The following is a 57,671-nucleotide window of genomic DNA, read 5'->3' as shown; positions in this document are numbered from 1 at the left end:
TCGTCGGGTCCGGTGCGGGCGGTGGCACCGCGGCGGCGGTGCTCGCGGCGGCCGGACTGGACGTCGTGGTCGTCGAACGCGGCGGATACTACGATGACGCTGATTTCGGGACCGGCGAGCTCACCGGACTGCTGAATCTGTACTCCCCGGGCCCGGCGACCACTCAGGAGGGACAGCTCGGCCTCGTCGCGGGATCGTGTCTCGGCGGCGGCACGGTGGTCAACTGGACCACCTCCTTCCGTACGCCCGACGATGTGCGCGAGGAATGGGCGAGCCTGGGCGCCAAGCAATTCGCGGCCGATGAATTCACCGAGGCACTGGATGCGGTCCAGGCGCGAGTCGGGGTCAACGGCGAGCACTCCATAGCCTCCGGCCGCGATACCGTCCTGGAACGCGGTTTGCGCGAACTGGATTGGCATGTCGATGCGATGCCGCGCAATGTGCGCGGCTGTGATGCCGGAATCGAATGCGGTCGCTGTGGTTTCGGCTGCCGGATCGGCGCGAAGCAGTCGGTGACCAAGACCTGGCTAGCCGATGCCGTCGAGCACGGCGCGCGGCTGCTGATCAATACCGAGGTCCGCACCATCACGCTGCGCGATGGCAGGGCCAGCGGCGTCGCGGCCGTGACGCCGGAAGGCGATTCGGTCACCATCCGGGCCCGCGCGGTGGTCGTCGCGGCGGGCGCGATCCACACCCCGGCGCTACTGCGCCGCTCCGGGATATCCGGCCAGAATATCGGCCGCTACCTGCGACTGCATCCCGCCACCGCGGTCTTCGGCACCTTCGACGAGGAGATCCGTCCCTGGGAGGGCGGCCTGCAGACGCGCTATTCCACCCAGCACCGGGACCTCGACGGCCACGGTTACGGCGTGATCTATGAGACCGGGCCGCTGACTCCGGGCATGACGGTCGGCTTCCTCAACTGGACCAGTGCGGCCCAGCATCGCGCGATCATGCACAATCTCGCGCATACCGTCGCCGTCGGTGTCATCACCCGAGATCGCGACCACGGCACGGTATCCATCGACCGCGCGGGCGACGCGGTGGTCCGCTATCGCCTGTCCGGATACGACCAGGCCCATACGCACGCCGGAATCGAAGGCGCGGCAACGATCCTCGAGGCAGCAGGGGCGCGCCGGATCTTCTCCGGACATCAGTCCGGCCCGGTTTACGAACCCGGTATCGAGGGCTCCCACGACACCTTCGTCGCTGAATGTCTGCGCGCCGGTTACGGTCCCGGCCGCTGTGCGATGGGTGCGCTGCACATCATGGGCTCGGCCCGCATGGGCGGCTCACGCGCCGATTCGGCCACCGACCCGGACGGCGTGGTCTGGGACATGCCGAACGTCGTTGTCGCCGATGGCTCCTGCTTCCCCACCGCCTCCGGGGTGAACCCCATGCTGACCATCGAGGCCATCGCCCACATGAACGCCGCCAGATTGGCAACCCGCCTGACCTGAGCACGCCTATCCCACCGGATTCCGAGCTGACGCATACCGCGTGAGCGCCTCGCAGAGGCTGCACGTCCTGTGCGAAGACGTCACGCGGTATGCGCCAGCTCCGAGTTAGTCGGCGATGAGGTGATCGAGGGAGCGGCCGGTGGCCGGGGCGGTGCCGCGTTCGCGTTGGCGGCGGATGATGTACCGGCCGGGGGCGATTGCGCTGGCGCCGTGTTCGGGGTGGATGAGGTAGGCCACGACGTGGGTGTCGAGCATGCCGAGGGCCAGGTTGGCGGTGTCGCGGACATCGGAGGTCCAGCGGCAGCTGCCGGGGTCGGCGACCAGGCTGAGCGGATTGCCGCCAGCGCCGCTGCGCAGCAGTTCCAGTCCGGTGGTCGGGATTTCGCGCCAACGCGCGAAAGGCCCTTCGGTGACGGCGTTTCGGACGAGCGCGTACGGAATGACGAGGAGATCGCCTTGGGCCTGGATGCCGTCGGTGATCGGGATGGTCATTTCGAGTTCGAGATGGTCGAGGACCTCGAAACCGGTGCGGGCGGTGAGGTCGGCGAGGGTCGAGTTCATGGGAATCGAGTTCATGGGAATCACCTTGGGGAGAGTTAGGTTCGGCGGACGAGCTGGGCGTAGTGGTCGCCGCTGAGTCCGTAGGTCCATCCGGCGGCGGACAGCGGGTCATCGATCCACTCCGGCACATTGAGTCCGTAGCGGCGGCGATGGCCGTCGCGTTCGAGCGAGCCGTTCACCGCGAGCAGCACCCGCAGTGGCCTGCCCCATTCGGAGGGGGCGTCGTAGAGGCGCAGCGTGGCACCGGGATTGCCCGGATCATCTCGTTCGGCAATGAGTTCCAGCTCGGCACGGTCGACATAGACATCCCAGCCGAGCCGTTCGATCGCGCAGCGGCGCACCTCGATATTGCGTTCGCCGCGAATGCGTTCCGGCGTCGGATCGAGCACCACCCAGTCCGGGACGACCGCGCCGTGCTGGATGTAGACGTGGCTGCCGTCGGCGAAGCCGATCGCGGGCAGGTCCGGGTGGTGCAGCCGGCGCTCATTGTGGCGAGCATTGGGCGTCGGCTCGGTGTGGACAACGGTCGGTCGTTCGGCCATGACGCATACCGGACCCAGTGACCACCACCAGCCGGTGGCACGGGTGAGCGCGACCTGGATGTCGAGCAATCTCAGGTCATCGCCGCGGAATGCGGCCAGCTCGGCCTGCCGGATCGCATCGTAATAGCCGACACGGTAGGCGTCCTGCTGGCCGTACCAGGCGATGCCGAGCACATCGCGCGCAGTGTCCGGCAATAGCGTGCGAATGGCCGCCGCCACACCGTCGGACAATGAGGTGCGCAGCGAATCCTGAACGGCCAGCGCGAGAATCGGCTCGACGGGTACCCCGGCTCGGACCGCTTCCTCCGGCGATAAGGTCCACATCGCTTCCCGCTGTGCCGTATTCATCCATGGTGGTTGACCGCGTCGCAACCGCCGGTCCATGCGATGCCGGGACGCGGATAACAGCGTCGCGATCCGACCCGATGGCGGCAGTTGATCGTTCAGCCGCGGCTGCCATGCTCCGGGATCGAGACCCATGGCCATCGCGACCGCGGGCGCCGCGACCGGCGACCGAACCCATACGAATTCGGGCGGCGACGCGCCGACCAGCCGATACAGCTCGGATACGGCCGCTTCCGCGGTGGGTCGATCGGAAGGTTCGGCGCGCAAACCGTGCTCCAACCACTCGTCGCGCAGCAGACATGCCGACGCAACGCGTTCTGGGGCAAAGATTTTGCGACCGAGCAGGGAAGTGCGGCGACGAGCCGCTCGAGAAGTAGCCACGGCGCTCACCCGATGGTGGCGACGTCGGCCTTTCCGCTAGTCATGGTCACCGATGGTGGCAGGTATGCGGCATTCCCGCAAGGGCCGAGATGATCACCGGTTCCGCGGATATCCGCCGTGAACAGGCGCGCACCTCACGAGACCGGCCGCACCGCGGCGGTCCACGAGGGCAAAAAGCTCAATGTCCCAACACTTCTCGCGATATTCGAGCAGATCATCGCGAACAATCTAGCGGGCGGCTGGCGCAAGCTGAAGCGCGAAAGCTGAAGCCGGGCACCGGCCGCCGTTCGGACGGCCGGTGCGGCGATGTGCGGCTAGTAGCCGATGGTGAAGCGGCGCTGAATGAATCGCGGCAGCTCGACCTCGTCGAGCAGGGCGACGGCGGCGTCCTCGATCGAGATGCGGCTGTGGCCATCGGTATCGCGGACCGGCTGGTCGCCGCCGATCCGGTACCGGCCGGTGCGTTCGCCGGGGCCGATCAGTTCGGCCGGGCTGAGGTAGGTCCAGAGCCGGTTCGAGGTGCGCAGGACATCGAGGGCAGCGCGATGGCCGCGCACCGCCGCGGCATACTCGCGGGGTAGGCCCAGGTCGTCGAGGGTGTCGGTGAGGCGCTGGTCGTCATCGGCGGTCACGCGGCCCGGCTCGTACTCCAGGCTGCCCGCGCCGCCGACCACGATCAGCCGGGTACGCGGATGGGTGTCGAGCGCGCTCAGGAGTGAGCGGGCCGCGCTCGCGTAGACCGTCGGGTCCTCGATCGACCGGGCGACGGTGTCATTGAAATCCGTTGCGGCATTTCCCGGTTGGTAGCAGCTGATGAGGACGTCCATGCCGGGCAGTGCCGCGGCGATGGCCGCGCTGTCGAAGATGTCGAGGCTCTGCCAGGTGACATTCAGCTGTTTGTCTGCGATTCGACTCGCGTCCCTGGTGAACGCGGTGACGTGGTGGCCGCGGGCGACGGCCTCGGTGCGTACCCGCTGGCCGATATTGCCGGTGGCGCCGACGATTCCGATGAACATGGCTCTCCTCGATGTGATTGGTACAGCGTGTAGAAACTATACGGCGTGAAGTATTTGTGCAATGTTAAGTTTTCTCACGCCGTTGTAGAGTTGAGTCCGTGGGCACTGCGACGCCGAGTAGGCGGGAGTTACGACGCTCCGAGACGACTGCGGAGATCAAGCAGGTCGCGCTCCGATTGATGGCCGAGGGCGGGCCGGGCGCTATCACGTTGCGGGCGATCGCCCGCGAAATGGGTATGACCGCCAATGCGGTCTACAGCTACTTCCCGACCCGCGACGACCTGGTCACCGCGCTGATCAACGATGTCTACTCCGACCTCGCCGATGCGGTCGAAGCCGCCCGCGACGCTTGCCCCGCGAGCGACGCCGCCGGCCGAATCCTTGCGTGGGCCTGCGCATTTCGCGATTGGTCCCTGGCGAACTCGCCCGGCTTCCGCCTCATCTACGGCGATCCGGTCCCCAACTACCAGCCCCCGGAAGGCGGCGCGGCCCCCGACGCGGAGCACCGCGTCTGCGCTGGCCTCACCGGTCTGGCCGCCGGCGCCTGGCCCCACGCCGAAAAGCTCTACGCCGACAACGGTTTCGAGTGGTCGGACTTCGACCCAAAACTCGTCAGCGAGGTAAAAACGGAGTTCCCCGGCCTCCCCCCAGCCGCAGTAGCCATCGCCCTACGCATCTGGGGCCACCTCCACGGCCTGGTCTCCCTGGAAATCCTTGGCCACCTGAGCTCCCAAACCACCGCCCCCGCCAAGCTCTACCGCAACGAAATCCGCCACCTGATCCGCTCCCTCGGCCTCACCCCACCCACCCCCTAATCCCCGCCCAACCTCACTTGGACGAGCGATCACCATGCACTCATCCAGGCAAACGTCGAGAGTGCACCTGCATAAGCGCATTCTCGGCGGATGGGCGGACTCTTGACCGGCTGTGCGATCTCCGCGACGAGCGTGCCGAAGTCAGGCCGTGATATCCGGAGGCCCGCAGCCGCATCGGATCCGGTGCGGCTGCGGCCATGGCGGCGGCCACGGCATCGTGGTCGAGCTGGGCTCGGCGGTTTCGTCCCGGCGTCAGAGTCGTGGATCGACCGGCTCGGACTCGAGCGCTAGGACCGCGAACACGGCCTCGTGCACGCGCCAGAGCGGTTCACCCGCGACGAAACGGTCGAGTGCCTCCAGCCCCAATGCATACTCCCGCAGTGCCATCGAGCGCTTGCGGCCCAGGCCGCGGGTGCGTAGTCGGCGCAAGTTGTTGTCGCGCAGGTACTCCGGTCCGTAGATGATCCGAAGATATTCGGGGCCGCGGCATTTCACGCCCGGCTGAATCAGCCGGTCGCCGTCGCCGCGGATCATCGCGTCGTACGGCTTCACCACCATGCCCTCGCCGCCCGCCGTGGTCAGTTCGGTCCACCAAGAAGTGGCGGCGGCCTCGCTGCCCGGATCGGTCAGATCGACGACCATCCGGCCGGTCGGGGTGAACAGCCCGGTGTCGGCAGCGACCAGGCGGTCGATGTGCGACAGGTGCCAATCATGGTCGCGCACTGCGTAATTGATGCCGGAACCGGCCAGAATCTGGAACGGTGCGATCCGGATCCCGGCCAGGCCGTCGACCGGCCAGCAGTAGCGCCCATAGGCGGCGGTGAAGGCCGCCGCATCGGTTTTGCGTGCGCCGGTGCGGTCCGCGAGCTCGGTGACATCCAGGCCGCGTGCCTTGACGGCGGCCAGCAGATCGGTCGCCGTATCGAGTGCGGCGCGCGCCGCCGCGCCGACGGCCGCGTACTGATTGCGCAGCAGGCCAACGGCTTTGGCCGACCACGGCATCAACTCGGTATCCAGCAGCAGCCAATCGGTGTTCAGTTCCGTGAACAGGCCCGCCGATTCGGCTGCGATACGCACCCGCGCGAGCAGTTCCTCGGTCTGCGCCCTGTCATCGAAGAACGGGCGGCCGGTGCGGGTGTAGAGCGCACCGGTACTGCCGTCGTCGACGCCGAACCGGTCGGCCGCGGTCTGTGCCGACCGTGTCACCAGCACGATTGCGCGCGAACCCATGTGCTTCTCCTCGCACACCACGCGCCGCACGCTCTCGGACCGGTAATAGTCGAAGGCCTCGGCGGGATGTTCGAGGTAGCCGTCCAGCTGGGTGGTCGCACACGGTGCCATGGTCGGCGGCAGGTACACCAGCCACCGCGGATCGATCGCGAACCGGCTCATCACCTCCAATGCGGCCCCGGCATTCTCCTCCTGCACGCCCACGCGGCCGTGCTGGCGAGTTTCCACCACCCGGCGGCCCATGACATCGTCCAGGTCGAGCACGCCCGGATCGCGGTGCACGACGCCGCCGGGCGTCGCGATGGTGGTGGCCGCCAGTGGCCGCACCGGCTCGTACCAAACCCGCTCGGCCGGAACCGAAACCGGCACGCGCTCGGGATAGCGCAAGGCCGAGAGCTTGCCGCCGAAGACAACGCCCGTATCCAGGCACAGGGTGTTGTTCACCCAGCGCAGGTCGGTCACCGGCGTGTGCCCGTACAGCACAGTGGCGCGACCGCGATAGTCCTCGGCCCACGGATAGCGCACCGGAAGGCCGTATTCGTCGGTCTCCCCGGTGGATTCGCCGTACATGGCAAAGGCGCGAACCCGCCCGGACGCGCGCCCGTGGTACTCCTCCTTCAGCCCGGCATGCGCGACCACCAACCGGCCGCCGTCGAGTACGTAGTGGCTGATCAGACCGCGGCAGAAGTCCAGCGCCGCCTTGCGGAAGTCCTCGTCCTCGGCCTCCAACTGGCCCAGCGACTCCGCGAGCCCGTGCGCGATGCGCACCTTCTTGCCATCGAGCGCGCGCACCAGCTTGTTCTCATGATTTCCGGTGACGCACAGCGCCGTTCCCGCGCACACCATGCCCATGACGAGTCGCAGCACACCAGGGGTATCCGGCCCACGGTCGACCAGATCGCCGACGAATACCGCGGTGCGCCCCGCTGGGTGACTCGCGCCGACCGCACGGCCCGCATCGTCGCGCGCCAGCTGGTAGCCGAGTTCGCCGAGCAGCGTTTCCAATTCGGCGCGGCAGCCGTGCACATCGCCGATCACATCGAACGGTCCGGTGAGGTCACGCCTGTCGTTCCAACCCTTTTCGTCGACAATGGTCGCGGACTCGATCTCCTCGACGCCGCGCAGTATGTACACCTTCCGGAAGCCCTCGCGTTCCAGCCCGCGCAGCCCTCGGCGCAGTTCGCGCTGTTGCCGGGTGAGCACGTGTCGGGCCAGGTGTGACCGGTCGGGACGTAGCGCATTGCGTTCGAAGCACACGTCATCCGCGACGTCGAGCACGATCGCCACCGGCAGCACATCGTGCGCCCGCGCCACCGCGATCAGTTCCTGACGCGCCTTGGGCTGCACATTGGTGGCATCGATAACGGTGCGCAGTCCGCGCCGCAGCCGGATACCGGCGATGTGGTGCAGCAGTGCGAAGGCATCCGGCGTCGCCGACTGATCGTTCTCGTCATCGCTGACGACGCCGCGACAGGCGTCCGACGACACGATCGCGGTGTGCCGAAAGTGCTTGTGCGCGAAGGTCGATTTCCCGGAACCCGTGCTGCCGATCAGCACGACGAGGGAGAGCTCCGGGACCGCTAGTTCGGTCATCACGCCGCTCCTCTCGTACTGCCGTCGGCTGTTGCGGCCTTGGTGAACACGGCCAGCTGCGTGGGCGGGCCGAATTCGGGATGCTCGACACCGACGGGCACGAAGCGCACCGCGTACCCGTACCGTTCGGCTACGCGGAACGCCCAGTCGGCGAATTCCGCACGGGTCCATTCGAACCGGTGATCGGAGTGCCGGAACTTGCCCGCCGGAAGCGTCTCGTACACCATGTTGTGCTCCACGTTCGGCGTCGTCACGATGACCGAACCCGGTGCGGCCGAGCCGAATACGGCGTATTCGACAGCAGCCAACCGCGGCTCGTCGATATGTTCGACGACCTCCATCAACACCGCCGCGTCATATCCGCGCAGCCGCGCATCGGTATAGGTCAACGCCCCTTGGAGCAATGTCAACCGCCGCGCCACCCGCTCGGGCATCCGATCCAGCCGCAACCGCCGCTTGGTGATATTCAGTGCCCGCATCGATACGTCCACACCGACTATCTCGATAAAAGCCTTGTCCGCCAGCAATTCTCGCAACAGCGCCCCCTCACCGCAGCCGAGATCGAGCACCCGGTGTGCCCCGACCTCGCGGAGCACGTCCACAACCGCGGCCCGTCGCATCACCGCAAGCGACGGCGTACGCTCATCGCCCTCGGTCGCGTCGTCCGCTACCGCCACAGCCTCCGTCGACGCGGGTTGTGCCGTCACATCATTGCCCACCTCGTCGGACAAGATCGTGTCGTCCGCCGCGTCGAATCCCTCCTCGACCGCGTCGAGTTCCTCCGGCTCCGCATCGTCGACCTCGGCGAGCCGCGCCAGCGCGGTGCGCACCAGCGACTGGCGTCGAGCCAGGTAGCGCCGGGTGATCCAGGCGCGTTCCGGATGTTCGGCGAGCCAGCCGGCACCCGCGCGGATGAGCTTGTCGACCTCGTCGGCGGCCAGCCAGTAATGCTTGGCGCCGTCGAGCACCGGCAGTAGGACGTACAGGTGCGCGAGTGCGCCGGCCAGGCGGATGGTGCCGGTGAGTTCCAGTCGCACGTAATGCGAATCGCCCCATTCCGGGAAGGCCGGATCGAGGGGGAGTGGTTCGGCGATCACGGTCCAGCCCAGCGGCGCGAAGACCCGCTCGGCCGCTTCCGGTCCGCCCTTGCACGGCACCGCGGGCAAGGCGATCCGCAGCGGCAGTGCGGTACGCGCCAATTCGGTTCGCTGATCGCAGCGTCCGTGCAGCGCGGTGCGGAATACCGCGCCGAGTGCGACCGATAGCAGTGACGACGCCGCGTACGGCCGGTCGTTGACGTACTGGCCGAGGCTGAAATCCGGTGTGCTGCGGGAACGCCCGCGCACCAACCGAATCGGATCGATCTCCAACAGCAGTGCGGCCGTGCATCGCGCGGCGGTTGCCTCCGGATACACGACATGCGCGGTGCCGTAGGACTGCTCGAACGCCTGCACCCGGTCGGGATTCTTGTGCAGCAAGAAGCCTAGATCGGTCGCGGGCCACGCCGCGTCCTCCGGCGGTGTGCAGGTGATCGTCAACAGCATCTTGCGATCGTCGCCGAGCCGCGCACCGCACGCAAGGAGGTTTCGCGGCGTTGCTCAGAGACTGACGTCCGGCCAGGTCCAGTTGGCGACGGCCGGGATGTCCTCGCCGTGTTCGCGCGTCCACGCGCGGGCGTGCCAGCGGGCATCGACCATTTCCTGCCGCAGCCCGGCCGCCTGCTCCCGCAGTGTCGGCACCCGGTCGATGACGTCCATCACCAAGTGATACCGGTCCAGGTCATTGAGCATCACCATATCGAAAGGCGTCGTAGTGGTGCCCTTTTCGCGGTAGCCGCGCACATGCAGCCCATCGTGGTTGGCTCTGCGGTAGGTCAGGCGGTGGATCAGCCACGGATACCCGTGGAACGCGAAGATCACCGGACGGTCCCGTGTGAACAGCGCGTCGAACTCACTGTCGGACAGTCCATGCGGATGTTCGTCCGCGGGTTGCAACCGCATCAGGTCCACCACATTCACCACTCGGATCCGTAGCTGTGGCAGCCTTGCCCGCAGAATCGCCGCCGCCGCAAGCGTTTCCAGCGTCGGCACATCGCCGGCGCAGGCGAGTACGACATCGGGTGTGCTGCCGGGATCATCGTGCTGCCCGGCCCACTCCCAGATTCCGGCCCCGCGCGCACAGTGCACCTCCGCATCGGAAACCGAAAGCCAGTCCGCCTGCGGCTGTTTGCCCGCGACCACCACATTGACGTAGTGCCGCGAGCGCAGACAGTGGTCGTAGGTCGACAGCAGCGTATTCGCGTCCGGCGGCAGATACACCCGCACGATCGACGGCTTCTTGTTCAGCACCACATCGAGGAATCCGGGGTCCTGATGAGTGAAGCCATTGTGGTCCTGTCGCCAAACATGTGACGACAGTAGGTAATTCAGGCTCGCGATCGGTTGCCGCCACGGCACCGCCGCACTCGCGTCCAGCCATTTGGCGTGCTGGTTGAACATCGCGTCGACAATGTGGATGAATGCCTCGTAGCAGGTGAACACCCCGTGCCTACCGGTCAGCAGATAGCCCTCGAGCAGTCCCTGGCACATATGCTCGGAGAGCACCTCGATGACCCGCCCGCCCCGGTCCAGGCCCACATCGAATTCACCGATTTCGGCCTGCCACGCGCGTCCGGTGACCTGCAGAATGTCCTGCAGCCGATTGCTGGCCAGCTCGTCGGGCGCGAAGGTCAGAAAGTTATCGGGATTGCGAGCGGTGACATCGCGCAGCCATCCGCCGAGCACCCGGGTAGCCTCGTGCTGCGTCGCGCCCGACTCGTGTACCTCGACGCCGTAGGAACGCCAATCCGGCAGCCGTAGGTCTCGAACGAGCCTGCCCCCGTTGGCAATGGGATTCGCGCTCAGTCGCCGGTCGCCGTCGGGAACGAGTTCGAGCAGGGCCGGAACCGGTCTGCCGGACTCATCGAAGAGCTGCTCCGGACGATAGGCCCGCAACCACTGCTCGAGTACCGCGCGATGCCGGTCATCGGTGCGCGCGGCCGCCAATGGCACCTGATGCGCGCGGAATGTGCCCTCGACCTGATCGCCGTCGACCACCGGCGGACAGGTCCACCCCTTCGGCGTGCGCAGCACGATCATCGGCCAAACCGGGCGCACCCCATCGGTTCCCGCGCGGGCGATGCGCTGAATCTCCGCGATGCGATCCAGACAGGCGTCCACGGCGATCGCCATCTCCTGGTGGACCCGTGCCGGGTCGCTGCCCGCGACGACGATCGGCTCGTAGCCGTATCCGCGCAGCAGCGTCAGCAACTCCGACTCCGGAATGCGCGCCAGGATGGTCGGATTGGCGATCTTGTACTGGTTCAACGCGAGAATCGGCAGCACCGCCCCGTCGCGCCCCGGATTGAGGAATTTGTTGGCGTGCCAACTGGTGGCGAGCGGCCCGGTCTCCGCCTCACCGTCACCGATCACGCAGAACACCGTCAGATCCGGATTATCGAGCGCCGCCCCGAACGCGTGCAGCAGCGAATAGCCGAGCTCACCGCCCTCGTGGAAGGAACCCGGCGTCTCCGGCGCACAGTGACTCGGCACGCCACCGGGAAAGGAGAACTGGGCGAACAGCGCGCCCATTCCGGTTTCGTCCTGCGGTACATGGCTGTACAGCTCCGAATACGTGCCCTCCAGCCAGGCACAGGCATTCGGCCCGGGGCCGCCGTGCCCGGGACCGGCCACGAAGACGGCGTTCAGATCGCGCTGCCGGATCGCCCGATTCGCGTGCACCCAGACCAGGTTCAGGCCGGGCACGGTGCCGAAATGGCCGAGCAGCCGCGGCTTGATGTGTTCGGCCCGCAGCGGTTCGCGCAGCAGCGGATTGCGCATCAGATAGATCTGGCCGACCGCGAGATAGTTCGCGGCACGCCACCACGCGTCGATCGATTCCAGTTCCGTGCGTCCAAGGGGGCCGGAGACCTCCCCGAGCTGATACGACCGCGGTGCGATGGTGGCGCCGCTGCTGCTGTCGACATTGTCGGCCGAGGTATCGCCCCCGACACTGGCCATCTGCGTCATTCGCCGACTCTCCTCACATTCGGGCATCGCCAAGCGGCACCTGGACGGACCGCCTGTCACCGGGTCCTGCACGGTTGCCGACGTCGATCGATAACGCCGGATGGAGAATTCACCGCCAGCCTACCCACGCGGGGTCCCGCGCCGATCGGTTCTCACCGTCCCGCGTCGGGGGTCGGCCCGTCTCGTGCCGGAGGTCACCCGATCCGGTGCCATCGGTCCTCGCCCTATCGAAGGGCGGCTCGGTCGAGGCGATTCGCGGTGGATTATGGTCCGCCACATGCAAACACTGCGCAGGATCATCGGTATCGGCACCATCGCCGCGGCGACATTCGCGCTGGCCGCCTGTGGCTCGGACGGTGACAAGGGCTCGTCGACCACCCCGTCGTCGTCGGCAGCCTCGTCGCCCGCCAAGGCGTCGGCGCAGCCCACCTTCGGCCAGCTGCCCGCGCAGCCCACCGGAGCCGAATGCACCGCCGATGACATCGTGGTGGTCGGCGGTTTCGGCGCCGCTCCGAAGATCACCATCCCCGACACCTGCACAGCGCCGACCCAGCTCGTCGTCAAGGATCTGGTCGCGGGCAGCGGTCCGGGTGCGGTCGCCGGTCAGCCCCTCACCATGAACTACACGCTGATCACCTGGTCGGATAAGAAGAAGCTGGACAGCTCGTTCGACCGCGGCAAGCCGTTCCAGCTCACGCTGGGCGCCGGACAGGTCATCCCGGGTTGGGAGCAGGGCCTGGTCGGTGTGCAGGCGGGCGCGCGGCGGCTGCTGATCATCCCGCCGAACCTCGGCTACGGCGCAGGTGGCAATGGCATCAAGCCCAACGAGACGCTGGTCTTCGTCACCGACGCCGTCACCGTCGGCAAGTGACGACGGCGCGCGGTCCTCGGCGGCGGTGCTGCCTGCAGCCCGCCACGACCGGTCAACTAACCTGGTCGAGATGCGCACGTTAACTCGTGCGGCGATTTCGCTCGTGAGTACCCCTAGCAAGTCGGCCACAAGCAAGTCGACCGGAACCAACGAACAAGGAGCATGTCCGTGAAGAGCACCGTCGAGCAGCTGAGCCCGACCCGGGTCCGGATCAACGTCGAGGTGCCTTTCGAGGAGCTGAAGCCGGACTTCGACAAGGCCTACAAGGCGCTGGCCAACCAGGTTCGCATCCCCGGCTTCCGTCCGGGCAAGGCCCCGGCCAAGCTCATCGAGGCCCGCCTGGGCCGCGGCGCGATCCTGGAGCAGGTCGTCAACGACGTACTGCCCGGCCGCTACAGCGAGGCCGTCACCACCTCCGAGGTCAAGGTCATCGGCCAGCCCGAGATCGAGATCACCAAGATCGAGGACGGCCAGGAGCTGGCGTTCACGGCCGAGGTCGACGTGCGCCCCGAGATCACCCTGCCCGCCTACGACGACATCGAGGTGTCCGTCGATTCGTTCACCATCGGTGACGAGGACATCGAGGAGCAGCTGCAGTCGCTGCGCCAGCGCTTCGGCACCCTGACCGGTGTCGAGCGTCCGGTCCAGGACGGCGACTTCGTCTCCATCGATCTCTCGGCCACCGTCGACGGCGAGGACGTGCCCGAGGCGGCCACCACCGGCCTGTCCCACGAGGTCGGCTCCGGCCAGCTGATCGAGGGCCTGGACGAGGCGCTGGTCGGCCTTTCGGTCGACGAGTCCAAGGAATTCACCTCGACTCTGGTCGCCGGTGAGCACGCGGGCAAGGAGGCGGTCATCACCGTCACCGTGCGCTCGGTCAAGGAGCGCGAGCTGCCCGAGGCCGACGACGACTTCGCCCAGCTGGCCAGCGAATTCGACACCCTCGACGAGCTGAAGGAAGACCTGCGCAACCGGGTCGAGCGGGTCAAGAAGGTCGAGCAGGCCGGTCAGATCCGCGACAAGGTGCTCGAGACCCTGCTCGAGCAGGTCGAGGTGCCGCTGCCCGAGGCGGTCGTGCAGGCCGAGATCGACGCCGTGCTGCACGATGCGGTGCACGGCTTCGACCACGACGAGGCCAAGCTCGCCGAGGCGCTCGAGGCCCAGGGCTCCAGCCGCGAGGAGTTCGACAAGGACACCAAGGAGTCCGCCGAGAAGTCGGTGAAGACCCAGCTGCTGCTGGACGCCATCGCCGAGGCGGACAACACTCAGGTCGGCCAGGAGGAGCTCACCGAGCGGATCCTGTTCCAGGCGCAGCGCTACGGTCTGTCGCCCGAGCAGTTCATCCAGCAGGTGCAGCAGGCGGGCCAGCTCGGCGCGGTCTTCGCCGACGTCCGCCGCGGCAAGGCGCTGGCCGGTGTGGTCGGCAAGGTGAAGGTCACCGACACCGACGGCAACACCGTGGACACCGCCGAAATGTTCGGCGCCCCTGAGGGTTCCGCCGACGCGGCGGAGTCCGACGAGTCCACCGGGACCGCCGCGGCGAGCGCCGAATAACTTCATGAAATGCCAGCGTGGTCGCCTCCCGGATGGGTGCGAGATTGCGCTGTGAGCGAAGATGGGCGGTACCGGGAGTTCGGTGCCGCCCTGCTTCGTTAATGTTTGTGACAAGCGAACCAGAGATGGCTGTTCGGCATCAGCAACGAGCCGGTGAGAGAAGGCAGGTATCCGTGACAATGAACAAGGCAGGGGTCGTCATGACATCCGCGACTGCTGGTCTGAACCTCAGTGATTCGGTGTACGAGCGCCTGCTGCGTGAGCGCATCATCTTCCTCGGCACTCAGGTCGACGACGACATCGCCAACAAGCTGTGCGCGCAGATGCTGCTGCTCGAGGCGGAGGACCCCACTCGCGACATCTTGCTCTACATCAACTCGCCCGGCGGCTCGGTGACCGCGGGCATGGCCATCTACGACACCATGCAGTTCGTCGAATGCGATATCGCCACCTTCGGCATGGGGCTGGCCGCGTCGATGGGGCAGTTCCTGCTCACCGCCGGCACCAAGGGCAAGCGCAGCGCGCTGCCGCACGCGCGGATCATGATGCACCAGCCCTCGGCGGGCATCGGCGGTTCCGCGGCCGATATCGCGATCATGGCCGAGCAGTTCGCGCACACCAAGCGCGAGCTCAACGAGCTGCAGGCGCTGCACACCGGCAAGCCGATCGAGCAGGTCACCGCCGATGCCGACCGCGACCGCTGGTTCACCGCGGCGCAGGCGCTGGAATACGGCTTCATCGACCGCGTGATCGCCCACGGGGCGCAGGCGAACGGCGCGGGTAGCTAACTGAACACGCAGATCCGTTCCCCCTCAACGACTTTGGAGACGAAGATGGTCAATCAGTTCGACCCGCGCGCCGGTCTCGGCGGCACCGCTCCGGCGAGCCCGCAGTCGCGCTACATCCTGCCCTCGTTCATCGAGCACTCCAGCTTCGGTGTCAAGGAGTCCAACCCGTACAACAAGCTGTTCGAGGAGCGCATCATCTTCCTCGGCGTGCAGGTCGACGATGCCTCGGCCAACGACATCATGGCGCAGCTGCTGGTGCTGGAGTCGCTGGATCCCGATCGCGACATCACCATGTACATCAACTCGCCCGGCGGCTCGTTCACCTCGCTGATGGCGATCTACGACACCATGCAGTACGTGCGTGCCGATGTCGCCACCGTCTGCCTCGGTCAGGCCGCATCGGCCGCCGCCGTGCTGCTCGCCGCCGGTACCCCCGGCAAGCGCGCATGCCTTCCCAACGCCCGGGTCCTCATCCACCAGCCATCGCTGGAGGGCGGTATTCAGGGGCAGGTTTCGGACCTGGAGATCCAGGCCGCCGAGATCGAGCGCATGCGCCGCCTGATGGAGACCACGCTGGCGCGCCACACCGGCAAGGATGCGGACACCATCCGCAAGGACACCGACCGCGACAAGATCCTGACGGCCGAGGAGGCCAAGGAGTACGGGATCATCGATACGGTGTTCGACTACCGCAAGCTCAGCGCCCAGAAGTAAGAAGCCGCGCCGACTGGCGCGGTGCGCTGATCGCTCGTAAGTTGCTCTATGTCAGGATATTCCGGCCGGGACAGGTGCCACTCGGCATGTGGCCCGGCCGGACTGCTTCAGGAAAGTCGATCGGCCGGAACGGTGTCCGGCAGAAGGCATTCCGGGGCGGGCGGCCAGGCGTGTCGAATGGCCGTCGATCGGGGTGAACGTGTTCCATAGTGGTAAGAACTCGTAGAACCCCGGCGAGAAACATGCTCGAGTTGTCGACCTCCGTCGCGCACACCGGGTACGGTCGACCTAGGGACCTTTGCTCCCGGTTGACGGCAGTGCTCGAACGTCGGATTCGCTCGAGGTGTTCGTGATTACACCCGAGGGTGGCGGATTGCTGGCAACCTGGATAGACGGTTGCAGGCGGACAAGGAAGTAGGGACCCACGAGATGGCGCGCATCGGAGATGGCGGCGATCTGCTGAAGTGCTCGTTCTGCGGAAAGAGTCAGAAGCAGGTCAAGAAGCTCATTGCGGGACCAGGGGTGTACATCTGCGACGAGTGCATCGATCTATGCAACGAGATCATCGAGGAAGAGCTGGCCGAGTCCAGCGAGGTCAAACTCGATGAGCTGCCGAAGCCGGCCGAGATCCGGGATTTCCTGGAGAACTACGTCATCGGGCAGGACACCGCCAAGCGCACGCTCGCCGTCGCCGTCTACAACCACTACAAGCGCATCCAGGCGGGCGATAAGGGGCGCGACAGCCGGGGCGAGACCGTCGAGCTGGCCAAGTCGAACATTCTCATGCTCGGCCCCACCGGCTGCGGTAAGACCTATCTGGCGCAGACGCTGGCCAAGATGCTCAATGTCCCGTTCGCCATCGCCGACGCCACGGCGCTGACCGAGGCCGGATATGTCGGTGAGGATGTCGAGAACATCCTGCTGAAGCTGATCCAGGCCGCGGACTACGACGTGAAGCGGGCCGAGACGGGCATCATCTACATCGATGAGGTCGACAAGATCGCGCGCAAGAGCGAGAACCCCTCGATCACCCGCGATGTCTCCGGCGAGGGTGTGCAGCAGGCGCTGTTGAAGATCCTGGAGGGTACGCAGGCCAGCGTGCCGCCGCAGGGTGGGCGCAAGCATCCGCACCAGGAATTCATCCAGATCGACACCACCAACGTGCTTTTCATCGTGGCTGGCGCGTTCGCCGGGCTGGAGAAGATCATCTCCGATCGCACCGGTCACCGCGGTATCGGCTTCGGTGCCGAGGTGCGTTCCAAGGCCGAAATCGATACCGATGATCACTTCGCCGAGGTGATGCCCGAGGATCTGATCAAGTTCGGTCTGATCCCGGAATTCATCGGCCGCCTGCCCGTCGTCGCCTCGGTGACGAACCTGGACAAGGATTCGCTGGTCAAGATCCTCTCCGAGCCGAAGAATGCGCTGGTGAAGCAGTACGTGCGGCTCTTCGAGATGGACGGCGTCGACCTCGAGTTCACCGATGACGCGCTCGAGGCGATCGCCGATCAGGCGATCCTGCGCGGCACCGGCGCCCGTGGCCTGCGCGCCATCATGGAGGAAGTCCTGCAGCTGGCGATGTTCGATATCCCCAGCCGCGACGACGTCGCCAAGGTGGTCGTCAACGCCGATACCGTCAACGACAACGTGCTGCCGACCATCGTGCCGCGCAAGGCACAGCGTGCGGAGCGCCGGGAGAAGTCGGCGTAGATCACGACGCGGACCGGGTCAGACGAATGCAACCGCAACCTGCGTTGCTTCCGGCTGGCCCGGGCGCGCTCCTCGATGCCGCCGCTGGTATACCACCAGGCGATGTTACGGCGATCACGTTCGAACTAGCTTTATGTGTACGAAGCTCTCGGTTGGGGTACTCCTAGGGAACGGTTGAGTAACCAGCCCAGTCTTGGTCCGTCCACGGATCGGGCGAAAAGATCCCGCCTGCAAGGTTTTTGGTCGGCGGGTGCGACGGACCGAGGTCCCTCATGTCGATAGTTTCAATTTCCTCGGATGACAGCGCGGCTGCCGTGCGCGAATCCGGACAAACCACCGATCGTCTGTCCATCGCGGTCTTACCGCCGATGGATTCGATCACGTTGTGCGCGGTGGGCGGTGAAGTGGATTACCTGACGGCGGATGCTCTGCGCCGGTCCCTGCTCGGGGCACTGCCCACGGCGGCTGCGGTGCTGGTCATCGACCTATCGCAGGTGACGTTCTTCGGCGTCGCCGGGCTCCGGGTTCTGATGGATGCCCGATCCTGGTGCGCCCGCAGCGGCCGACGACTTCAGTTGATCACCGGCCCGCGCTGCGTGGACCGGCTGCTCGGGGTTGCGGGTCATGCCGCGGTGTTCGATATCGTGCCGAGCCTCGCCGCGGTCGTGCGGGCGAAGCCGTCCGAGGTGGCGCGCGTGAGCGCCTGATAGCGAATACGCGGGTGCGGCAGTCGAATTCGACTGCCGCACCCGCGTATCGGTCGCGCCGATTCAGATTGCTTCGCTGCGCATATCGTCCTGGCTCCAGTAGGCGCGCATGCTGACGATCCGGCCCTCGTCGTCGAACTCCATCACATCGATGGGCGAGAGCGTGAAGCGCTGCTCGCCGAACTTGGTGACCAGGGTGAACATGAAGGCGGCGTGGTTGCCCACGATGCGGATCGTCTCCGGCCGCAACTCGGTCTCCCGATCGAGATTGGCGATCACGTCGTAGAACTCGCGAATGGCGTCGTGGCCACGCTTGGGCTCGGTGCCCATGGGGTCCTCCACCACCGCGTCGGGCGCGTAGAGATCGACGATCTCCTCGGTGGGACCGGAGCCGACCAGTTTGACGTACTGCTCGACCACATCGCGGATCTGCTGTGCCATGAAAACCCCTCTTGTTTCGAGCGACCGGAAGGCAGTCACCCAGGGCAACGAATTGAAACGTGTTCTAATTCGGAGCCTAGCAGTGTCCCGTGGTTGCGTTGAGGGGAATCCCGATAGCCGGGAGGGTGGATGACGTACTGGCGCAGATGGCCCCCCGCGCCAGCACTGGTCCTGGCATCTTGCGCACCGAACGGGCCGACCATGCCCACTCGGTATTCTTGTTGGCGCGCTAGTGCTCGAGGATACGGTGACGATCGCTTGTCACATCCCTGTGCCGCCCGATCGCGCCCGGTGCCGGAATCGCCGTTGATTCCCTGGTTCGCCGTTGAACCTTCTGTCCCGCACTGGTGCGTCTGCTAGTGGTTTCGGCATTGAGGCTTCGCATGTTACTGCCTGCGGCTGCCTCTTTTACCAGGGTGTGCGCACTGGTTCCAGAAAACTCGTCGCTATTTCCCGCCGTCCGATCCCGGTGTGTCGAGCTAGTGTGGTGCTTGTAGTGCTGTTTACTCGGTCCGGTCAACCAGATGTTCGAGTGACGAGTGAAAGCGGAGGAGACATGCCACTGCCTACCATGACCGCCGAACAGCGCACCGAGGCGTTGGCCAAAGCGGCTGCGGTCCGCAAGGCACGCTCGGAACTGATCGGCAAGGTGAAGGCCGGAAAGGTATCGGTCGCCGAACTGTTGAAGAAGGCCGACAGCGATGACCTGGTCAAGAAGACCAAGGTCGCTGCCGTGATCAAGGCGCTGCCCGGCGTCGGACCGGTAAAGGCCGCCAAGCTGATGGACCAGGCGGAGATCCCCGAGGACCGTCGCATCGGCGGACTCGGCGCGCGCCAGCGTGCGGCGTTGCTCGAAGCGTTGAAGGACTGACAACTACAGTCGCACCATGATCGGGGAACCAACGCTCACGTCGGTGGCGTGGCTGTGCGTCGAGAACGGCCGCTTGCTCGCGGTCCGGACCGAGGGACGCGACGCCTTCTATCTACCGGGTGGCAAACCCGAGCCCGGGGAAACCCTGGCCGGAGCGCTCGTTCGTGAGGTTCGCGAGGAAGTAGGCGTCGAGTTGGAGGAGCACCGGATCACGCCCGTGGTGACCATTACGGCCCCCGCCCACGGGCGTCCCGGAACGCTCGTGCAGATGCACTGCTTCCGCGCACCCGGTAACGGCACACCGGCTCCGGCCGCGGAGATCGCCGAGATGGCGTGGCTCGGACCGGGCGACGGTCATCGGTGCGCACCGGCGGTGGTGCGGGCCCTCGACCATTTGACCGAGATCGGCGAGTGGGACGCGCCCTGAACGTCGGACGCATTCACTTCTGACAGACCAAACGCCCCATGGCATGCGCTGTGGGGCGTTGACTGTTTCGGGAGTCAGCGGGGTGTGCGGCGGCGGGGTAGTCGGAAGGTGATCGGGTCGGGATCGCGCAACTGCGGCCCGCGCGGGGTGATCAGGATCAGCGCCAGACCGAGGACCGCGATCAGCACCGCGCCGGCGATGCTGAGGGTGAAACTGCCCGCGCCCATCTCGGCTGGCTTGTGCGAGACGTGATAGATCAGGTGCGGTACACCGAAGACCAGCCAGCCCAGGCCCGCGACCTGGGCCAGGGCGCTGCCGCCGAGGAACAGCGCGGCCAGGGTCACCGCGGTCAGCGCCAGGAAGAACGAACCGACGTCGGAGGCCAGATGGTGGTTGTACGGACCGTCGGCCGAGATCCACTGCATGCCGAAGCCCGGAAAGCTGGTGTACCACGAATGCGGCGCGAAAACCGCCCACAGGCCGACGATCGCGCCCTGGAATGCCAATACCCCCAATATGATTCGAACGGCCAGCCAGCGGTTGCGCTGCTGTTCGAACCGCATACGCACGCGTAGTCCGCCGGATTTGCCATCGACCGTGATCCGCATCGGTGTCTCCGTTCATCGCCGAACTATGGATCTGGTGTTGTCACCGTAAAACGGACACCGGCCGTGATCAATAGGCGGCGACCTCGTCGGTAATGGTCAGCCGGTCCGGACGGGTATAGATGTTCATGGTGTCGCCGCGCAGGAAACCGACCAGGGTGAGGCCGGATTCGGTGGCGAGGTCGACGGCCAGTGAGCTGGGGGCGGAGACGGCGCCGAGCATGGGGATGCCCGCCATGACGGCCTTTTGAACGAGTTCGAAGGAGGCGCGGCCGCTGACGATGAGGATGAGGTCGTGTGCGGGGATGCGGTTTTGGAGCAGGGCCCAGCCGAGGACTTTGTCGACGGCGTTGTGGCGGCCGATGTCTTCACGTACGGCGAGTGCGGTGCCGTCGGTGGTGAACAGCCCCGCGGCGTGGAGGCCGCCGGTCGCGTCGAAAACTGTTTGGCGGGTGCGCAATCGGTCGGGCAGGACGGCGAGGGCATCGCTGTCGAGGGTGATCGAGCTGGTCGGGAGCGGGTATCGGGTGCGGGTGCGGACCTCGTCGAGTGCGGTTTTGCCGCAGAGGCCGCAGGCGCTGGTGGTGAGGAAGTTGCGGGCGTGGACGGGGGTGGGGGTGCGTAGGTGGATGTCGAGGACGTTGTAGGTGTTGTGGCCGTCCTCATCGGTGCCCGCGCAGTAGCGGGCACTGACCACATCCTCGGCGGTGTGAATGACGCCTTCGCCCAACAGGAATCCGTGTACGAGTTCGATATCGCTGCCGGGGGTGCGCATGGTGACGGTGAGCGACTGGCCGTCGAGGCGGATTTCCAGCGGCTCCTCCACGGCGAGTGAATCCGGGCGCTCGACAATGCCGTTGGGGGAGATGCGGCGCATCCGTCTGCGGGCGGTGACTCTACTCACGACTGCGCCTCTCCACGGTCGGCTCGGTCGTGCGCGCGCGGTGTGCGGTGCGACCTGATTCGCTCGGTGGGGTTGCTCATGTGGGCTGTCCGGTATGGACGTGCGGTTCGACTCGGATGGTCACCGCTTTGGAGACCGGTGTATTCGACCGTGCCGCAACGTGATCCAGCGGAACCAGCGGATTGGTTTCAGGGTAGTAGGCGGCGGCGTTACCGCGCGGGGTGGAGTATTCGACGATGCGGAAGCCGGTCACCTTGCGCTCGGTGCCGTCGGTCCATTCGGAGATCAGATCGACCAGATCGCCATCCACGAAACCGAATTCGGTGATGTCGTCGATGTGCATCAGGATCACCTTGCGGCCGCCGTGGACGCCGCGGTAGCGATCGTCGAGGCCGTAGATGGTGGTGTTGTACTGGTCGTGGCTGCGCAGGGTCTGCAGGATCAGTCGGCCCTCGGGGACCGGGACCCAGCTCAGTTCGTTGACCGCGAAATTGGCTTTGCCGGTGGCGGTGCGGAATTCGCGGGAGTCGCGCGGCGGGTGTGGTAGGACGAAGCCGTTGCGGTCGCGGACCCGCCTGTTGTAGTCGGCGCAGCCGGGTACCACGCGGGCGATCGCGTCGCGGATCTTGTCGTAGTCGTGCTGATACTGTGCCCACGGCACCGGGTGCTCGGCGCCGAAGAGGGTTCGGGCGAGTTCGCTGACGATGGCGACTTCGCTGCGCAGTTGATCGCTGACCGGCTGCAGTCGGCCGGTGGACAGATGCACCATCGACATCGAATCCTCCACCGACACTTGTTGTTTCGTGCCGTTTTGCAGGTCGAGGTCGGTGCGTCCGAGGGTGGGCAGGATCAGTGCGGTGCGGCCGTGCACGATATGGCTGCGGTTCAGTTTGGTCGAGACGTGCACGGTGAGCGCGCAGCTGCGCAGGGCGGCCTCGGTCACCTCGGTATCGGGGGTGGCGGAGACGAAATTGCCGCCCATGCCGAGGAACACCTTCGCGGTGCCGGCGCGCATGGCTCGGATGGCCTCGACGGTGTCGTAGCCGTGGTGACGTGGGCTGGTGATGCCGAATTCGCGGTCGAGTGCGTCGAGGAAGGCGTCGGGCATTTTCTCCCAGATGCCCATGGTGCGGTCGCCTTGGACGTTGGAGTGGCCGCGCACCGGGCACACACCGGCGCCGGGCTTGCCGATCATGCCGCGCAGCAGTAGCAGATTGGTGGCCTCTTCGATGGTGGCGACAGCGTGACGCTGCTGGGTCAGCCCCATCGCCCAGCAGATGATGACGTTCTTCGACTCGGCCAGAAGTGTTGCGGTGCGGTTCAAGTCGTCGTCGGACAGGCCGGTCGCGGTGCGGACGGTGTCGAGATCGACGGCGCGTACATTCTTTTCGTATTCGGCGAAGCCAGCGCAGTGGGCGTCGACGAACTCGCGGTCGACCACCGTGCCGGGCGCGCGGTCCTCGGCCTCGAACAGCAGTTTGCCGAGGCCCTGGAACAGCGCCATATCGCCGCCGAGGCGGATCTGCAGGAAGTCGTCGGCGATGGCGACGCCGCTGGTGAAACCCTTGACGGTCTGCGGGTCGCGGAAACCGAGCAGTCCGGTCTCCGGCAGCGGGTTGACCGCGATGACCTTGGCGCCATTGGCCTTCGCGCTCGCCAGCGCGCTGAGCATGCGCGGATGATTGGTGCCCGGGTTCTGGCCTGCGACGATGATGAGATCGGCCTTGGTGAAGTCATCGATCGAGACCGAACCCTTGCCGATGCCGATCGAGGTGGTCAGCGCGGCGCCGGAGGATTCGTGGCACATATTCGAACAGTCCGGCAGATTGTTGGTGCCGAAACTGCGGACCAGCAGTTGATACAGGAACGCCGTCTCATTGGCGGTGCGGCCGGAGGTGTAGAACAGGGCCTCGTCCGGGGAGGACAGGGCATTCAGGTGCTCGACGATGAGCCGGTAGGCGTCATCCCACTCGATCGGCGAATAGTGCGTGTCGCCGGGGCGCAGCACCATCGGGTGGGTGAGTCGGCCCTGCTGGCCCAGCCAATAGCCGGATTTGCCCGCCAGTTCCTCGATCGAGTGCGCGGCGAAGAATTCGGGGGTGACGGTGCGCAGCGTCGCCTCCTCGGCGACGGCCTTGGCGCCGTTCTCACAGAACTCGGCCGGGCGACGGTGCCCGGTCGGCTCCGGCCAGGCACAGCCGGGGCAGTCGAAACCGTGCACCTGATTGACCCGGGCCAGCGTGCGGGTGGTCCGGACGACCCCCATCTCCTCCACCGCGCGTTTGAGCGCGACGGCCACTGCGGTCACGCCCGCGGCCTGCTCTTTCGGCGGGGTCACGGTCAGCGCGGACTCGTCGATGTCCTGTGTCGGCCCTTTACGGTGCATGCTGGATATTGTCCTCTTCGCACGAATCTTGTCGCGGCGCCCTTGCTTGATCCTGGGTCGCCGCGCTCGTACATGTGCCCCCGGCTGGGTGGCTGCGGCATGCCCGAGACTGCTCGATTCAAATTGTATACACTCTGCCGGGAGAATTCGCCGACCGCGTGGGTCGGCGACGCTGCCTGGTAGTCAGCGGTTTTCGCGGCGTGCGGGCTGGGCGAGAAGGCTCCGTGTCGGTCGGTGCTGGCCTACCATGGCTACTGATCAAATCGCTGATCTGAGGCACAGCCGATGGGGACGCAGGCAGCAATTCCCGCGCGTGCTGGCGGGGCGCGTCGGCAGGTGCGGTGTCGGCGTGCCAATCGTGGGGTGATCTCCGGAATTCTGAGCTGTGCGGTTGTGCTCGCCGGGGTAGTGCCGTTGGTCGGCGGGGTATCGGCATTCGGTGTTCCGGCATCGGAGGAGCCGACGTCGTCGGTGGTTCGGCCGCAGCCGCGCACAGTGGAGCAGTCACCTGGCCCCCAGGACGGGTCCGGAACGCGGGACGGGTCCGGATCGCGGGACGGGTCCGGAACGCGGGACGGGTCCGGAACGCGGGACGGGTCCGGATCGCGGGACGGGTCCGGAACGCGGGACGGGTCCGGAACGCGGGACGGGTCCGGAACGCGGGACGGGTCCGGAACGCGGGACGGGTCCGGAACGCAGACCAGCACGCCGGATGGGAATTCGGACGGCAGCGGGACGCATGACGGGACCGGGACGCAGACCACGAGTAGTCCGGTGCCAGCCGATCCCTGCGCCGGGCGGTCGTCCGACGGATGCTCCGGATTGCCGTCCAGCAGTTCGCGACCTCCGGATATTGTGCTGCCGTCGATCACCATTACGATTTTGCCGCCGCTTCCGCAGCCGACCACGCCGGAGCGAGGGCGTGACGATCCGACCACCGCGCCGCCGCAGAATCCGATGCCGGACAATCCGACGCCGGATAACCAGCAACCGCCGGATGGCCAGCAGACGTCGAACAAGCCGCCCGAGGTGGTCGTTCCGACCGTTCGGCCGCCGGACCCGATCGCGCCTTCGACTCCATTAGCGGCCCCGCTGCCGCCCATTGCCGCGCGACCCGCCGGGCTTGAGCTCACGCCCTCGGCGATCGGGCCCGGTAGCGATGTCATCGCGGCCGGATCGGGCTGTGATCCGCAGGCGCAGGTCAGCCTGCTGGTCGGGGAGACTCCGGTGGGCAGCACCGTCGCGGGGGCCGACGGGGGATTCCGCGCACCGCTGGTACTGACCTCGATCGAGGTCGGGCGCTATCAGGTGACCGCGCAGTGCGGACGCACGCTCAGCGCGCCGCTGGATGTGGTGCTGGTCAGCCGGATCAGCGCGGCCACATCGACATTGACGGTGATTCTGTTCTTCCTATTGATCGGCGGGTGGTTCTACGGGCATCGGCTCGTCTCGCATCTGCCCGCGCGGAGGGGGTCGTAATGCGGTCACGCGCCTCGGCGGCAACGCGAATTGTCCTGTTGCCCAGCGTTTTCACGCTGATATCCGTGATGCTCGCCGGGTTGTTCGCGGCACCGGTCGTCGGCAGGCCGCAGGGCGTCGATATGTCGGCGACCATCGACGATCACGATATTGCGGACACCACGGCAGCCGAACCGCTTCGGCTGCAACCGAACAGCACCATCCGGGTGGCGATCGCGTTGACGAACAATACCCCTGCGGCGGTGCGCATCCGGCGGGTGGATCTGGCCGGGCATGTGCTCGGATTGAGTTTCTTCTCCTATTCCACTGCTGTCGAATTATCCATTGCACCGGGAAAATCCGATGCGCTGAGGTATCGGCTCGATCTCACCGGATTGGACGGCCAGGCGACCGGACTGATCGTTGCGGATCTGGCGGTGATCGGTGCGGACGGCGCGCGGATCGCCTCGATACCGCTCGATACCGATGTGCGTGGCTCGTTGTGGTCGGTATACGGGCTGTTCGGGATCGCGCTCGCGGTGCTGACCATGCTCGCCATCGCCGATGCCGCGCTGGCCATTGCCCGGCACCGGCTGTCCACCAACCGGTGGCAGCGCGGGTTGCGGTTGCTCGCGCCGGGAGGCGGCATCGGGTTGGTCTTCGGATTCACCGCCTCGGTGGCACGGTGGTGGGTTCCGGACACCGGGCTCTGGCTCGCGGTCGCCGCAGTGGCGGCCGTCGTCGGGTACCTGCTCGGATACTGTTCGCCGACACCGGAAGTCGCGCCGGAGGAGTATTTCGCGTCGACTGGGGAACTCGACGAAATCGACGGTATGAATACCGTGCGGTTCCGAGCGGATGGGCAAACGACTTGACCAGTGACACCGGCAGGTTGCGGGCCGCGCTGCCCGCCTACGATATCGGCGCCCAGGTCGGCAGGGGTGGATGTGGTGTGGTGCTGGCGGGCACGCACCGGCGGTTGGGCCGACCGGTCGCCATCAAACAGATTCCACCGCAGTTCGCCCACGATGAGCAGGTGCGCCGCCGGTTCGTCGCCGAGGCGCGGTTGCTCGCGGCCATCGATCATCCCCATGTGGTGCGGGTTTTCGACTACATCGAGGATGACGAGCTGTGTCTGCTGGTCATGGAATACCTGCCGGGCGGTACCGTCGGCAGCCGGTTCGCCACCGAGGGGTTCGACGCGGCGACCGCGGTGGCTGTCGGGCTGGCCTGTGCGGCGGGACTCGAGGCGGCGCACCGCCACCGGATTCTGCACCGTGACGTCAAACCGTCGAATCTCATGTTCGGCATCGGCGGTGCGATCAAACTGACCGATTTCGGCATAGCCAAGATCGTCGGTGGTGACCGGACACTGATCACCAGGACCGGCGAGATCGTCGGCACCCCGTCCTATGTCGCACCGGAACAGGCACGCGGACAACCGCTTTCCCCCGCGACCGACGTCTACGCGCTGGCCACCATGCTCTACCAGCTGCTGTCCGGAGTGTTGCCGTTCCCGCCGAGCGACGACCACCTCGCAACGCTTTTCGCTCATGCCTTCGGCGATCCCATACCTCTCACCGAGGTCGCGCCCGGCGTTCCCGGGCCGATCGCCGATGTGGTGATGCGCGGTCTCGCGACCGATCCCGCCGACCGCTTCGACACCGCCGAACTCTTCGGCATCGCGCTCGCCGAACTCGCCGCCTCCTGCTGGGGCGGCGATTGGCTGACTCCGGTGGGTATCCCAGTGATCGGCGCCGACACCATCGTGGCCGCCGCGACCGGGAGCGGTCGTGCCGGGATCACGAGCTTCGGACCCCGCGTGCCGGTAGGCCAGCCCTCCCGAATAACCCTGCCCGCTACCGGAGCCCCGCCGCCTCGACACCAGCCATCCAGCGCATCATCGGCGCCGACCGAAATCGCATCCCGCCCATCTGCGCCGGATTCGGCTGGCAGCGGTCCGATTCCACCAGCCGCTCAGCGTTCGACGCGATCGCAGCCCACGGGGGACGCGCCGACGCGGCCGCGCGACTCGGATTCCGGCCCGGGTGGGTCGATTTCGTCGGTTCGGTCTGCGGGCGGCGAGATGGATTCGGGACAGTTTCGGTCTCGGCGCAGCGCTGTGCCGCAGCCGATTGCGGGCGCGCCGACGCCACACCCGTGCGAATCGGATCCGGTTCCAAGCGGAGCTGGTTCGCCGGTAACCGGCAAGATTCCTTCCGGACCGTATGGGCCTCCGATCGGCCGGGTGCGGCCGCGGTATGGGTTGCAGGACAAGGGGGTTCGGCTGGCTGAGGTCGATCGGCGCGATCTGGTGCCCATTGGGGAAGTCGTCACATTCGCTTCGCCCCGGCTGCCGTTGCTCGTGGGAGTGTTGGGTGCGGCCGGTGCCTGTGCGGTCGCGGTGCTCGGGCTCGGTGCACCTGCGGCCGGAGGTGATCTGGTACCGGGCACGATCACCATTGCCGGTGTTGATCCGACGAGGTCGAATCCGATCGATATCGATCTGTCCGAGCCGATTCCATTGCAAGTCACGGGGATCGATGTCGATTCGGCTGCGCTGGCAGTGCGGGTGGTCGGTGTGCGGTTGGGTGGAGATCCGGTGCCGCTGCAGCCCGGTGGCGCGGCCGCATTGCCCGATCCGGTCAACCAGCGTGTGTTGGCGGGCAATTTCGACGGCGAGTTGACTCTGCTGCGCAACGGCACCGAAATCGCGACGCAGCGAGTCGCACTGCATACGACGCAGCGTCCGACGCTGACCGCCGCTTCGGCCGCGATCGTGATCCTCGCCCTGTTCGCCGCCGCCTACGTGGAGTCCAACACCCGCGCTTTGCGTCGTGGTCACGGTGGCATCGCCAATTTCATTGGCCTGTCCGCGAGTTCGGCGATGCTGGCCGGGGCGGTCGCCGGTGGTGCCTGGATCCTCCGGGGGACCCCGCCGACCGTCGCCACTGTGGCTGTCAGTGCGGTACTCGCCGCCGGGGCGGGCGTCGGGGTCGCATTCGGCGCGCGGCGTATCGGCAGGCGGCGCAGGCTCCTTCGCCGCGCACGGCGGGAAGACGGCTGAGTGCGGTAGCGGCAGAACGAGCCTGTGTGATGCCGGTTCGGTGAATCCGCACGGATTCGGCCGGGATCGCCGGATGCGGTGAGAAAGTCCGGCGCGTCACGTCTTCGCGAGGGCAAGCGATGCGCTCAGGAACGGCGGCCCTTACTGGTTGCTTCCGTCGGATGCTTCGGACGGTCTTCTGTGCGGTAGGTAATGATTCGCTGGCCGATGCGCAGGCTCCAGCCGGGCGGCAATTCGGTCGGGGCGGTGCCGACTCGGGTCCAGTCATCGTCGCCCGGGGCGGCGATGAAAGTGCCTGCGGGAGTGGCGGCATCGCGGACGTAGACCTTGCCGCGGTCGACCGAGACGTAGGCGTGCACGCGGGAGACATGGCGGTCACGGGGGACGGTGATGGGCGTGGCCGTCGCGGCACGTACCGCCTCGTCGATCGTCGGACTTCGACCGACGACATACGCCCGGTCCAGCGGATATGCCGCACCGTCCTCGAGAATCAACGCGCCGGCGACCGGCGCCGGACTCTCCGGATTGCCCGCACCGCCAACCGGCCGCAGCGGTCGCGGTCGTTGCCCCTGCAATGGTGGGATCTTGTGCAGCGCAATAGGTTCGGGTCGCAACGAAGTACCTGCCTGCGACCCACCCGAGTCCGCGCGCTCTGCGGCCGACATTGCCTGGGTACTGACGTCCTGCGGCGCTGCGACCTCCCCGGACCCATCGGACTGCGCCCTCCGCCCTTTCGCGGATGCCGCGGTCCGCTCGGCGACGGGCGACTCTGCCGATGCCCCCGGACCCGTTTTTCCGGTGGGCGCTCCGGACTGCGCGGAGGATCGCCGCGAAATCCCGGCGGACCCAGCAGGTTGCGCCGCGTCTGCGGACCCGGCCTTCTCAGTCGGCCTGTCCGGCGCGGAGGTTTGCCGGGGGACACCTGTAGAGCGTGCCGATCCCGTTGGTTGGACTGAGCCTGCGGGTGTGGCTTTCGCTGTGGGTTCGTCCGGCGCGGCGGGCCGGACGGAGGACTGCCGCGGGATCCCAGATCCGGTTGGCTTCGCTGAGTCCGCGGGCCCGGCCTTCTCAGTGGGCCCGTCGGGCATGGAGGACGGCTGCGGGATACCGGTAGAGCGTGCCGATCCGGTTGGCTGCGCCGCGCGTCCGGCCTTCGCCGTGGGCTCGTGCGGCGCGGCGACCCGGACGGAGGACTCGGCGGGCCGGGCGAAGCCGGTCGGTTGATGGGTGGTGGGGGTCGCTGCGTCTGTGCGGCTGCTCTCCGGGGTCAGCTGGGATTTCGCGGTGGGGGCGAGCAGGGCTTCGAACCCGGCCGGTGCGGTTTGTGGTGGTTCGGGTGTCGTGCCCGAAGACGGGGACGGTCCGGTGGCGCGGCCCTGGGTCGCCGCGGATCTGCCCGCACGTCGGGCCGCGATATGCAGGGCGAAACCGCCGCCGGGGACGATACCTGCGCGCAGGTCGGTGCGTGGCAGTTCGTGCACCGGAAATGCGTCGTCCGCGCCGACTGTGATCCGGCGCACGGGTTCTCGGATGATTTCGTCCACCCAGGTGAACGCGCGGGCCCCGGAAAGGCGTCGAGTTCCTTCCGCGCCTTGGATCTCCGCGGTCACCTGGCCGCGCAGCAGAATCACGGTGCCGTCGGCAGTCGGCGCAACCACGCCGAACGGCGGCGGTTCGGAATTGCCGCCGAAAACCACCGCGGCCAGCCGCTGCGCGATCGCCGCGCCCGGATGCCGTGCATCGGCGACGGCCTCGATCGCGCCGAGTATCCGATCGGTGGAGGGGGTTTCGCCCGCGAGATACACGACAACCGCACCGAAGCGTGCGATCAGACCATTGCCCGGCGCAATCCCCACGGTCGACGGGTTGCTCACCCGCGCCTCCTTCCCGGACCACTACCGGCGTCCAGCATAGAGTGTGCGAAGCACCCGAAACCTGTCTGCGACGAACAGCGCACGCGGGCACGTCAATGATCCGTACCCCCTGATCGACGAAGAGGCGTGCATCACTCGACGTCGCCTTCGGATGCTCCCAGGCGCAGGTTGTCTGCGAGTTCGGTTGGGTCCTGTGTGAGCGGGTGCAGGTTGTCTGCGAGTTCGGTTGGGTCCTGTGTGAGCGGGTGCAGGTTGTCTGCGAGTTCGGTTGGGTCCTGTGTGAGCGGGTGCAGGTTGTCTGCGAGTTCGGTTGGGTCCTGTGTGAGCGGGTGCAGGTTGTCTGCGAGATCGGTTGGGTCCTGTGTGAGCAGGTGCAGGTTGTCTGCGAGTTCGGATAGGTTCTGTCTGAGCGCGCGCAGGTTGTCTGCGAGCTAGCGAACCCGTTGTACGTGAGTTACGGGCCAGCCGGAGAATTCGGCTCGGTGCGCGGCCGTTGGAGTCCTGTGGCGGTCAGTGCCCGTCACCCGCAGTTTGTCGTCGTAGCTCTCCGCGATCGGCCAACACACCCGGGCGACACGGAATGATCCGTGCCGCTCGGGTGGGAAAGTCCTGTGCACAGCGATCTGCCTGCCAGCGGCGGGTGAGTCTGTGCGGCAGAACTGCGGTCGGCGGGTGAGTCTGTGCGGCAGAACTGCGGTCGGCGGGTGAGTCTGTGCGGCAGAACTGCGGTCGGCGGGTGAGTCTGTGCGGCAGAACTGCGGTCGGCGGGTGAGTCTGTGCGGCAGAACTGCGGTCGGCGGGTGAGTCTGTGCGGCAGAACTGCGGTCGGCGGGTGAGTCTGTGCGGCAGAACTGCGGTCGGCGGGTGAGTCTGTGCGGCAGAACTGCCGTCCAGCAAGGTGGACTCTGCGTCAGGCGGTGAACTCGGAGAGGTGGTCTTCGAGCCAGGTGGTGAAGGGCCGGGCCGGGTGGTTGGTGAGGAGGGCGACGGTGTCGGTGATCGGGGTCGGGACGCCGTCGCATCTACGCCAGTAGTCCAGCAGACCCTCGGCGTAGCGGACCGGGATGAATTCGGCCATCTCCTGCCGCCAGGCGTCGGGGGTGACGTGCGTGATGGTCGCGGTGCGGCCGGTGATCTTGTTGATCAGGTCGATCTGCTCGGTGAATGTCAGGGTCTGCGGACCGGTGAGGGTGTGGGCCGCACCGCGGTGGTCCGGCTCGGTGAGTAGGGCGTGAGCGCACTCGGCGATATCGAGTTCGTGGATCGGATCGGTGTAGGCATGGGGGTAGGGGAGGCTGACCGGGCGGTCGGCCTTGATCGCGAATGACCAGCCGCGGGCATTGCCCGCGAAGGCGCCGGGCCGCAGTACGGAGACGGTCATCGGTGCGTCGGCGAGTCCGAGTTCGGTGTCGAGATGAGATTTCGCGACCGGGTTGGTGGCGGCATCGGGATCGAGCACCGCGGACGAGGACAGCAGCACGATGTGGTCGACTCCGGCTTCGGTTGCGGCGGAAGCGAATTCGGCGATGCACCCCGGCTCGGCGTACAGGAACACCGAGGTGACGCCGTCGAGTGCGGTGGCGAAGGTGGCCGGGTCCCGCAGGTTGCAGGCGACGGCGGGCACGTCCGCGGGGAGCTGTTCTGGGCGGCCGGAGCCGATACGGACGGCTCTGCCGTCGGCGCGTAGCAGGGACACGAGGTTGCTGGCGACCGCGCCGCGGCCTCCGGTGACGAGAATCATGAGAAGTCCTTGGGTCGAAGGTGATTCAGTGCTGCTGCTCGGGGTGAGCGTGACGCGGCAGCAGTCGCACCAGCCCGAGGCCGACCAGCGTGATTGCGGGAACTCCAGGCTGACGGTCAGCGCAAGCGCAAGCGGAGCGAACAAGGATCGTGACGAACGTTGTTCGACTGATGTGAACGGTAGATCACGAACATCGTTCGTGTCAAACAATGTTCGTTAGAGCGTATGCTCGGCCCATGAGCGCCGCACCCGTCAGCCGCCGGGCCCGACCCGCGAAGGCACCCCTCAGCCGTGAGGTGATCATCGAAACCGGCCTGCGCATCCTCGACCGCGACGGTCTGGCCGCCCTCACCATGCGCCGCGTCGCGCAGGACCTGGATACCGGTGCCGCCTCGCTCTACGTCTACATCGCCAACCGCGACGATCTGATGGCCGCCATGCTGGATCACGTGCTCGGCACCGTGCCCGAGCCGACGGGCGACACCTGGCGTGACCGGCTCGCGGCGCTGGTCGACACGACCGTCGACGCCATGTCCAAACATGAGGGGCTCGCACTCGTCGCGCTCGGCGGGATTCCCACCAGCCCGAACGCATTGCAGATCGTCGAGCGGCTGCTCGCCCTGCTCGCCGAGGGCGGGGTGGACGCGCAGACCAATTCCTGGGCCGTCGACCTGATCTACCTGAACATATCCGCGCAGGCCGCGGAGCAGAGCGCGTACAACACCAAGGACACCGACGAGCAGGATTACGTCGCCGAGGTGAAGCGGCACTTCGCGGCGCTACCCGCCGATCGGTATCCGACGCTCACGGCGATGGGTGACCAGATGTTCTCGGGCGACGGCGACGAGCGGGCCCGGTGGGCGCTGCGTGCGTTGGTCAACGGCATCCTGGCGACGCCGGCCGAGTGAGGTCCGTGGGAGAATCGTCCATGCGCACGATTCGACCGGCGGTCGAGGACGACCTGCCGATACTGCAAGATATCGAGCGTGTGGCGGGCAAACCATTCGCCGACATCGGCATGATGGCTGTCGCGGATGACGATCCGCCGTCACTGCAAACGCTGCGTGAGTTCCAACAAGCGGGCCGGGCCTGGGTCTATCCCGACGACACCGGCCGCCCGATCGGCTATCTGATTCTCGGGATCGTCGATGGCAATGCCCATATCGACCAGGTCTCGGTGGATCCGGACCATGCGGGTAAGCGGATCGGCAAGCAGCTCATCGACCATGCGGTGCGGTGGTCGAAAGCTCGAGGCCTGCCGGCGATCACGCTGACGACGTTCATCGACGTGGCCTGGAACGGTCCCTACTATGAGCGCCTCGGCTTCCGCTTTCTGACCGCCGCCGAAGAGACCGCCGAGCTGCGCGAAATCCGCGCCGCCGAGGCTGCGCACGGTCTCGACCTCTGGCCGCGCGCCGCCATGCGCGCCGACCTCGCGACATGGCGGATGGACTGATCCGCGCCGCCCGGCCATTCGGTCGAATGCGACGTCGAGCGCTGCCGACCTAATGCTGGTGCGCGAAGGCGGCTTCCGCGGCGGGCAGGGCCGCCGCGCGGTCCGCGGGGACCAGGCCGATGCGGGTGCGGCGGTCGAGCAGATCGTCGATGTCGAGTGCGCCCTCATGGGTGATGGCGAAGGCGAATTCCGCTGCGGTGACATCGATTCCGGGGGCAACGCATTCGGCGAGGGCGGGGTTCCCAGCGGCCGTTGCCAGCACCGTCACCGCCTCGCTGCCGAAGCGTTCGATCAGTAGCGGCGGGGCGGCGATGCGGTCGCGGGCGGCGCCGGAGACCGCGCCAACCAGTGGGAGTCGCTTGGTCCGGCACGAGCCCGCGGTGAGGTTGCCCGCCGTGACGGCCGCGTCGACCGCGTCCTCGGCCATCTGGCGGTAGGTGGTGAGTTTGCCGCCGACGATGGTGATGACGCCGGTGGGGGAGTGCAGAACCGCGTGCTGGCGGGAGATATCGGCGGTGCTGTTGTCGGCCGTCTTCAGCAGCGGGCGCAGCCCGGCGTAGCTGCCGCGGATATCGCTGCGGGTCAACGGGTCTCGGAGTGCGGTATTGATGGTGTCGAGGAGGAAGTCGATTTCGCCCTCGGTGGGCTGGGGTTCGTCGGGGACCGGTCCCGGGGCGTCCTCGTCGGTCAGGCCGAGGTAGACCCGTCCGTGCGCCGCCGGGAAGGCGAACACGAAGCGGCTGGTACTCCCCGGCACCGGGACGGTCAACGATGCGGTGAGCCCGCCGAATGATTCGGCATCGAAGACCAGATGGGTGCCGCGGCTCGGTCGCAGTTCGATGCTCGGGTCGACCTGATCGGCCCAGACGCCGGTGGCATTGACGACGGTGCGCGACCGGATGGCCATGGTCTCACCGGTCGAGGTATCGCGGAGGGTGGCCGAATCCCCGGTAACGTCAAGGGCTTCGACGCGGGTGAGGATGGTCGCGCCTTGCGCGGCAGCGGTGCGGGCCAATGCCACCACCAGTCGCGCATCGTCCACCAACTGTCCGTCCCAGGCCTGCAGGCCGCCGCGCAATCCTGCACGGCGCACGGTCGGCGCCAAGCGCAGCGCCTCGGCGGCGGCGACTCGACGGGAACGAGGCAGTGTCGCGGGCGAAGTGCCCGCACTGCGTCGCAGCACATCGCCAGCGACGAATCCGGCGCGGATCAACGCACGTTGCGCCACACCGATTTCCGGCAGCAGTGGCACCAATTGCGGCAGTGGCCGCACCAGATGCGGCGCCGTGGTGCTGAGCAGAATGCCACGCTCGACGGCACTTTCGTGCGCGATGCCGACCCGCCCGCTGGCCAGATACCGCAGCCCGCCGTGCACCAGTTTCGAACTCCAGCGACTCGTACCGAACGCCAGGTCGTGCCGCTCCACCAGCACGGTTCGCAGTCCGCGGGACGCGGCATCCACGGCCGCGCCGACGCCGGTCACGCCGCCGCCGATCACCAGCACATCGATATCGATATCGTCGCCGAGCACCTGTAGCTCACGTGCGCGACGTCCGGCGTTCAGCGCGGAATTCCCGTGGGTGTCGGCCGAATTCGCAGTCATCACAATCCCTTTCCGGTGGCGGACGGACCGCCGGTGCGCAGGTGGTCGGTCATTGGAGCGGCTTATCGGTCGTCGCGGGTCCGCCGCCGGGAGCGAGGTAGCCGTCCATCGCGCGGGTCAATTCCGCATCCAATGCCGCTCCGGCCAGCAGTGGCGCGACCGTCCCCGCGGACTGCACCGCCGACTGCGCGATCAGCAGCAGCATTGTCGCCATCTGTTCGGGCTCGCCCGCGCGGATGGAGCCGTCCAGGTGGCCCTCCCGGATGCCCGCGGCGAACAGTTCGATCAGTGCGCGTTGGTTGCGGCCGAGGCGGCCGAAGACATAGGTGAGCATGAGGTCGGTGTCGGTACGGAAGATCTTGCCGAACAACGAATTCGAGCGAATGGTCGCCGCGCCCCCGACGATGCCCTCGACCAGTCGGTCGCGCGCGCTACCCGTGCTCGGCATGGCGGCGGCGACGATCGCGCGCAGTTCGCGCACCAGCAGTTCGGCCACCAGCGATCCGGTATCGGGCCAGCGCCGGTAGACGGTCGGCCTGCTGACCCCGGCGCGGCGGGCCACCTCGGTGAGGGTGGTGCGGCGCACCCCGAACTCCTCCACGCAGGCCCGGGCGGCGTCGAGGATCGCGAGATCGGTTGCCGCGAGCGCGTCGTCGGGGGCGGAGTCTGCGGAGGCAGTCATCGGGTGTCACCACCGGGTGTCGGCGGCACCGTCGCAGTGGTGCCGGAAGCGGATGTCTGGTTCGTTACTGCTTGACAGTCTATGTCAAACTGTAACGTATGGTCGAGACGCAACAGCACACATCCTCCAGCGAGGCGGCCGCCGCAATCCCGGGCGCGCCGGAGCACGCGGCGAGTATGGTTTGGGACGCCTGGGGCATCCCCGCCGGACACAAGCCGCTCGCGGCTTCGGTTCGAAACCTGCTGGCAGAGGTATTCGAAGTCTCCGGTGACCCGGTGGCGCGCCGCGATGAGGGCGATGTGCCGCTACGCGAGTCGACCTTGACGCCGACTCAACGGGACGGGTTGGTCGAGGTGGTCGGCGTGGGCAGCATTTCGGTCGACCACCACGATCGTTTGCGGCATGCGGGCGGTAAGAGCACCCCCGATCTGCTGCGCCGCCGCGCCGACGGCCCACAGGACGCACCCGATGCGATCATCTTCCCCGCCGACCATGAGCAGGTGCTCGGCGTGCTGGCCTACTGCGCCGACAATGCCATCGCGGTGGTGCCCTTCGGCGGCGGCACCAGTGTGGTCGGCGGCGTCGACCCGGTCCGCGGTCGCTTCGATACCGTCATCGCGCTGGATCTGCGCCGCCTCGACAGTATTTCGGATATCGATCCGATCAGCGGCACCGCCACGCTCGGCGCCGGACTCACCGGGCCGCTGGCCGAGGAACTCCTTGCCGCCCATGGCCTATCGCTCGGCCACTTCCCACAGAGCTTCGAATTCGCCAGCATCGGCGGTTTCGCCGCCACCCGGTCCTCCGGTCAGGCCTCGGCCGGTTACGGGCGCTTCGATGACATGGTGCAGCGGCTCAAGATCGCCACGCCCAGCGGCACCATCGAACTCGGCCGCGCACCCGCATCCGCCGCGGGCCCGGACCTGCGTGAACTATTCGTCGGTTCGGAGGGTGCGCTCGGCGTGATCACCGAGGTGACCCTGCGGGTGCATCCCGTACCGGAAACCATCGGCTACCAGGCCTGGTCGTTCCCGGACTTCGAAACCGGCGCCGCCGCACTGCGTTCGGTGGTGCAGGCGGGTGCCGCACCGACCGTGCTTCGGCTCTCCGATGAGGTCGAGACCGGCATCAACCTGGCTCGCTCCGCCGATATCGGTGGCGAGTCGGTTCCAGGTTGTCTGGCCATCACCACGTTCGAGGGCACCGAGGCGCATGTCGCGGCCCGCAGTGCCGAGGCGGGCGCACTGCTCGCCGCGGCGGGCGGGACCGCACTGGGACAGGCCCCGGCTCGGGAATGGGAACACGGCCGTTTCGCCGCACCCTATCTGCGCGATGCGCTGCTCGATGTCGGCGTGCTCTGCGAAACCCTGGAGACCGCGACAACCTGGTCGAATCTGGCCGAGCTGAAGGCGAAGGTCACTGCGGCACTGACGGATTCACTCGGCGGTCAGGGCACCCCGCCGCTGGTGATGTGTCACATCTCGCACACCTATCCGACCGGTGCCTCACTGTATTTTACCGTCATCGCCAAGCAGCTCGGCGACCCGATCACCCAGTGGTACATCGCGAAACGGGCCGTCGGCGCCGCGATCGTGGCCGCGGGCGGCACCATCACCCATCACCACGCGGTCGGCACCGACCATCGTCGGTGGATTCCCGATGAGATCGGCGATCTCGGCGTGCGCGTCCTGCGCGCGGTGAAACGGGAATTGGATCCGGTCGGCATCCTCAACCCTGGAAAGCTGGTCCCGTGATACAGGATTCGTCGCGCCCGATGCGTGCGGTCACCGTGGTGACCAATCCGCAGTCCGGCGTCGGAAAGGGCGGCGATGTGGCGGCTGCCGCGCTGGCCCGCTTCGCCGCTCGCGGTGTCGAGATCACCGAGGTGTGTGCGCCTTCGGCCGCCGAATCGGTACGCCTGGTGCGGGATTCGATCGCGGGCAGCAACAGGCCGGACGCGGTGGTCTGCATCGGCGGTGACGGGTTGATGAACGTGATGCTGGAAGCGCTCGCGCAGACCGGCGTACCGCTCGGCCTGATCCCCGCGGGCACCGGCAACGACCTCGCGCGGGAAATCGGTGTGCCCACCAACGATCCCGTCGCGGCTGCGGATCTGGTGCTCGGTGGTCGCACCCGCGTCATCGACCTGGGCTTGATCGAATCGCCGGCGCCCGGATTCACGCCCAAATGGTTCGCCACCGTCACCGGTACCGGATTCGACGCACGGGTCACCCTGCGCGCCAACGATATGCGCTGGCCCAGGGGGCCGCTGCGCTACACCGTCGCCGCGCTGGCCGAAATCTCGGGCCGCTTTACCGTGCCCTATCGGATCGAGCTGTCCGGCGTCGTGCCGGGCGCGCTGGACAATCCGGATTCCGAGACCGTGATCGAGACCGACGCGGTCATGGTGGCGATCGGCAATACCCGCACCTATGGGGGTGGCATGCTGGTCTGTCCCGATGCGGTGATGGATGACGGTTTCTTGGATCTCACGGTCGTCGGCGCGGTTTCGCGACTGGATATGCTCCGCCTGCTGCCCGCGCTATCGGCCGGCAAGCGGATCGATCATCCGAAATCCAAGCAGTACCGCGTCGCGCAGGTCACGCTCACCGCCTCCGGCGCCCCGGCGACCGCCGACGGTGAGCCCGCTGGCGCGCTCCCGATCACCCTGCGCGCGGTGCCCGGCGCACTGACCGTGCTGGTCCCATGATCACGAGAACGACGCCCGCGCTCCTCACGCCGCGAAGCTGACCCGACCCAGCCGGTCGACGGTGGTCCGATCGGCGATCACCATCGACGCGGGCGCGGGCCGCGGAAGATGTCCCGTGCCGATCGCGCGCATGAGGCGGTCCCAGCGGCGGCAATGCAGTGTGAAGAAGAACGGATTGATCCGCCGCCCGCGCGCGTGCTGACCGGCGCGCGCCGTACCGGCGGGCACATCGAGCAGGATGAAGTGCACTTCCCGGCCGTATCGCGCCGCCCACCGGCCGATCAAACGTCTGGCCCACCCGGTGGCGCAATCATGGATGACGACCGGCCCGGCGCCGTCCCGCAGCGCGGCTCTGATCCCGCGGTAGTGCGCGATGTGTACCACCGGCCGCCACAATGGGTACGGCAGCCGACCGAGCCTGCGCCGCCAGCGATTTCGCGAATGGTGCGAGTCGAGCACCACCGAATCCGCTGGCCCGCGCGGCGGTCGCTCGGCATCGGCCGCGGCGCCGAAGAACAGCCGCAACGCCGTACTCTTACCTGCCCCCGGCACCCCGGCCACCACCAACGCCGCCGTTGCGGGATAGCGCAACTCCACGATGGTGCGTCCGCGCAGATCGTGAACGGAGTTCGGTGCGAAGACCCGTATGTCGGGTGGTCGCGGTAGTGAACCCGGATAGGGCGAATCGAACGGAGGGTCCACCTCTTCTAGGTTCCTCAGCCGACGCCGACGCGACAACCGGGAAAACCCTGATTTTCTCGCTGTGTATTTCCTGAGCGGAGCGGGCGGGCGAGGCTCGGTTCGGCCGCGCGGTCTTCGCCGTGCCGTAGGGCCGCTGCCTGCGCGTTCAATGGCGACCGCGAACCAGCGGAGGCGACAGTGGGATCGGCCGCGCATGGCAAGCGCGATGAAGCTGAGAATTGCTTGTGGATTCGGAGCTCGGGCCGTTTTGGGCGGTAAGCTCTCCAGGTGTAGGCGGAGTGTTCGGTGTCCCTCATCCACCGAAGACTCCGCCTTTTTCTGTGCGCTGGCCCTTTTAGGAGCTCAGCGGGCACCACCACTAGAATGCCGGGGTGACCAGCGCAGCCTCTGACAACCCGCGTAATCGTGCCGATGCCCTCCCCAAGAGCTGGAACCCCAGCGAGGTGGAGGCCGAGATGTACGAGCGCTGGGTAGCGGCTGGCTACTTCGCCGCCGACACCGCCAGCGCCAAGCCCGGCTACTCCATCGTGCTGCCGCCGCCGAATGTCACCGGCAGCCTGCACATGGGCCACGCGCTCGACCACACCCTGATGGACACCCTCTCGCGCCGCAAGCGCATGCAGGGGTATGAGGTGCTGTGGCTGCCCGGTATGGACCACGCGGGCATCGCCACCCAGACCATTGTGGAAAAGCAGCTAGCGGTGGACGGCAAGACCAAGGAAGACTTCGGCCGCGAACTGTTCATCGATAAGGTCTGGGACTGGAAGCGCGAATCCGGCGGACAGATCCAGTGGCAGATGCGTGCGCTCGGCGACGGCGTCGACTGGAGCCGGGACCGCTTCACCATGGACGACGGGCTCTCGCGCGCCGTGCAGACCATCTTCAAGCGGCTCTACGACGCTGGCCTGATCTACCGCGCCGAGCGCCTGGTCAACTGGTCGCCGGAACTGCGCACCGCCATCTCCGATATCGAGGTCAAATTCGAGGATGTCGAAGGCGAGCTGGTTTCGCTGCGCTACGGCTCGCTCGAAGATGATGAGCCGCATGTGATCGTGGCCACCACCCGGGTGGAGACCATGCTCGGCGATACCGCGGTCGCGGTGCATCCGGAGGATCCGCGCTATCGGGATCTGATCGGCACCACCCTCGAGCATCCGATCACCGGACGTCAGATCCCGATCATCGCCGACGACTACGTCGATCCCGAATTCGGCACCGGCGCGGTGAAGATCACTCCCGCGCACGACCCCAACGACTTCGAGATGGGCCTGCGGCACAACCTGCCCATGCCGAACATCATGGACGAGCGCGGCCGGATCACCGGCACCGGAACCGAATTCGATGGTTTGGACCGGTTCGAGGCGCGGGTCAAGGTGCGCGAGCGGCTCGCCAGCGAAGGCCGGATCGCCGCCGAGAAGCGGCCCTACCTGCACAGCGTCGGACACTCCGAGCGCAGTGGCGAGGCGATCGAGCCGCGGCTTTCGATGCAGTGGTGGGTCAAGGTGGAATCGCTGGCCAAGGCGGCCGGTGACGCGGTTCGCAACGGCGACACCGTGATCCACCCGACCAGCCAGGAGCCGCGCTGGTTCGAATGGGTCGACAATATGCACGACTGGTGCATCTCCCGGCAGCTGTGGTGGGGCCACCGCATCCCGATCTGGTACGGCCCCGAGGGCGAGGTCGTCTGCGTCGGTCCGGATGAGACCGCGCCCGAGGGCTGGGTGCAGGACCCGGACGTGCTCGACACCTGGTTCTCCTCCGGCCTGTGGCCGTTCTCCACCATGGGCTGGCCGGACTCCACCGAGGAACTCCAGAAGTTCTATCCCACAAGCGTTCTCGTCACCGGCTACGACATCCTGTTCTTCTGGGTGGCCCGGATGATGATGTTCGGCACCTTCGTCTCCGACGATCACGTGCTCACCGCGGGCAAGGGCGGGGCGAAGCAGGTGCCGTTCAAGGATGTGTTCCTGCACGGCCTGATTCGCGACCAGTACGGCAAGAAGATGTCGAAGTCGCGCGGCAACGGCATCGACCCGCTGGACTGGATCAACGCCTACGGCGCGGACGCGCTGCGCTTCACCCTGGCGCGCGGCGCACAGCCCGGCGGTGACCTCTCGGTCGGCGAATCGCACGCACTCGCCTCGCGCAGCTTCGTGACAAAGCTGTTCAACGCCACCAAGTTCGCGCTCATGAACGGTGCGCAGCCGGGCGTGCTGCCCGACCGCGCCGAGCTCACCGATGCCGATCGCTGGATCGTCGACCGGCTCGAACAGGTACGCGCCGAGGTGGATTCGGCCTTCGACGCCTACGAGTTCGGTAAGGCCTGCGAGGCGCTGTACCACTTCGCCTGGGATGAACTGTGCGACTGGTACCTGGAGCTGTCCAAGGTGCAGTTCGCGGGTGACGGTGCGCGGGCCGAGTCGACCAGCATCGTGCTCGGCAATGTGCTCGACTCGGTGTTGCGGCTGTTGCACCCGGTCATCCCGTTCGTCACCGAAGCGCTGTGGCGGGCACTGACCGGCGGCGAATCGGTTGTCATCGCCTCATGGCCCGCTGCCACCGGTGTGGCCGCGGATGCGGCCGCCGCGCAACGGGTTTCGGACGGCCAGCGGTTGATCACCGAGATCCGCCGCTTCCGCAGCGACCAGGGGCTGGCCGATAAGCAGAAGGTGGCGGCCACGCTGATCGGCTTGGACGCCGCTGGCCTCACCGAACTGCACGATTCGGTGGCCAACCTGGCCCGGCTCACCGAACCCGGCGCCGATTTCGCCGCGACCGCCTCGCTCGAGGTCCGGCTGAGCGAGGCCACGGTGACGGTGGAACTCGACACCTCCGGCGCGGTCGACCTGGATGCCGAACGCCGTCGCCTGGAGAAGGATCTCGCCGCGGCCGAGAAGGAATTGGCGACCACCGCGGCCAAACTCGGTAACGAGGCCTTCCTGGCCAAGGCGCCGGATCAGGTGGTCGACAAGATCAAGGGACGTCGCGATGTCGCCGAGACCGAGGTGGCCCGCATCGGTGCCCGGCTCGCGGAACTGGGTGGCAAGTGAACGACGAACCGGAGCGGCAGTACGCGGACGACGAGCATCCCAAGGCTCGCCTCGGCTCCGGGCCGTCGCCGGTGGATCTGGCCGAAATGGCATTGGTCGAGGCGGAATTGGACCGGCGCTGGCCGGAGACCAAGATCGAGCCATCGCTGACCCGCATCGCCACGCTGATGGATCTGCTCGGCTCGCCGCAGCAGAGCTATCCGGCCATCCACATCGCGGGCACCAATGGCAAGACCTCGGTGACCCGCATGATCGATGCGCTGCTCACCGCGCTGCACCGGCGCACCGGCCGGATCACCAGCCCGCATCTGCAGTTGGCCACCGAGCGGATCAGCATCGATAACGTGCCGATCACCCCGGCCACGTACGTCGAGACCTACCGGGAACTGCTGCCGTATATCGAGATGATCGACAAGCAGTCCGCGGCCGCCGACGGTCCGGCCATGAGCAAGTTCGAGGTGCTCACCGGCATGGCCTATGCCGCCTTCGCGGAGGCGCCGGTGGATGTGGCGGTCGTCGAGACGGGGATGGGCGGCCGCTGGGACGCGACCAATGTCATCGACGGACAGGTCGCGGTCATCACCCCGATCGGCCTGGACCACACCGATTACCTCGGCGACGATCTCGCCTCGATCGCGGCGGAGAAGGCCGGAATCATCAAACCCGCGCCGGAGAGCCTGGTTCCGCGCGATACCGTCGTCATCATCGCCGAGCAGGCGCCGGAGGCCATGGAGGTGCTGCTGCGCCGGGCCGTCGAGGTCGATGCCGCGGTGGCGCGTGAGGGTTCGGAGTTCCGGGTGCTGGCCCGCCAGATCGCGGTCGGCGGCCAGCAGCTGGAATTGCAGGGCCTCGGTGGCGTCTACGACGAGATCTTCCTGCCGCTGCACGGTGAGCACCAGGCGCGCAATGCGGTGCTCGCACTGGCGGCGGTGGAGGCGTTCTTCGGTGCGGGCGCCGAGCGGCAGCTCGATATCACCGCCGTCCGTGCGGGTTTCGCCAGCGTCACCAGTCCGGGCCGGATGGAGCGCATGCGCAACGCCCCGACCATCTTCATCGACGCCGCGCACAATCCGGCGGGTGCGCAGGCGTTGGCCGCGACGCTGACCGCGGAATTCGATTTCCGCAAGCTGGTCGGCGTCGTCGCCGTGCTCGGTGACAAGGATGCGGCGGGCATTCTGGAGGCGCTGGAGCCGGTGCTGGACGAGATCGTGGTCACCAGCAATGGTTCGCCGCGCGCCATGGATATCGAGCGCCTCGCCGACCTCGCCGTACAGCGCTTCGGCGATGAGCGGGTGGTCACCGCCGAAACCCTGCCCGACGCGCTGGAAACGGCCATCGCTATTGCCGAGGAGGTCGGCGATGCGGGCGAAATGGTTTCGGGCGCGGGTGTGGTGGTGACCGGATCCGTGGTCACGGCGGGCGCGGCGCGCGCCCTGTTCGGGAAGAGCCCGGCATGAGCCCCCGCGAATGCGGCGATGAGCGCAGCGTGAGCGTCGGGCCGGGGTCCGGATGGGGCAGCATGGGTGAGAACGTGGGGCCCGTGAATGCCGAGAAGGAGACAGCGTGAGCGAGACAACCGGCGACGCCGCCGAGCCCGAGGGGACCGACGGCGCACCGCAGGTCCCACCGCCCGCCACCGATCCGTGGAAGGGGCTGCGCGGTGTCATGGCGGGCACCTTGATCCTCGAGGCGATCACGGTGCTGCTCGCACTGCCCGTCGTGGCGTCCGTCGGCGGGGGAGTCGGCTGGTTCTCGGGCAGCTACCTCGTGACCCTCGCCGTGGTGATGATCCTCGGCGCCGGACTCCAACGCCGCCCGTGGGCCATCCCGTTCAACCTGGCCCTGCAGGTGCTGCTGATCCTCGGCGTCTTCGTCCATCTGTCGATCGGCGTCATGGGCGTCTTCTTCGCCGTGGTGTGGGGCTTCATCCTGGTCCTGCGCGCCGACGTCAAGCGCCGAATGGAACTCGGCCTGCTCCCCAGCCAGCGCATCGAAGGCTCTTCCTAGCTCCGGTTCGGTAACTGCGGGTAGTGCCCATTAGGCTGTGCGCCGTGACTGAGCAGACGTTGGTACTCATCAAGCCGGACGGTGTGGCCCGTGGCCTCGTCGGTGAGGTGCTGGCCCGGATCGAGCGCAAGGGGCTGAAGATCGCCGCCCTGGAGCTGAAGCAGGTATCCGAAGAGGTGGCGCGCGGCCACTACGCCGAGCACGCCGAGAAGCCGTTCTTCGGTTCCTTGATCGAGTTCATCACCTCCGGCCCGGTCGTCGCGGCCATCTTGGAGGGCCCGCGCGCTATTGCCGCGTTCCGTCAGATCGCCGGCGGCACCGACCCGGTCGAGAAGGCCGTCCCTGGCAGCATTCGCGGTGACTTCGCGCTGGAGACCCAGGAGAACCTGGTGCACGGCTCGGATTCGCCGGAATCGGCCAAGCGGGAAATCGCGCTCTGGTTCCCGGACTTCCCGGCCTGATCCAGGGCTACGGCGTGAGCTGCGCGAACTGAGGGCTCAGCCGGCATCGCCGCGCGACGGAGCCGAGCGCAGCGAGGTGTAGTCGTGCGGCGATGGCAAGGCGTCGCCGCACTGTGTGGGATACTGGCATTGGTTGCTGACGATGCCGACTGTTCGCGCAGGTACGCGAACGATCGGTGCCGGACGGTAACCGGATGACACTGCGGTTCGATGCCGATCATCGCTGCCACGAACAACTGGCCCGTTGCTGGGACGGAGGTTCGCGTCGGCACGCTGGATGAGCGCTCGCGCCGTGGAGTTCAGCCAACAGCCAGGCGCCGCGTGACCAGTTAGCCCGACCGACGAACAGAACATGGTGTTAACCGGGCATGCGGGGCGAGACCACTTGACCTTGCGCCAACCGCGTGAGGTGAACGGACAGTGCCCCCGCGTCGGCCGCGTCACTCCTGCCAGGAGGGACGCGCCCGGGGACCCGAGGAGACTTCGTGGCCGATCAAGAGCCGCTGGAAACAACATCACAGGATGCCGAACAATTGCCGGAGCGAATCCGAGTTCACGCGCTTGCCAAGCGGCTGGGGGTAACCAGCAAACGCATTCTGGCCAAGCTCGCCGAGTTGGGTGCCGATGCGCGCAGTGCGCAGTCGAACGTCGATCGAGCGGTAGCGGAATCGGTCCGCGAGGCGCTCGTCACCGTCGAGCCGGACGCCGAGGCGTCGCCGGATTCCGAGGTCGCACCGGACCAACAGCCAGCTCCCGAGGAGCCCGGCCTCATCTTTTCTGCATCGGACCAGGTGGTAGACCAGTCCGGAGCGCTGCCATCGGGGGAGCAGCCCGCGGCACACCAGCCGTCGGTGCAGCTGTTCACCCATTCGGTTCCGCCGGAGCCGCACGTCGCGACGCCGGTCGTCTTCGAGGCCGCCGCCGCGGTCTCCGCGCCGCTGTTCCTGCCGCCGGACGCCGAGGCGGCCGAAGCGGCGCGCAGACAGCGGCGGGCCGAGCGGGAGACCCGCCGGGCCGAGGAGCCGGTGGTCGAGGACGAGGTCGAGACCACCGAGGCCGAGGACGAACAGGAATCGACCGAACAGCAGGGCGATGCGGACCAGCCGCGGCGTCGGCGGCGTGGCCGTCGCGGCCGCGGGCGTGGTCGCGGTGAACAGCACGGCGAATCCGATACCGAAGGTGACGAGGGCGACGTCACCGAGGAGAGCACCGAGGACGAACAGCCTGCCGCGCGCAAGACCGAGGCCGAGCCCACCGAGACCGCCGAGGACACCGAGGGCGAGGACGAGGAAGCCGGTCTGCCGGAAGGTTCGAGCCGCCGTCGCCGTCGCCGTCGGCGCCGCAAGGTGGCCGGCGAGGGCGCCGAGACCGAGGTCGTCTCCGAGGACGATCCGCCCAACACCGTGGTGCACGAGCGCGAGCCGCGCAATAAGAGCCGCAGCCGCGCCACGGTCGACGAGGTGCAGGGCATCACCGGCTCCACCCGGCTCGAGGCCAAGCGCCAGCGTCGGCGTGACGGCCGCGAGGCCGGTCGCCGCCGCCCGCCGATCCTGACCGAGTCGGAGTTCCTGGCCCGCCGCGAGGCCGTGGACCGGGTGATGGTGGTGCGCGAGAAGACCTTCTCCGATCACCCGACCGCCACCCAGGTCGCGGTGCTCGAGGACAACATCCTGGTCGAGCACTTCGTCACCAATACCGGCTCCGCGTCGATGGTCGGCAATGTCTACCTCGGCAAGGTGCAGAACGTGCTGCCCTCGATGGAGGCCGCGTTCGTCGATATCGGCCGCGGCCGCAACGGCGTGCTCTACGCGGGTGAGGTGAACTGGGAGGCCGCCGGTCTCGGCGGTAAGGAGCGCAAGATCGAGCAGGCGCTCAAGCCGGGCGATCAGGTGCTGGTCCAGGTGAGCAAGGATCCGGTCGGGCACAAGGGTGCGCGGCTGACCACTCAGATCAGCCTGGCCGGGCGCTTCCTGGTGTACGTGCCGGGTGGTTCGTCCACCGGCATCAGCCGCAAGCTGCCCGATACCGAGCGCAAGCGGCTCAAGGAGATCCTGCGCGATATCGTGCCCGCCGACGCCGGGGTGATCATCCGCACCGCATCGGAGGGCGTCAGCGAGGCCGAGCTGGCCCGCGACGTGGAGCGGCTACAGGCGACATGGCGCACCATCGAGAAGGCCTCCGAGGCCAAGGACAGCGGCTCGCCCAAGACGCTGTACGAAGAGCCGGACCTGCTGGTCAAGGTCATCCGCGACCTGTTCAACGAGGACTTCTCCAAGCTGGTCATCGAGGGTGAGCGGTCCTGGAGCACCGTCGAGAGCTACATCCGCACGGTCGCACCCGACATGCTCGCCCGGGTCTCCCGGCACGAGAACAACGGGGTCGACGTATTCGAGACCTACCGGATCGACGAACAGCTCGCCAAGGCGCTCGATCGCAAGGTGTGGCTGCCCTCGGGCGGCACCCTGGTGATCGACCGGACCGAGGCGATGACGGTCATCGACGTCAATACCGGCAAGTTCACCGGTGCGGGCGGCAGCAACCTGGAAGAGACGGTCACTCGCAACAATCTGGAAGCGGCCGAGGAGATCGTGCGCCAGATGCGGTTGCGCGATATCGGCGGCATGATCGTCGTCGACTTCATCGACATGGTGCTGGAGTCGAACCGGGATCTGGTGCTGCGGCGGCTGACCGAGGCGTTGGGCCGCGACCGCACCCGCCATCAGGTTTCCGAGGTGACCTCGCTGGGCCTGGTGCAGATGACCCGCAAGAAGCTGGGCACCGGTCTGGTCGAGGCGTTCTCGTCGACCTGTGAGCACTGCCATGGCCGGGGCATCGTCGTGCACACCTATCCGGTGGAGCTCACGGCGACCGAGGATGTCGCGCGTGGCGGCCGGGAGACCGGATCGCGGCGGCGCCGTGGTCGGGACAAGAGTGCGGCGGCCACCGCGCCTGCCGCTGCCAGCAATGGCACCGGACCTGTCGCGGAGACGGACGAGGCGGATATCGCGGTCAAGCGGGCGCATCCGGTCGCGCTGGCAATGGCGGCACATCAGTCCGAGGAGGCCGTGCACGGCGAGGAGTCCGAGGCGCAGGGTGAGGTCGCCGCGGCTGAAACGGTTGCGGCCGAGGCGGTTGTGTCAGAAGCCGTTGCCGAAGCTGTCTCGGCTGCGGGCGTGGTCGAGGAAGTTGTGGTCGACGAAGCCGTTGCCGCGGTGGCCGAGGCGGCCGCGGAAGCGGTGGCCGAGGAAGTCGCCGAAGCGTTGGCGGACGAAGGCGCCCAGGCAGCGCGCGAGGAGGTCGTGGCCGCTGAGGCGGTTGTCGAGCCCGTCGCGACGTCCGAGGCAGCGGCACCCGTCGCGGCCACCGAGCCCGCGGCTGAGCAGGCAGTGGCGGCAGCGGTCCCCGCCGTCTCGGCCAACGGTGCGCCGGAACCGGTGGAGCCGCGTTCGGCCGGCCGCAGGCGGCGCGTGGCGCGTTCGGCCGCCGCACCGGCCGCGGATAGTGCGGGCGCGGTGTTCGTGCTGCCGACGGCTGATCAGGCATCCGCAACGCCCGTGGTGGATTACACGGCGGATGTGCCGGTCGTGGTGCCGACGCGCAAGCCGCGCCGCCGGGCCGTCGGCCGTCCCGCCGGACCGCCGGTGGACGACGCGAACTGATCGCCACGATCGGATCCGAACCCGGGACCCCCGCCGCACTTCGCGACGGGGGTCCCGTCGTCCGACGGCCGAGTCCGACCGGCGGCGCGACCGTGACCTGGTGCGGGGCACCGGTTTGGTCGCCGTGGTATCCGTCCTGTAATCTTGGACAGTCGCTGCCCGGCGACAGCGCTCATGTGCGCTGTGTTCGTGACTCGGCTCGAAGCCGAGAGCCATCAGGTTGCTGAGGCGGCGGTGACTACCAGACCAGAGTGCTGTGGTTTCCAAGCGGAGTCATCCGGGCGGGAACACGCAGCCGCGCGAGCACGAGCCGCGCGCATGACAGGAAGAAGGGCAGCCGACCGATGGCAACGTACGCGATCGTCAAGACCGGCGGAAAGCAGTACAAGGTCGCGGTCGGTGACCTGGTGAAGGTCGAGAAGATCGAGGGTGCGCCGGGTTCGTCCGTGGCGCTGGCCCCGGTTCTCGTGGTGAACGGCGCCGAGCTGACCACCGATGCGGACAAGCTGGCCAAGGTCTCCGTGGCCGCGGAGGTCGTCGAGCACACCAAGGGCCCGAAGATCCGCATCCACAAGTTCAAGAACAAGACCGGCTACCACAAGCGTCAGGGTCACCGTCAGCCGCTGACGGTCCTCAAGGTCACCGGCATCAAGTAAGCCTCCGCGCTTTCTCGAATTACTTCACAGGAGTTCAGAAATGGCACATAAGAAGGGTGCATCCAGCTCGCGCAATGGTCGCGACTCGAATGCCCAGCGACTCGGCGTCAAGCGTTTCGGTGGCCAGACCGTTTCGGCGGGCGAGATCCTGGTTCGCCAGCGCGGCACGCACTTCCACCCCGGCGTGCTCGTCGGCCGTGGCGGCGACGACACCCTGTTCGCCCTGGCCGCGGGCAAGGTCGAATTCGGCACCAAGCGTGGCCGCAAGACCGTGAACATCGTTGTCCAGGAGCCGGTCGAGGCCTGAGCGCCTTACGCCACTCCGGAAACAGCTGAGCGGGTCAGGGTGCATTCCCTGGCCCGCTTTTCGCGTTCTCGAAAGATCGCGTTCCCGCACCACAGGTTCTTTCGAGCGACCTGCAAGCAATCGCTACGGCCACCACCGAGGAGGATGATTCGGACATGTCCAAATTCATCGACCGTGTTGTATTGCACGTGCGTGCGGGCAAGGGTGGTCACGGCTGCGCCTCCGTGCGCCGGGAGAAGTTCATGCCGCTCGGCGGTCCCGACGGCGGCAATGGCGGGCGCGGCGGGGATGTGGTCCTCGAGGTCGACCCGAATGTGCACACCCTGCTGGACTTCCACTTCCATCCGCACGCCAAGGCGAGCAACGGCAAGCCCGGCGAGGGCAGCAACCGCGACGGTAAGCAGGGCACCGATCTGCTGCTGAAGGTGCCCGACGGCACCGTGGTGCTCGATGACGACGGCAAAGTACTCGTCGACCTGGTCGGCGCGGGCAATAAGTTCATCGTCGCGCGCGGCGGACGCGGCGGGCTCGGCAATGCCGCGCTGGCCTCCAGGGCGCGTAAGGCCCCTGGCTTCGCGCTACTCGGTGAGGACGGTGAGGAGGGCGATCTCGTCCTCGAGTTGAAGTCCGTGGCCGATGTCGGCCTGGTCGGATACCCGTCGGCGGGTAAGTCCTCGCTGGTGTCGGTGCTCTCGGCGGCCAAACCCAAGATTGCCGACTATCCCTTCACCACGCTGGTGCCCAATCTCGGTGTGGTGTCCAGCGGTGAGACCACTTTCACCATCGCCGATGTGCCGGGCCTGATTCCCGGTGCGAGCGAGGGGCGCGGGCTCGGTCTGGATTTCCTGCGGCATCTCGAGCGCTGTGCGGTACTCGCGCACGTCGTCGACTGTGCGACATTGGAGCCGGGACGCGATCCGGTCTCCGATGTCGATGCGCTTGAGGCCGAACTCGCGGCCTACAAACCGGCATTGGATGCCGATACCGGGCTGGGTGATCTGGCCGATCGGCCGCGCGTGGTGATCCTCAACAAGGTCGACGTGCCCGATGCCGCCGAGTTGGCGGAGATGGTCACGGCCGAGTTCACCGCCCGTGGCTGGCCGGTTTTCGAGATCTCGGCGGTGAGCCGAGCCGGTCTGCGCCCCTTGACATTCGCACTCGCCGATATGGTCGAGCAGTATCGTGCGGCGCATCCGAAGGCCGCGCCGAAGCGTCCGGTGATCCGCCCGATCGCGGTGAACGAGACCGGTTTCAGCGTGATCGCCGATCCCGAAGAGCCCGGCGGTTTCATCGTGCGCGGCCCGCAACCGGAGCGCTGGGTGCGCCAGACCCAGTTCGACAACGACGAGGCCGTCGGCTACCTCGCCGACCGCCTGGCCCGTCTCGGTGTGGAAGAGGAACTGGTGAAACAGGGCGCCGAGCCGGGAGCCCCGGTCACCATCGGCGACGTCACCTTCGAATGGGAGCCGCAGATCTCCGCGGGCGTCGATATGGTGCCCACTGGCCGCGGCACCGATATCCGCCTGGAGCAGAACGACCGGATCAGTGCCGCCGAACGCAAGCACGCCTCGCGGGTGCGCCGTGGTCTGGTCAAGGACGACGAGGAATAGCGTGGACGCCGTGGGCTTGTGGTGTGCGCCGAAGTCTGACACGGCGGTGCTCGGTCCGGCCTTGCGGCGGGTATCGGAATTCAGTGGTGGCCAGCGCGTTCGGAGTGCGATGTTGCTCCCGGAGTTCGGCGCAGTGTCGAACTCGGTTGGGGCGGTGGATACGACGGGTTCGGTTGAATCGGCCATTGTGGCGTGGTCGGCTGGTCCTTCAGGCTGGGCAACGACGGCGTGGTCGGCTGCCTCGACGTCGTCGGCTGCCGTGGCGAGCTCGGCTGGCCTGGTGAGGTCGGGTGGACCAGCAAACGCGGGTGGTGCGGCGTGGCCGGTCGCATCGGCCGGGTCGATCGGGGTGGTTGGGTCGACTGAGACAGTGAGTTCTGTTGCGGTACAGGGAGTTCTGTTGCGATGCAGGTGAGTTCGGGGATCGCGGAGGCGATGTCGCAGTCCGGTCTGAGTGAGGCCAGGACGGCGATCGCGGCGGCGCGCAGTGTGGTGGTGAAGATCGGGTCGTCGGCGCTCACCAGTTTGAAGGGTGGGCTGGATACGGCGCGGCTGGATCGGCTCGCCGATGCGGTGGAGGCGCGGATGCGGGCCGGATCCGATGTGGTCGTGGTTTCCTCCGGTGCCATCGGTGCCGGTATCGCTCCGCTCGGATTGACAAGCCGCCCAAGGGATCTGGCGACCAAACAGGCCGCGGCGAGTGTCGGCCAATTGGCGTTGGCGCATGCCTGGGGCACCTCGTTCGCGCGGTACGGGCGCACGGTCGGACAGGTGCTGTTGAGCGCCGACGACTTCTCCCGGCGCGAACACCATCGCAATGCGCAGCGCACCCTGGATCGGCTGCGCTCGCTCGGCGCCGTCGCCGTGGTGAACGAAAACGATACTGTCGCAACGGAAGAGATCCGCTTCGGGGACAATGACCGGCTCGCCGCGCTGGTCGCACACCTGGTCGGCGCCGATGCGCTGGTGCTGCTCTCCGATGTCGAGGGCCTCTATGACGGCGACCCGCGCAAGGGCGCAGCGAAGTTCATCCCCGAGGTCCGCAGCAGCGCCGACCTCGACGGCGTCATCGCGGGTAGCGGCGGCGCACTCGGCACCGGCGGCATGGCCTCGAAACTGTCCGCGGCCCGCTTGGCCGCCGACGCGGGTGTCCCCGTCCTGCTCGCGGCCGCCACCGAGGCCGATATCGCGCTCAGCGCGGGCACCGTTGGCACCGCCTTCGCCGCCCGCCCGGTTCGCCTGTCCGCCCGCAAGTTCTGGGTCCGCCACGCCGCCGACAGCCGCGGCGCCATTCTCATCGACGAGGGCGCCGTCCAAGCCGTCGCCCACCGCCGCCGCTCACTGCTGGCCGCTGGCATCACCGGCGTCCGCGGCCGCTTCCACGGCGGCGACGTTGTCGACCTCATCGCCCCCGACAACCGCATCGTCGCCCGCGGGGTCGTCGAATACGACGCCGCCGAACTCTCCGGCATGCTCGGCCGGTCCACCACCGAACTCCCGGATACCATGCAGCGCCCGGTAATTCACGCCGACGACCTGGTCAAGGTCTGACCGGTCATGGCGCCCGGAGAGTGCCTGCTCGGCGTCTGAAGCACTTGTTGAGGCGTCAGCTGTGCGGTCGGATGCTGTAGCCGGGGTTCCGGCCGCCAACTATGCGGGGATACAGGACAATCTGCAGATCCGTGCGGATGTGGCCGGTCCGGCATCGACCACCGTGCCCGATGTCTTCGCTGGCGTGAACGCCGAGGACGCCGCGCTGCTGGAGGGCTTGGAGGAGCAGGTCGGATACACCCGGCCATCGTGATCGACGAGCGAGATCTCGGCGAAGCGGTCGATGGGGACGCCGACCAAGTTGCGCACGGTCTGCACGATCGATGCGCGGCCCGCCTCACGGCCCGCACGCTCGAGGGCGACCTTGTCCTTTTGGCCCGAATTTTCCAGTTTGGTCTCGGTGGCGGCCTTTTTCAGCCCGTAGGCCTCCTTGATCTTGGCGTGGTCGTAGCCGAGGATGCCGGAGACCGCGACATAGTCGCCTAGTCGGATCTCTGCCTAGCGCCTCGTGGCAAGCGTCGACACCCGATGCATCGGGTGGGGTTCCCGCGCATACCAATTCGGCGGCCGACCGGTTGGCCTCGGTATCGGTATCGGGCTAGCGGCGGTGGGTGCCGTTGGGGGTGGTGTGACGCCGTCCTGCTGGAGGGCTGGAGGTTCACGCGAGCACGCCCTAGCCACGGCGATCGGCTTTGGTCGGGTTCCTGCTCGTCCCCCGCGGCGGGCGTCGTCGTCGCCGTCGTCGGGCGGGGTGGCCGCGCACGTCGATTGGTGCCCGGTCCGCCTCGGGATCGGTGGGCGCTGAGATCAGCGGGTTGCGGTCGGGGCTTGGATGACACTGCACTGTTGGACGGTGGAGGGCAGGTCGAGCATGCCCTGGCCATCGCAACCGGCTTGGTCGCGTTCGTGTTAGAACTCCGAGGAGTCGTCGACGCCCGCTGTGTGGGTGGGGTTTCCGGCGCACGCCGGTTCGACGGCTGCCCGGCTCGGGTCAGCGGGTGCCGTCGGGGGTTGGGATTACGCCGGGCTGGTTGGTGGTGGATGGGGGTTGGGACTGGCCGGAGTCGTCGACGCCCGCTGTGTGGGTGGGGTTTCCGGCGCACGCCGGTTCGACGGCCGCGCGGCTCGGGTCAGCGGGTGCCGTCGGGGGTTGGGATTACGCCGGGCTGGTTGGTGGTGGATGGGGGTTGGGACTGGCCGGAGTCTTCGGGGATGGGGCCGGTGATGCCGGGTTGGCCGCCTGGGTCGGGGAGCGGTGGGGTTGGGGCGGTTGGGCCGGGGACCGGGGGTGCTGGCGCTTGCGGTGCCGGTGTCGGTGGGGGTGCCTGCTGGGTTGGTGGTGCGGGGGTTGGTTGTTCGGGTGTTGGGGGCGGCGTGTGCTGGGTTGTCGGTGGTGGTGTTGGTTCCGGGCTCGGCTGCGGAGGGGGTGGTGGGGCCTGCTGGGGTGTTGGTTCTGGCGTTGAGGTTTGCGGTGCGGGGGGTGGTGTCGGCTCGGGGGACGGAGCTGGGTGGGGGGGCGTCGGGGAAGGAGTGGGCTGTGGTGCTTGGGTTTGCGGGGTGGGTGGTGTCGGCTGTGGGTCCGGGGTGGGGTGAGGAGTGGTTGGTGGCGGGGTGGGTTGTGGTGCTTGGGATTGCGGTGTCGGTGTGGTTGGCGCCGGGGTACTGGGCGCCGGAGTCGGCTGTGGTGCTTCGGATTCCGGCGTAGAGGGGGTGGGCGCCGGGGTGGTTGGTGCCGGGGTGGGGTGTGGCGGTCGGGATTCTGGTGTCGACGGTGTCGGTTCGGGGACCTGCACGCCGGGCTGGGTTGGCTGTGGTGCTTGATCGCTGGGATCGGTGTATGGCTGCTGTGAGTGCCGGGGTGCCGTTGGTGCCGAGCCCGGTGTGCCGGGGAGGGCGGGGGGTACGGGGAGGGCTGGGATTGCGGTGCCCGCCATTTGGTAGGCCGGTTTGTAGATCATGTTCATGGCGAGGACGGCCTCTTGGCGCAGTGCCTCGTCCGCCATCTGCGCATTGATCACATTGGCGGCCTCGAGCAGGCGCGCGATGGTGCCGATCGGACCCGAATTGCCCGGTGGCACAACGGCTATCTTCACGGCCTCGGCGGCCGCGGCCACGGCGCCGAGACGGGCGCCGACCTGGCCCATGATGGCGGCGAGTTCATCGACCGAATCGGCGTAGCTGCGGGCGCTGGCATAGGCGGCCTCGGCCGCAGCGCCCTCCCAGGCCATCGAATTCATCACCCGATCCGAGCTGGTCCGGGTCAGCGGGAACGAACTGGCAAGCGTCCCAGCGACTTCCAGCCAGGTGACCGAGGCATTGAGGATCTGGGCCGCATCGATCTGCTGGGTCTTGGCGTAGATCTCCTCGTGCTTCATCGACTCGAAGTGCTCCATCGAGCTGATGTAATCGGGATCATTCCCACCCCTCGCCCGACCGCCACCCCCGACGGAATCGCTACGCGATGCGCTATTCCCCGTCATCTGACCCCACCTCCGATGGAATCGTTGGGTGGTGCGGTATTCGCGGTCGTCCGAGCGTTACCGCCGATGGAATCGCTACGCGGTGCGGTATTCGCGGTCGTCTGAGCGTTACCGCCGATGGAATCGCTACGCGGTGCGGTATTCCCCGCCATCTGACCCACCCTCCACGGAAACGCGGTGCGGTATTCCCGGCGGTCGACTCCCACGGAATCGTTGGGCGATGCGACATTCATCGCGGCACCCGCGATTCGATCGCCCGCAGCGCTGCGGCGTTCGCGGCGTCGGCCTCCTCGAACAGTCCACCGCTGATCAGGAACGCCTCTTTCATTCGGTAGGCGGCCTCGATGTAGTGGTCGAGCAGGGTGGCGGCGTCGCGGGCCTTGTGTGCGAATCCGGCCTGCAACTGCTGTGCGGAGATGAATCCGCCGAATCCGGCCAGCTCACCGGCCGTTTCGAGGCGCTGTCGCAGATAGATGAGCCGATCGGCCTGGTGGTCGTACATTTCGGCGCGACGCCGCGCCGCGTCCGGATCGAATTTGACGGTGCCCGCCTGTGCCTCCTGTTTGAAGCGGGCAATATCGGCTCGGCTGCTCTCGATCGTCATGCGCACCCCCCGGGGATCGGTCGGTCCCGCTCAGACTAACCGTTGGCTATGCGTCCGGTTGCAATTGTTCCGGTCGGTGACGGTTTATCGGGCCTGTGCGGGAATGCGTTTCTGCAGCTGGGTCGCGAGCTGTTCGGCCGAGGCGGGCACGATGTGCACCGTATCGCCCGCCTTGATCAGATAGCGCCCGTCGCCCTTGACGTCGATCCAGGTGTAGTGGACCGGCGGCTGTGGGGTCGGATGGTCCAGTCGACCCTCGATCCGGATATGCCCCTCGGCGGTATGCGGCTTCAGCAGCAGCCGCCGGATCGATGGCACCGAACGCTGCGCGACGACAACGACCTCCTCGTCGCGGATCGCCTCGGCCGCGGCGGCCCGCGGCGGTTCGTGACCGGCCGGGACCGCGGGCAGCAGCGCCGCGATCCGAGCGCCGAGCTTGGCACTGAGACCGATCGAAAGACGTACGCGCCCACCGAAATCCGCACCGGGGCCGGGCTCCTGGACCGCGAGTACGGCACGGTCGTAGATCGCGCAGGCCAGCAACCGGATCTCGGTGCCCGGACCATGTCCGCCGCCGATCGCCACGATCCGGGTCTGTGGGTTCGCCATGATCCGCAGACACGCCGAGAGGTCGGGATCGCTGCGCGGTGGCAGCCGCTCGTTCAGCTGGGCGCGCAACTTCTCGGCCTCGGTCTCGTTGCGCGGTGTCTCCAGGATCCGCAGCGGATATGGGTGACGATCCAATTCGGTTTCGCGCCAGATATGGGCGAACTCGTCCGGGGTGAAGGTCCAACTCACGCCGAATCACTCCTCACAACCCACGAACGTCATGCCGCCCGCCAGCGACCGCGTGCAGGTCGCTCGAGGGATCAGCTTAGCGGCGGCTCGAGGGGTTCGAACCACCGTCTTTTGGGAAGCAGTACCACAGGATTGCGGGCTAACGTGAGATTGAAATCTCGGATATATCCAAACAGCCCCTTCGGTTCGCTCTGCCTTGTTGTGCCGGAGCGCCTGCTCCGGTGCGGTGAACGGGGGTGATGGGAGTGATGACTTGCAGGTTCTTGGACCGTGGACCGACCCAGCGACATTTGCCGCGCTGGCCGGGGGTAAAGCGCGTGGCTTGTACACCTTGCACAATGGTGGCTTTCGCGTCCCGGACTGGGCGGTGCTCGGCACCGACGTCTTCAACCGGTTCCTTGTCGAAACCGATACGGACGCCGATTTGGCAGCACTTGTGATGGAGATCACATCATCGGATGACTTGGTGCCGACGCTGGCCGCCGGTGCGCAATTGCGCGCCGCGATCGTCGCCGCACCGCTGCCGCCGACGGTCCTCGAGTTGATCGGCGACGCCTACGACCGCCTCGGCGCGAGCGCGATCGCGGTGCGGTCCTCGGCACTCGTCGAGGACGGCACCGGTCACTCCTATGCGGGCCAGTTCGATTCGTTCCTCAACGTCAACGGTGCCGACGCGGTCGCGGACCGCGTGCGTGACTGCTGGGCTTCGGCGTTCTCGGACAGATCGATCCGCTACGCCTTCGCACATGGGCAGCCGCGTGCCGCGACCATAGCCGTTGTCCTGCAACGCCTTATCGCCGCGCGCGCCAGCGGCGTGATGTTCACCGCGAACCCGATCACCGGCGCCAGCGACGAATTGGTGGTCAGCGCGGTGTACGGCCTCGGTGAGGGGCTGGTGTCCGGCGCGGTGGACGCCGACTCGGTGGTGGTCGACAAATCCTCGGGCACGGTGCTGGAAACGACTGTGGGGGACAAGGATCGGACCTACGCACCGGTCGGGGAGCAGGGCTACGCGGTGCTGGAGGTCGAGCAGCAGCAGCGCGAGCGCGCCGTGCTCGGCGATGCCGAACTGGCCGAGCTGGTGGAGTGGGGGCGCAAGCTGGAGGCCGATATCGGTGCGCCACAGGACGTCGAGTGGGCCATCGATGGCGACGGGCTCTGGTTGCTGCAGTCGCGGCCGATCACCACTGCGGTCGGCGCGGGTGTG

General features: G+C 67.3%; 48 protein-coding genes (2 of these 48 only partly in view). 30 read left to right on the top strand and 18 right to left on the bottom strand.

Annotated features, from left to right (window positions below; translation table 11 throughout):
• Positions 1–1,460, top strand: partial view of an FAD-dependent oxidoreductase gene (locus tag ACQP0C_RS33015; protein WP_433726390.1) — the 3' portion only. Its footprint begins 493 nt before the window's first position; the window shows 1,460 of its 1,953 coding nt (coding positions 494–1,953); its start codon lies off the left edge, out of view; it ends in the stop codon at positions 1,458–1,460.
• Between the two features lie 105 nt (positions 1,461–1,565).
• On the opposite strand, the gene ACQP0C_RS33010 is transcribed toward ACQP0C_RS33015, so the two are convergent.
• Positions 1,566–2,036, bottom strand: a complete 471-nt coding sequence (locus tag ACQP0C_RS33010) for a hypothetical protein (protein WP_433726388.1) — start codon at positions 2,034–2,036, stop codon at positions 1,566–1,568.
• Positions 2,037–2,056: 20 nt separating this feature from the next.
• A complete protein-coding gene (locus ACQP0C_RS33005) occupies positions 2,057–3,289 on the bottom strand; it encodes a DUF6745 domain-containing protein (protein ID WP_433726386.1) in 1,233 nt (410 codons plus the stop codon).
• Between the two features lie 117 nt (positions 3,290–3,406).
• Between ACQP0C_RS33005 and ACQP0C_RS33000 the strand changes: the two genes are divergently transcribed.
• Positions 3,407–3,556 carry a hypothetical protein gene (locus tag ACQP0C_RS33000; protein WP_433726384.1) on the top strand — a complete coding sequence of 50 codons (150 nt, stop codon included), beginning with the start codon at positions 3,407–3,409 and terminating at the stop codon, positions 3,554–3,556.
• A gap of 47 nt (positions 3,557–3,603) precedes the next feature.
• On the opposite strand, the gene ACQP0C_RS32995 is transcribed toward ACQP0C_RS33000, so the two are convergent.
• On the bottom strand, positions 3,604–4,305 hold the full coding sequence (locus ACQP0C_RS32995; protein ID WP_433726382.1) for an NAD(P)-dependent oxidoreductase: 702 nt from the start codon (positions 4,303–4,305) through the stop codon (positions 3,604–3,606).
• A gap of 98 nt (positions 4,306–4,403) precedes the next feature.
• Here ACQP0C_RS32995 and ACQP0C_RS32990 point away from each other — a divergent pair, with 98 nt between their 5' ends.
• Complete coding sequence (locus ACQP0C_RS32990) at positions 4,404–5,120, top strand: TetR/AcrR family transcriptional regulator (protein WP_433726380.1); 717 nt, start codon at positions 4,404–4,406, stop codon at positions 5,118–5,120.
• A 252-nt stretch (positions 5,121–5,372) separates the two neighbouring features.
• Here ACQP0C_RS32990 and ACQP0C_RS32985 read toward each other — a convergent pair whose 3' ends face one another.
• From ACQP0C_RS32985 to ACQP0C_RS32975, 3 genes are read right to left on the bottom strand one after another with little or no spacing between them, the layout of a single operon-like run.
• On the bottom strand, positions 5,373–7,943 hold the full coding sequence (locus tag ACQP0C_RS32985) for a polynucleotide kinase-phosphatase (protein WP_433726378.1): 2,571 nt from the start codon (positions 7,941–7,943) through the stop codon (positions 5,373–5,375).
• Positions 7,943–9,487: a 3' terminal RNA ribose 2'-O-methyltransferase Hen1 gene (locus ACQP0C_RS32980; RefSeq protein WP_433726376.1), complete on the bottom strand. Its 1,545-nt coding sequence runs from the start codon at positions 9,485–9,487 to the stop codon at positions 7,943–7,945. Before ACQP0C_RS32980 ends, ACQP0C_RS32985 begins: the two co-directional genes overlap by 1 nt.
• Before the next feature lie 54 nt (positions 9,488–9,541).
• Positions 9,542–12,010 carry a phosphoketolase family protein gene (locus ACQP0C_RS32975; protein ID WP_433726374.1) on the bottom strand — a complete coding sequence of 823 codons (2,469 nt, stop codon included), beginning with the start codon at positions 12,008–12,010 and terminating at the stop codon, positions 9,542–9,544.
• 277 nt (positions 12,011–12,287) lie between these two features.
• On the opposite strand from ACQP0C_RS32975, the gene ACQP0C_RS32970 reads away from it, so the two are divergent.
• The 6 genes from ACQP0C_RS32970 to ACQP0C_RS32945 all read left to right on the top strand — a co-directional run bounded on the left by ACQP0C_RS32970 (position 12,288) and on the right by ACQP0C_RS32945 (position 18,354).
• Complete coding sequence (locus ACQP0C_RS32970) at positions 12,288–12,881, top strand: FKBP-type peptidyl-prolyl cis-trans isomerase (protein WP_433726372.1); 594 nt, start codon at positions 12,288–12,290, stop codon at positions 12,879–12,881.
• A 168-nt stretch (positions 12,882–13,049) separates the two neighbouring features.
• Positions 13,050–14,435 (top strand): trigger factor, encoded by a 1,386-nt coding sequence (gene tig / locus ACQP0C_RS32965; RefSeq protein WP_433726370.1) that lies wholly within the window; start codon positions 13,050–13,052, stop codon positions 14,433–14,435.
• Positions 14,436–14,614: 179 nt separating this feature from the next.
• The gene (locus ACQP0C_RS32960; RefSeq protein WP_433680192.1) at positions 14,615–15,223 is read left to right on the top strand and encodes an ATP-dependent Clp protease proteolytic subunit; all 609 of its coding nucleotides are present in this window, start codon (positions 14,615–14,617) and stop codon (positions 15,221–15,223) included.
• A 45-nt stretch (positions 15,224–15,268) separates the two neighbouring features.
• Positions 15,269–15,937 (top strand): ATP-dependent Clp protease proteolytic subunit, encoded by a 669-nt coding sequence (locus ACQP0C_RS32955; protein WP_354960993.1) that lies wholly within the window; start codon positions 15,269–15,271, stop codon positions 15,935–15,937.
• A gap of 429 nt (positions 15,938–16,366) precedes the next feature.
• A complete protein-coding gene (gene clpX / locus ACQP0C_RS32950) occupies positions 16,367–17,647 on the top strand; it encodes an ATP-dependent Clp protease ATP-binding subunit ClpX (protein ID WP_063044679.1) in 1,281 nt (426 codons plus the stop codon).
• Positions 17,648–17,919: 272 nt separating this feature from the next.
• Positions 17,920–18,354, top strand: a complete 435-nt coding sequence (locus tag ACQP0C_RS32945; RefSeq protein WP_433726368.1) for an STAS domain-containing protein — start codon at positions 17,920–17,922, stop codon at positions 18,352–18,354.
• A 63-nt stretch (positions 18,355–18,417) separates the two neighbouring features.
• Here the strand turns inward: ACQP0C_RS32945 and ACQP0C_RS32940 are convergent, their stop codons facing one another.
• Complete coding sequence (locus ACQP0C_RS32940; protein WP_433726366.1) at positions 18,418–18,795, bottom strand: nuclear transport factor 2 family protein; 378 nt, start codon at positions 18,793–18,795, stop codon at positions 18,418–18,420.
• Positions 18,796–19,351: 556 nt separating this feature from the next.
• Here ACQP0C_RS32940 and mihF point away from each other — a divergent pair.
• Positions 19,352–19,666, top strand: a complete 315-nt coding sequence (gene mihF, locus ACQP0C_RS32935) for an integration host factor, actinobacterial type (RefSeq protein WP_354960125.1) — start codon at positions 19,352–19,354, stop codon at positions 19,664–19,666.
• A gap of 16 nt (positions 19,667–19,682) precedes the next feature.
• A complete protein-coding gene (locus ACQP0C_RS32930) occupies positions 19,683–20,093 on the top strand; it encodes an NUDIX hydrolase (protein WP_433726364.1) in 411 nt (136 codons plus the stop codon).
• Between the two features lie 74 nt (positions 20,094–20,167).
• Here the strand turns inward: ACQP0C_RS32930 and ACQP0C_RS32925 are convergent, their stop codons facing one another.
• From ACQP0C_RS32925 to ACQP0C_RS32915, 3 genes are all read right to left on the bottom strand, one after another.
• A complete protein-coding gene (locus tag ACQP0C_RS32925) occupies positions 20,168–20,701 on the bottom strand; it encodes a hypothetical protein (protein ID WP_433726362.1) in 534 nt (177 codons plus the stop codon).
• A gap of 67 nt (positions 20,702–20,768) precedes the next feature.
• Positions 20,769–21,602 carry a formate dehydrogenase accessory sulfurtransferase FdhD gene (gene fdhD / locus ACQP0C_RS32920; RefSeq protein ID WP_433726360.1) on the bottom strand — a complete coding sequence of 278 codons (834 nt, stop codon included), beginning with the start codon at positions 21,600–21,602 and terminating at the stop codon, positions 20,769–20,771.
• 76 nt (positions 21,603–21,678) lie between these two features.
• Positions 21,679–23,988, bottom strand: coding sequence for an FdhF/YdeP family oxidoreductase (locus tag ACQP0C_RS32915; RefSeq protein ID WP_433726358.1), 2,310 nt, complete (start codon positions 23,986–23,988; stop codon positions 21,679–21,681).
• A gap of 882 nt (positions 23,989–24,870) precedes the next feature.
• Between ACQP0C_RS32915 and ACQP0C_RS32910 the strand changes: the two genes are divergently transcribed.
• From ACQP0C_RS32910 to ACQP0C_RS32900, 3 genes are read left to right on the top strand one after another with little or no spacing between them, the layout of a single operon-like run.
• Positions 24,871–25,467 carry a hypothetical protein gene (locus ACQP0C_RS32910; protein ID WP_433726356.1) on the top strand — a complete coding sequence of 199 codons (597 nt, stop codon included), beginning with the start codon at positions 24,871–24,873 and terminating at the stop codon, positions 25,465–25,467.
• A complete protein-coding gene (locus ACQP0C_RS32905; RefSeq protein ID WP_433726354.1) occupies positions 25,467–26,321 on the top strand; it encodes a hypothetical protein in 855 nt (284 codons plus the stop codon). The genes ACQP0C_RS32910 and ACQP0C_RS32905 overlap by 1 nt, the downstream gene beginning before the upstream one ends.
• Positions 26,318–28,513, top strand: coding sequence for a protein kinase domain-containing protein (locus ACQP0C_RS32900; RefSeq protein WP_433726352.1), 2,196 nt, complete (start codon positions 26,318–26,320; stop codon positions 28,511–28,513). The genes ACQP0C_RS32905 and ACQP0C_RS32900 overlap by 4 nt, the downstream gene beginning before the upstream one ends.
• 125 nt (positions 28,514–28,638) lie before the next feature.
• Here the strand turns inward: ACQP0C_RS32900 and ACQP0C_RS32895 are convergent, their stop codons facing one another.
• Both ACQP0C_RS32895 and ACQP0C_RS32890 read right to left on the bottom strand, forming a co-directional pair.
• Positions 28,639–30,387, bottom strand: coding sequence for an FHA domain-containing protein (locus tag ACQP0C_RS32895; RefSeq protein WP_433726350.1), 1,749 nt, complete (start codon positions 30,385–30,387; stop codon positions 28,639–28,641).
• Positions 30,388–31,297: 910 nt separating this feature from the next.
• Positions 31,298–32,128, bottom strand: a complete 831-nt coding sequence (locus ACQP0C_RS32890) for an SDR family oxidoreductase (RefSeq protein ID WP_433726348.1) — start codon at positions 32,126–32,128, stop codon at positions 31,298–31,300.
• Between the two features lie 236 nt (positions 32,129–32,364).
• On the opposite strand from ACQP0C_RS32890, the gene ACQP0C_RS32885 reads away from it, so the two are divergent.
• Positions 32,365–33,036 (top strand): TetR/AcrR family transcriptional regulator, encoded by a 672-nt coding sequence (locus ACQP0C_RS32885; protein ID WP_433726346.1) that lies wholly within the window; start codon positions 32,365–32,367, stop codon positions 33,034–33,036.
• A 20-nt stretch (positions 33,037–33,056) separates the two neighbouring features.
• Entirely contained in the window at positions 33,057–33,584 is a 528-nt protein-coding gene (locus tag ACQP0C_RS32880) for a GNAT family N-acetyltransferase (RefSeq protein WP_433680178.1), read from the top strand.
• A gap of 49 nt (positions 33,585–33,633) precedes the next feature.
• Here the strand turns inward: ACQP0C_RS32880 and ACQP0C_RS32875 are convergent, their stop codons facing one another.
• Positions 33,634–35,187, bottom strand: coding sequence for a glycerol-3-phosphate dehydrogenase/oxidase (locus tag ACQP0C_RS32875; protein ID WP_433726344.1), 1,554 nt, complete (start codon positions 35,185–35,187; stop codon positions 33,634–33,636).
• A gap of 49 nt (positions 35,188–35,236) precedes the next feature.
• Entirely contained in the window at positions 35,237–35,869 is a 633-nt protein-coding gene (locus tag ACQP0C_RS32870) for a TetR/AcrR family transcriptional regulator (protein ID WP_433726342.1), read from the bottom strand.
• A gap of 176 nt (positions 35,870–36,045) precedes the next feature.
• Between ACQP0C_RS32870 and ACQP0C_RS32865 the strand changes: the two genes are divergently transcribed.
• Both ACQP0C_RS32865 and ACQP0C_RS32860 read left to right on the top strand, forming a co-directional pair.
• A complete protein-coding gene (locus tag ACQP0C_RS32865; RefSeq protein ID WP_433734722.1) occupies positions 36,046–37,623 on the top strand; it encodes an FAD-binding oxidoreductase in 1,578 nt (525 codons plus the stop codon).
• Positions 37,620–38,579: a diacylglycerol kinase family protein gene (locus tag ACQP0C_RS32860; protein ID WP_433726340.1), complete on the top strand. Its 960-nt coding sequence runs from the start codon at positions 37,620–37,622 to the stop codon at positions 38,577–38,579. Before ACQP0C_RS32865 ends, ACQP0C_RS32860 begins: the two co-directional genes overlap by 4 nt.
• Before the next feature lie 24 nt (positions 38,580–38,603).
• Here the strand turns inward: ACQP0C_RS32860 and ACQP0C_RS32855 are convergent, their stop codons facing one another.
• Positions 38,604–39,281 (bottom strand): AAA family ATPase, encoded by a 678-nt coding sequence (locus ACQP0C_RS32855; RefSeq protein ID WP_433726338.1) that lies wholly within the window; start codon positions 39,279–39,281, stop codon positions 38,604–38,606.
• 371 nt (positions 39,282–39,652) lie between these two features.
• Between ACQP0C_RS32855 and ACQP0C_RS32850 the strand changes: the two genes are divergently transcribed.
• The 11 genes from ACQP0C_RS32850 to ACQP0C_RS32800 all read left to right on the top strand — a co-directional run bounded on the left by ACQP0C_RS32850 (position 39,653) and on the right by ACQP0C_RS32800 (position 53,068).
• On the top strand, positions 39,653–42,331 hold the full coding sequence (locus tag ACQP0C_RS32850; RefSeq protein ID WP_433726336.1) for a valine--tRNA ligase: 2,679 nt from the start codon (positions 39,653–39,655) through the stop codon (positions 42,329–42,331).
• The gene (gene folC / locus ACQP0C_RS32845; RefSeq protein WP_433726334.1) at positions 42,328–43,788 is read left to right on the top strand and encodes a bifunctional tetrahydrofolate synthase/dihydrofolate synthase; all 1,461 of its coding nucleotides are present in this window, start codon (positions 42,328–42,330) and stop codon (positions 43,786–43,788) included. The genes ACQP0C_RS32850 and folC overlap by 4 nt, the downstream gene beginning before the upstream one ends.
• 208 nt (positions 43,789–43,996) lie before the next feature.
• The gene (locus tag ACQP0C_RS32840) at positions 43,997–44,338 is read left to right on the top strand and encodes a DUF4233 domain-containing protein (protein ID WP_433734721.1); all 342 of its coding nucleotides are present in this window, start codon (positions 43,997–43,999) and stop codon (positions 44,336–44,338) included.
• Positions 44,339–44,382: 44 nt separating this feature from the next.
• On the top strand, positions 44,383–44,799 hold the full coding sequence (gene ndk, locus ACQP0C_RS32835; protein WP_433726332.1) for a nucleoside-diphosphate kinase: 417 nt from the start codon (positions 44,383–44,385) through the stop codon (positions 44,797–44,799).
• Between the two features lie 485 nt (positions 44,800–45,284).
• Positions 45,285–48,458 carry a translation initiation factor IF-2 N-terminal domain-containing protein gene (locus ACQP0C_RS32830; protein WP_433726330.1) on the top strand — a complete coding sequence of 1,058 codons (3,174 nt, stop codon included), beginning with the start codon at positions 45,285–45,287 and terminating at the stop codon, positions 48,456–48,458.
• 344 nt (positions 48,459–48,802) lie between these two features.
• Positions 48,803–49,114 (top strand): 50S ribosomal protein L21, encoded by a 312-nt coding sequence (gene rplU / locus ACQP0C_RS32825; protein WP_040687720.1) that lies wholly within the window; start codon positions 48,803–48,805, stop codon positions 49,112–49,114.
• Positions 49,115–49,154: 40 nt separating this feature from the next.
• Positions 49,155–49,421, top strand: a complete 267-nt coding sequence (rpmA, locus tag ACQP0C_RS32820) for a 50S ribosomal protein L27 (RefSeq protein WP_062992747.1) — start codon at positions 49,155–49,157, stop codon at positions 49,419–49,421.
• Positions 49,422–49,576: 155 nt separating this feature from the next.
• Positions 49,577–51,031, top strand: coding sequence for a GTPase ObgE (gene obgE, locus ACQP0C_RS32815; RefSeq protein WP_433726328.1), 1,455 nt, complete (start codon positions 49,577–49,579; stop codon positions 51,029–51,031).
• A gap of 435 nt (positions 51,032–51,466) precedes the next feature.
• Complete coding sequence (gene proB / locus ACQP0C_RS32810) at positions 51,467–52,582, top strand: glutamate 5-kinase (RefSeq protein WP_433734720.1); 1,116 nt, start codon at positions 51,467–51,469, stop codon at positions 52,580–52,582.
• A gap of 61 nt (positions 52,583–52,643) precedes the next feature.
• Positions 52,644–52,835, top strand: a complete 192-nt coding sequence (locus ACQP0C_RS32805; protein WP_433726326.1) for a hypothetical protein — start codon at positions 52,644–52,646, stop codon at positions 52,833–52,835.
• The gene (locus tag ACQP0C_RS32800) at positions 52,832–53,068 is read left to right on the top strand and encodes a hypothetical protein (protein ID WP_433726324.1); all 237 of its coding nucleotides are present in this window, start codon (positions 52,832–52,834) and stop codon (positions 53,066–53,068) included. The genes ACQP0C_RS32805 and ACQP0C_RS32800 overlap by 4 nt, the downstream gene beginning before the upstream one ends.
• 644 nt (positions 53,069–53,712) lie before the next feature.
• On the opposite strand, the gene ACQP0C_RS32795 is transcribed toward ACQP0C_RS32800, so the two are convergent.
• From ACQP0C_RS32795 to ACQP0C_RS32785, 3 genes are all read right to left on the bottom strand, one after another.
• Positions 53,713–54,975 (bottom strand): hypothetical protein, encoded by a 1,263-nt coding sequence (locus ACQP0C_RS32795; RefSeq protein ID WP_433726322.1) that lies wholly within the window; start codon positions 54,973–54,975, stop codon positions 53,713–53,715.
• A 316-nt stretch (positions 54,976–55,291) separates the two neighbouring features.
• A complete protein-coding gene (locus ACQP0C_RS32790; RefSeq protein WP_433726320.1) occupies positions 55,292–55,666 on the bottom strand; it encodes a hypothetical protein in 375 nt (124 codons plus the stop codon).
• An 84-nt stretch (positions 55,667–55,750) separates the two neighbouring features.
• Positions 55,751–56,464: an ESX secretion-associated protein EspG gene (locus ACQP0C_RS32785; RefSeq protein WP_433726318.1), complete on the bottom strand. Its 714-nt coding sequence runs from the start codon at positions 56,462–56,464 to the stop codon at positions 55,751–55,753.
• 253 nt (positions 56,465–56,717) lie between these two features.
• Here ACQP0C_RS32785 and ACQP0C_RS32780 point away from each other — a divergent pair, with 253 nt between their 5' ends.
• A protein-coding gene (locus ACQP0C_RS32780; RefSeq protein ID WP_433726316.1) for a phosphoenolpyruvate synthase crosses the window boundary here: on the top strand, positions 56,718–57,671 show its 5' portion. 1,776 nt of this gene lie beyond the right edge of the window; the window shows 954 of its 2,730 coding nt (coding positions 1–954); its start codon is at positions 56,718–56,720; the stop codon falls past the right edge of the window.

Origin of the sequence: Nocardia sp. CA-129566, assembly GCF_050956075.1 — a bacterium.
Taxonomy (GTDB): domain Bacteria; phylum Actinomycetota; class Actinomycetes; order Mycobacteriales; family Mycobacteriaceae; genus Nocardia.
Note: the sequence above shows the minus strand (reverse complement) of the source record. Positions and strands in the feature narration are given on the sequence as shown.

Coding starts and splice junctions, on each gene's coding strand:
- ACQP0C_RS33010 (WP_433726388.1), bottom strand. CDS start 2,036: ATGAACTCGATTCCCATGAACTCGACCCTCGCCGACCTCACCGCCCGC.
- ACQP0C_RS32995 (WP_433726382.1), bottom strand. CDS start 4,305: ATGTTCATCGGAATCGTCGGCGCCACCGGCAATATCGGCCAGCGGGTA.
- ACQP0C_RS32985 (WP_433726378.1), bottom strand. CDS start 7,943: ATGACCGAACTAGCGGTCCCGGAGCTCTCCCTCGTCGTGCTGATCGGC.
- ACQP0C_RS32980 (WP_433726376.1), bottom strand. CDS start 9,487: ATGCTGTTGACGATCACCTGCACACCGCCGGAGGACGCGGCGTGGCCC.
- ACQP0C_RS32975 (WP_433726374.1), bottom strand. CDS start 12,010: ATGACGCAGATGGCCAGTGTCGGGGGCGATACCTCGGCCGACAATGTC.
- ACQP0C_RS32970 (WP_433726372.1), top strand. CDS start 12,288: ATGCAAACACTGCGCAGGATCATCGGTATCGGCACCATCGCCGCGGCG.
- ACQP0C_RS32960 (WP_433680192.1), top strand. CDS start 14,615: ATGAACAAGGCAGGGGTCGTCATGACATCCGCGACTGCTGGTCTGAAC.
- ACQP0C_RS32955 (WP_354960993.1), top strand. CDS start 15,269: ATGGTCAATCAGTTCGACCCGCGCGCCGGTCTCGGCGGCACCGCTCCG.
- clpX (WP_063044679.1), top strand. CDS start 16,367: ATGGCGCGCATCGGAGATGGCGGCGATCTGCTGAAGTGCTCGTTCTGC.
- ACQP0C_RS32945 (WP_433726368.1), top strand. CDS start 17,920: ATGTCGATAGTTTCAATTTCCTCGGATGACAGCGCGGCTGCCGTGCGC.
- ACQP0C_RS32940 (WP_433726366.1), bottom strand. CDS start 18,795: ATGGCACAGCAGATCCGCGATGTGGTCGAGCAGTACGTCAAACTGGTC.
- mihF (WP_354960125.1), top strand. CDS start 19,352: ATGCCACTGCCTACCATGACCGCCGAACAGCGCACCGAGGCGTTGGCC.
- ACQP0C_RS32930 (WP_433726364.1), top strand. CDS start 19,683: ATGATCGGGGAACCAACGCTCACGTCGGTGGCGTGGCTGTGCGTCGAG.
- ACQP0C_RS32925 (WP_433726362.1), bottom strand. CDS start 20,701: ATGCGGATCACGGTCGATGGCAAATCCGGCGGACTACGCGTGCGTATG.
- ACQP0C_RS32915 (WP_433726358.1), bottom strand. CDS start 23,988: ATGCACCGTAAAGGGCCGACACAGGACATCGACGAGTCCGCGCTGACC.
- ACQP0C_RS32905 (WP_433726354.1), top strand. CDS start 25,467: ATGCGGTCACGCGCCTCGGCGGCAACGCGAATTGTCCTGTTGCCCAGC.
- ACQP0C_RS32890 (WP_433726348.1), bottom strand. CDS start 32,128: ATGATTCTCGTCACCGGAGGCCGCGGCGCGGTCGCCAGCAACCTCGTG.
- ACQP0C_RS32885 (WP_433726346.1), top strand. CDS start 32,365: ATGAGCGCCGCACCCGTCAGCCGCCGGGCCCGACCCGCGAAGGCACCC.
- ACQP0C_RS32880 (WP_433680178.1), top strand. CDS start 33,057: ATGCGCACGATTCGACCGGCGGTCGAGGACGACCTGCCGATACTGCAA.
- ACQP0C_RS32875 (WP_433726344.1), bottom strand. CDS start 35,187: ATGACTGCGAATTCGGCCGACACCCACGGGAATTCCGCGCTGAACGCC.
- ACQP0C_RS32870 (WP_433726342.1), bottom strand. CDS start 35,869: ATGACTGCCTCCGCAGACTCCGCCCCCGACGACGCGCTCGCGGCAACC.
- ACQP0C_RS32865 (WP_433734722.1), top strand. CDS start 36,046: ATGGTTTGGGACGCCTGGGGCATCCCCGCCGGACACAAGCCGCTCGCG.
- ACQP0C_RS32840 (WP_433734721.1), top strand. CDS start 43,997: ATGGCGGGCACCTTGATCCTCGAGGCGATCACGGTGCTGCTCGCACTG.
- rplU (WP_040687720.1), top strand. CDS start 48,803: ATGGCAACGTACGCGATCGTCAAGACCGGCGGAAAGCAGTACAAGGTC.
- rpmA (WP_062992747.1), top strand. CDS start 49,155: ATGGCACATAAGAAGGGTGCATCCAGCTCGCGCAATGGTCGCGACTCG.
- obgE (WP_433726328.1), top strand. CDS start 49,577: ATGTCCAAATTCATCGACCGTGTTGTATTGCACGTGCGTGCGGGCAAG.
- proB (WP_433734720.1), top strand. CDS start 51,467: ATGTCGCAGTCCGGTCTGAGTGAGGCCAGGACGGCGATCGCGGCGGCG.
- ACQP0C_RS32795 (WP_433726322.1), bottom strand. CDS start 54,975: ATGGAGCACTTCGAGTCGATGAAGCACGAGGAGATCTACGCCAAGACC.
- ACQP0C_RS32790 (WP_433726320.1), bottom strand. CDS start 55,666: ATGACGATCGAGAGCAGCCGAGCCGATATTGCCCGCTTCAAACAGGAG.